This window comes from Deefgea salmonis (assembly GCF_020531905.1).
In the GTDB taxonomy this organism is placed as follows: domain Bacteria; phylum Pseudomonadota; class Gammaproteobacteria; order Burkholderiales; family Chitinibacteraceae; genus Deefgea; species Deefgea salmonis.
The window spans coordinates 57,672-114,167 of record NZ_JAJAWG010000007.1 but is presented as its reverse complement, the minus strand read 5'-3'; the positions used below and the strand labels follow the sequence as shown (position 1 = coordinate 114,167).

At 49.7% G+C, this 56,496-nt stretch carries 61 protein-coding genes and 2 riboswitches (2 of these 63 running past the window's edge); of the genes, 39 read left to right on the top strand and 22 right to left on the bottom strand.

Features of this window, described 5'->3' with window-relative positions; genetic code table 11:
• Positions 1–176: the 5' portion of a hypothetical protein gene (locus tag LG219_RS11490; protein ID WP_226764628.1), read on the bottom strand. Its footprint begins 133 nt before the window's first position; 176 of the gene's 309 nt are visible here — the first part of the coding sequence; the start codon lies at positions 174–176; its stop codon lies off the left edge, out of view.
• A gap of 188 nt (positions 177–364) precedes the next feature.
• Positions 365–1,843 (bottom strand): aldehyde dehydrogenase family protein, encoded by a 1,479-nt coding sequence (locus tag LG219_RS11485; RefSeq protein ID WP_226764627.1) that lies wholly within the window; start codon positions 1,841–1,843, stop codon positions 365–367.
• A 368-nt stretch (positions 1,844–2,211) separates the two neighbouring features.
• On the opposite strand from LG219_RS11485, the gene ald reads away from it, so the two are divergent.
• From ald to LG219_RS11455, 6 genes are all read left to right on the top strand, one after another.
• The gene (ald, locus tag LG219_RS11480) at positions 2,212–3,336 is read left to right on the top strand and encodes an alanine dehydrogenase (RefSeq protein WP_226764626.1); all 1,125 of its coding nucleotides are present in this window, start codon (positions 2,212–2,214) and stop codon (positions 3,334–3,336) included.
• Positions 3,337–3,350: 14 nt separating this feature from the next.
• Positions 3,351–4,100 (top strand): gamma-glutamyl-gamma-aminobutyrate hydrolase family protein, encoded by a 750-nt coding sequence (locus tag LG219_RS11475; protein WP_226764625.1) that lies wholly within the window; start codon positions 3,351–3,353, stop codon positions 4,098–4,100.
• 57 nt (positions 4,101–4,157) lie between these two features.
• Complete coding sequence (locus tag LG219_RS11470) at positions 4,158–5,486, top strand: glutamine synthetase family protein (protein WP_226764624.1); 1,329 nt, start codon at positions 4,158–4,160, stop codon at positions 5,484–5,486.
• 25 nt (positions 5,487–5,511) lie between these two features.
• Complete coding sequence (locus tag LG219_RS11465; protein WP_226764623.1) at positions 5,512–6,792, top strand: NAD(P)/FAD-dependent oxidoreductase; 1,281 nt, start codon at positions 5,512–5,514, stop codon at positions 6,790–6,792.
• Between the two features lie 142 nt (positions 6,793–6,934).
• Positions 6,935–7,468 (top strand): YbhB/YbcL family Raf kinase inhibitor-like protein, encoded by a 534-nt coding sequence (locus tag LG219_RS11460; RefSeq protein ID WP_226764622.1) that lies wholly within the window; start codon positions 6,935–6,937, stop codon positions 7,466–7,468.
• A gap of 44 nt (positions 7,469–7,512) precedes the next feature.
• Positions 7,513–8,337 carry a helix-turn-helix transcriptional regulator gene (locus LG219_RS11455; RefSeq protein WP_226764621.1) on the top strand — a complete coding sequence of 275 codons (825 nt, stop codon included), beginning with the start codon at positions 7,513–7,515 and terminating at the stop codon, positions 8,335–8,337.
• Positions 8,338–8,492: 155 nt separating this feature from the next.
• Here the strand turns inward: LG219_RS11455 and LG219_RS11450 are convergent, their stop codons facing one another.
• A complete protein-coding gene (locus tag LG219_RS11450; RefSeq protein WP_226764620.1) occupies positions 8,493–9,452 on the bottom strand; it encodes an ABC transporter substrate-binding protein in 960 nt (319 codons plus the stop codon).
• Positions 9,452–9,958 carry a glycine cleavage system transcriptional repressor gene (locus LG219_RS11445; protein WP_226764619.1) on the bottom strand — a complete coding sequence of 169 codons (507 nt, stop codon included), beginning with the start codon at positions 9,956–9,958 and terminating at the stop codon, positions 9,452–9,454. Before LG219_RS11445 ends, LG219_RS11450 begins: the two co-directional genes overlap by 1 nt.
• Before the next feature lie 137 nt (positions 9,959–10,095).
• Between LG219_RS11445 and LG219_RS15445 the strand changes: the two genes are divergently transcribed.
• Together LG219_RS15445 and LG219_RS11440 are read left to right on the top strand one after the other, a co-directional pair.
• Positions 10,096–10,224, top strand: coding sequence for a hypothetical protein (locus tag LG219_RS15445; RefSeq protein WP_284691687.1), 129 nt, complete (start codon positions 10,096–10,098; stop codon positions 10,222–10,224).
• A 47-nt stretch (positions 10,225–10,271) separates the two neighbouring features.
• Positions 10,272–10,358, top strand: a riboswitch (glycine riboswitch).
• 1 nt (position 10,359) lies between these two features.
• Positions 10,360–10,456, top strand: a riboswitch (glycine riboswitch).
• Positions 10,457–10,548: 92 nt separating this feature from the next.
• Positions 10,549–11,163 (top strand): trimeric intracellular cation channel family protein, encoded by a 615-nt coding sequence (locus LG219_RS11440; RefSeq protein ID WP_226764618.1) that lies wholly within the window; start codon positions 10,549–10,551, stop codon positions 11,161–11,163.
• Positions 11,164–11,541: 378 nt separating this feature from the next.
• Here LG219_RS11440 and LG219_RS11435 read toward each other — a convergent pair whose 3' ends face one another.
• Together LG219_RS11435 and LG219_RS11430 are read right to left on the bottom strand one after the other, a co-directional pair.
• A complete protein-coding gene (locus LG219_RS11435) occupies positions 11,542–12,681 on the bottom strand; it encodes a GNAT family N-acetyltransferase (RefSeq protein WP_226764617.1) in 1,140 nt (379 codons plus the stop codon).
• 900 nt (positions 12,682–13,581) lie between these two features.
• A complete protein-coding gene (locus LG219_RS11430) occupies positions 13,582–14,868 on the bottom strand; it encodes a DUF262 domain-containing protein (RefSeq protein WP_226764616.1) in 1,287 nt (428 codons plus the stop codon).
• A 395-nt stretch (positions 14,869–15,263) separates the two neighbouring features.
• On the opposite strand from LG219_RS11430, the gene LG219_RS11425 reads away from it, so the two are divergent.
• On the top strand, positions 15,264–15,611 hold the full coding sequence (locus LG219_RS11425) for a hypothetical protein (RefSeq protein ID WP_226764615.1): 348 nt from the start codon (positions 15,264–15,266) through the stop codon (positions 15,609–15,611).
• A 164-nt stretch (positions 15,612–15,775) separates the two neighbouring features.
• On the opposite strand, the gene gyrB is transcribed toward LG219_RS11425, so the two are convergent.
• From gyrB to dnaA, 3 genes are all read right to left on the bottom strand, one after another.
• Positions 15,776–18,205 carry a DNA topoisomerase (ATP-hydrolyzing) subunit B gene (gene gyrB / locus LG219_RS11420; protein WP_226764614.1) on the bottom strand — a complete coding sequence of 810 codons (2,430 nt, stop codon included), beginning with the start codon at positions 18,203–18,205 and terminating at the stop codon, positions 15,776–15,778.
• 98 nt (positions 18,206–18,303) lie between these two features.
• A complete protein-coding gene (gene dnaN, locus LG219_RS11415; protein WP_173533029.1) occupies positions 18,304–19,410 on the bottom strand; it encodes a DNA polymerase III subunit beta in 1,107 nt (368 codons plus the stop codon).
• A 245-nt stretch (positions 19,411–19,655) separates the two neighbouring features.
• A complete protein-coding gene (gene dnaA, locus LG219_RS11410; protein WP_173533028.1) occupies positions 19,656–21,047 on the bottom strand; it encodes a chromosomal replication initiator protein DnaA in 1,392 nt (463 codons plus the stop codon).
• 311 nt (positions 21,048–21,358) lie between these two features.
• Here dnaA and rpmH point away from each other — a divergent pair, with 311 nt between their 5' ends.
• The 6 genes from rpmH (at position 21,359) to LG219_RS11380 (ending at position 26,830) form a co-directional block, all read left to right on the top strand.
• The gene (gene rpmH / locus LG219_RS11405) at positions 21,359–21,493 is read left to right on the top strand and encodes a 50S ribosomal protein L34 (protein ID WP_173533027.1); all 135 of its coding nucleotides are present in this window, start codon (positions 21,359–21,361) and stop codon (positions 21,491–21,493) included.
• A 40-nt stretch (positions 21,494–21,533) separates the two neighbouring features.
• Positions 21,534–21,911, top strand: coding sequence for a ribonuclease P protein component (gene rnpA / locus LG219_RS11400; protein ID WP_173533026.1), 378 nt, complete (start codon positions 21,534–21,536; stop codon positions 21,909–21,911).
• A complete protein-coding gene (gene yidD / locus LG219_RS11395; protein WP_182076222.1) occupies positions 21,884–22,093 on the top strand; it encodes a membrane protein insertion efficiency factor YidD in 210 nt (69 codons plus the stop codon). The genes rnpA and yidD overlap by 28 nt, the downstream gene beginning before the upstream one ends.
• 33 nt (positions 22,094–22,126) lie before the next feature.
• Positions 22,127–23,779 (top strand): membrane protein insertase YidC, encoded by a 1,653-nt coding sequence (gene yidC / locus LG219_RS11390; RefSeq protein ID WP_226764613.1) that lies wholly within the window; start codon positions 22,127–22,129, stop codon positions 23,777–23,779.
• Positions 23,780–23,912: 133 nt separating this feature from the next.
• Positions 23,913–25,247 carry a tRNA uridine-5-carboxymethylaminomethyl(34) synthesis GTPase MnmE gene (gene mnmE / locus LG219_RS11385; RefSeq protein ID WP_226764612.1) on the top strand — a complete coding sequence of 445 codons (1,335 nt, stop codon included), beginning with the start codon at positions 23,913–23,915 and terminating at the stop codon, positions 25,245–25,247.
• 365 nt (positions 25,248–25,612) lie between these two features.
• The gene (locus LG219_RS11380; protein WP_226764611.1) at positions 25,613–26,830 is read left to right on the top strand and encodes a tyrosine-type recombinase/integrase; all 1,218 of its coding nucleotides are present in this window, start codon (positions 25,613–25,615) and stop codon (positions 26,828–26,830) included.
• A 374-nt stretch (positions 26,831–27,204) separates the two neighbouring features.
• Here the strand turns inward: LG219_RS11380 and LG219_RS11375 are convergent, their stop codons facing one another.
• On the bottom strand, positions 27,205–27,777 hold the full coding sequence (locus LG219_RS11375; RefSeq protein WP_226764610.1) for a recombinase family protein: 573 nt from the start codon (positions 27,775–27,777) through the stop codon (positions 27,205–27,207).
• A gap of 227 nt (positions 27,778–28,004) precedes the next feature.
• Between LG219_RS11375 and LG219_RS11370 the strand changes: the two genes are divergently transcribed.
• On the top strand, positions 28,005–28,328 hold the full coding sequence (locus LG219_RS11370; protein ID WP_226764609.1) for a type II toxin-antitoxin system RelE/ParE family toxin: 324 nt from the start codon (positions 28,005–28,007) through the stop codon (positions 28,326–28,328).
• Complete coding sequence (locus LG219_RS11365; protein WP_226764608.1) at positions 28,300–28,608, top strand: helix-turn-helix domain-containing protein; 309 nt, start codon at positions 28,300–28,302, stop codon at positions 28,606–28,608. Before LG219_RS11370 ends, LG219_RS11365 begins: the two co-directional genes overlap by 29 nt.
• Here the strand turns inward: LG219_RS11365 and LG219_RS11360 are convergent, their stop codons facing one another.
• Positions 28,609–28,785: a hypothetical protein gene (locus tag LG219_RS11360; RefSeq protein ID WP_226764607.1), complete on the bottom strand. Its 177-nt coding sequence runs from the start codon at positions 28,783–28,785 to the stop codon at positions 28,609–28,611. It lies immediately after the preceding gene.
• A 260-nt stretch (positions 28,786–29,045) separates the two neighbouring features.
• Between LG219_RS11360 and LG219_RS11355 the strand changes: the two genes are divergently transcribed.
• The 20 genes from LG219_RS11355 (at position 29,046) to LG219_RS11260 (ending at position 46,924) form a co-directional block, all read left to right on the top strand.
• Positions 29,046–29,966: a DUF6387 family protein gene (locus LG219_RS11355; protein ID WP_226764606.1), complete on the top strand. Its 921-nt coding sequence runs from the start codon at positions 29,046–29,048 to the stop codon at positions 29,964–29,966.
• A gap of 178 nt (positions 29,967–30,144) precedes the next feature.
• Entirely contained in the window at positions 30,145–30,348 is a 204-nt protein-coding gene (locus tag LG219_RS11350) for a helix-turn-helix domain-containing protein (RefSeq protein WP_226764605.1), read from the top strand.
• Positions 30,348–30,626, top strand: a complete 279-nt coding sequence (locus LG219_RS11345) for a helix-turn-helix transcriptional regulator (RefSeq protein WP_226764604.1) — start codon at positions 30,348–30,350, stop codon at positions 30,624–30,626. The genes LG219_RS11350 and LG219_RS11345 overlap by 1 nt, the downstream gene beginning before the upstream one ends.
• 268 nt (positions 30,627–30,894) lie before the next feature.
• Entirely contained in the window at positions 30,895–31,092 is a 198-nt protein-coding gene (locus tag LG219_RS11340; protein ID WP_226764603.1) for a hypothetical protein, read from the top strand.
• Positions 31,085–31,540 carry a hypothetical protein gene (locus LG219_RS11335; protein WP_226764602.1) on the top strand — a complete coding sequence of 152 codons (456 nt, stop codon included), beginning with the start codon at positions 31,085–31,087 and terminating at the stop codon, positions 31,538–31,540. Before LG219_RS11340 ends, LG219_RS11335 begins: the two co-directional genes overlap by 8 nt.
• A complete protein-coding gene (locus LG219_RS11330; RefSeq protein WP_226764601.1) occupies positions 31,530–31,787 on the top strand; it encodes a hypothetical protein in 258 nt (85 codons plus the stop codon). Before LG219_RS11335 ends, LG219_RS11330 begins: the two co-directional genes overlap by 11 nt.
• Before the next feature lie 157 nt (positions 31,788–31,944).
• The gene (locus tag LG219_RS11325) at positions 31,945–32,184 is read left to right on the top strand and encodes a hypothetical protein (RefSeq protein WP_226764600.1); all 240 of its coding nucleotides are present in this window, start codon (positions 31,945–31,947) and stop codon (positions 32,182–32,184) included.
• Positions 32,181–33,197, top strand: a complete 1,017-nt coding sequence (locus tag LG219_RS11320) for a toprim domain-containing protein (RefSeq protein ID WP_226764599.1) — start codon at positions 32,181–32,183, stop codon at positions 33,195–33,197. Before LG219_RS11325 ends, LG219_RS11320 begins: the two co-directional genes overlap by 4 nt.
• A gap of 34 nt (positions 33,198–33,231) precedes the next feature.
• Complete coding sequence (locus tag LG219_RS11315; RefSeq protein WP_226764598.1) at positions 33,232–35,127, top strand: DUF927 domain-containing protein; 1,896 nt, start codon at positions 33,232–33,234, stop codon at positions 35,125–35,127.
• Positions 35,120–35,713 (top strand): hypothetical protein, encoded by a 594-nt coding sequence (locus LG219_RS11310; RefSeq protein ID WP_226764597.1) that lies wholly within the window; start codon positions 35,120–35,122, stop codon positions 35,711–35,713. The genes LG219_RS11315 and LG219_RS11310 overlap by 8 nt, the downstream gene beginning before the upstream one ends.
• A gap of 1,535 nt (positions 35,714–37,248) precedes the next feature.
• Positions 37,249–37,704, top strand: coding sequence for a spore coat protein U domain-containing protein (locus LG219_RS11305; RefSeq protein WP_226764596.1), 456 nt, complete (start codon positions 37,249–37,251; stop codon positions 37,702–37,704).
• Between the two features lie 214 nt (positions 37,705–37,918).
• Positions 37,919–38,377, top strand: coding sequence for a spore coat protein U domain-containing protein (locus LG219_RS11300; RefSeq protein ID WP_226764595.1), 459 nt, complete (start codon positions 37,919–37,921; stop codon positions 38,375–38,377).
• A 104-nt stretch (positions 38,378–38,481) separates the two neighbouring features.
• On the top strand, positions 38,482–39,204 hold the full coding sequence (locus tag LG219_RS11295) for a fimbrial biogenesis chaperone (protein ID WP_226764594.1): 723 nt from the start codon (positions 38,482–38,484) through the stop codon (positions 39,202–39,204).
• Complete coding sequence (locus LG219_RS11290; protein ID WP_226764593.1) at positions 39,192–41,477, top strand: fimbria/pilus outer membrane usher protein; 2,286 nt, start codon at positions 39,192–39,194, stop codon at positions 41,475–41,477. Before LG219_RS11295 ends, LG219_RS11290 begins: the two co-directional genes overlap by 13 nt.
• Positions 41,474–41,932, top strand: a complete 459-nt coding sequence (locus tag LG219_RS11285; protein WP_226764592.1) for a spore coat protein U domain-containing protein — start codon at positions 41,474–41,476, stop codon at positions 41,930–41,932. Before LG219_RS11290 ends, LG219_RS11285 begins: the two co-directional genes overlap by 4 nt.
• A gap of 223 nt (positions 41,933–42,155) precedes the next feature.
• Positions 42,156–42,644, top strand: coding sequence for a 5-(carboxyamino)imidazole ribonucleotide mutase (gene purE, locus LG219_RS11280; protein ID WP_226764591.1), 489 nt, complete (start codon positions 42,156–42,158; stop codon positions 42,642–42,644).
• A gap of 515 nt (positions 42,645–43,159) precedes the next feature.
• A complete protein-coding gene (locus LG219_RS11275) occupies positions 43,160–44,299 on the top strand; it encodes a 5-(carboxyamino)imidazole ribonucleotide synthase (protein ID WP_226764590.1) in 1,140 nt (379 codons plus the stop codon).
• Between the two features lie 263 nt (positions 44,300–44,562).
• A complete protein-coding gene (locus LG219_RS11270) occupies positions 44,563–45,102 on the top strand; it encodes a GNAT family N-acetyltransferase (RefSeq protein ID WP_226764589.1) in 540 nt (179 codons plus the stop codon).
• A gap of 77 nt (positions 45,103–45,179) precedes the next feature.
• Positions 45,180–46,058, top strand: a complete 879-nt coding sequence (locus LG219_RS11265) for a phosphoribosylaminoimidazolesuccinocarboxamide synthase (protein ID WP_226764588.1) — start codon at positions 45,180–45,182, stop codon at positions 46,056–46,058.
• A gap of 125 nt (positions 46,059–46,183) precedes the next feature.
• Positions 46,184–46,924, top strand: coding sequence for a dienelactone hydrolase family protein (locus tag LG219_RS11260; protein WP_182076210.1), 741 nt, complete (start codon positions 46,184–46,186; stop codon positions 46,922–46,924).
• Between the two features lie 37 nt (positions 46,925–46,961).
• On the opposite strand, the gene LG219_RS11255 is transcribed toward LG219_RS11260, so the two are convergent.
• From LG219_RS11255 to LG219_RS11210, 10 genes are all read right to left on the bottom strand, one after another.
• A complete protein-coding gene (locus tag LG219_RS11255; protein WP_226764587.1) occupies positions 46,962–47,495 on the bottom strand; it encodes a hemerythrin domain-containing protein in 534 nt (177 codons plus the stop codon).
• A gap of 135 nt (positions 47,496–47,630) precedes the next feature.
• Positions 47,631–47,801 carry a hypothetical protein gene (locus LG219_RS11250; RefSeq protein WP_173533010.1) on the bottom strand — a complete coding sequence of 57 codons (171 nt, stop codon included), beginning with the start codon at positions 47,799–47,801 and terminating at the stop codon, positions 47,631–47,633.
• 74 nt (positions 47,802–47,875) lie between these two features.
• Positions 47,876–48,223, bottom strand: a complete 348-nt coding sequence (locus LG219_RS11245) for a DUF1801 domain-containing protein (protein WP_226764586.1) — start codon at positions 48,221–48,223, stop codon at positions 47,876–47,878.
• 19 nt (positions 48,224–48,242) lie between these two features.
• Entirely contained in the window at positions 48,243–49,376 is a 1,134-nt protein-coding gene (locus LG219_RS11240) for a M14 family metallopeptidase (protein WP_226764585.1), read from the bottom strand.
• A 131-nt stretch (positions 49,377–49,507) separates the two neighbouring features.
• Positions 49,508–49,855, bottom strand: coding sequence for a DUF2185 domain-containing protein (locus tag LG219_RS11235; RefSeq protein WP_226764584.1), 348 nt, complete (start codon positions 49,853–49,855; stop codon positions 49,508–49,510).
• A 10-nt stretch (positions 49,856–49,865) separates the two neighbouring features.
• Positions 49,866–50,837, bottom strand: coding sequence for a Gfo/Idh/MocA family protein (locus LG219_RS11230; RefSeq protein WP_226764583.1), 972 nt, complete (start codon positions 50,835–50,837; stop codon positions 49,866–49,868).
• A 71-nt stretch (positions 50,838–50,908) separates the two neighbouring features.
• Complete coding sequence (gene metW, locus LG219_RS11225; protein WP_226764582.1) at positions 50,909–51,526, bottom strand: methionine biosynthesis protein MetW; 618 nt, start codon at positions 51,524–51,526, stop codon at positions 50,909–50,911.
• Positions 51,526–52,656, bottom strand: coding sequence for a homoserine O-succinyltransferase MetX (gene metX / locus LG219_RS11220; RefSeq protein WP_226764581.1), 1,131 nt, complete (start codon positions 52,654–52,656; stop codon positions 51,526–51,528). Before metX ends, metW begins: the two co-directional genes overlap by 1 nt.
• Positions 52,649–53,854 carry an O-antigen ligase family protein gene (locus LG219_RS11215; RefSeq protein WP_226764580.1) on the bottom strand — a complete coding sequence of 402 codons (1,206 nt, stop codon included), beginning with the start codon at positions 53,852–53,854 and terminating at the stop codon, positions 52,649–52,651. Before LG219_RS11215 ends, metX begins: the two co-directional genes overlap by 8 nt.
• Positions 53,855–53,856: 2 nt before the next feature.
• A complete protein-coding gene (locus LG219_RS11210; RefSeq protein WP_226764579.1) occupies positions 53,857–54,720 on the bottom strand; it encodes a glycosyltransferase in 864 nt (287 codons plus the stop codon).
• Positions 54,721–54,808: 88 nt separating this feature from the next.
• Here LG219_RS11210 and LG219_RS11205 point away from each other — a divergent pair, with 88 nt between their 5' ends.
• Entirely contained in the window at positions 54,809–55,555 is a 747-nt protein-coding gene (locus LG219_RS11205) for a glycosyltransferase family 2 protein (protein ID WP_226764578.1), read from the top strand.
• Positions 55,552–56,373 carry a glycosyltransferase family 2 protein gene (locus LG219_RS11200; RefSeq protein WP_226764577.1) on the top strand — a complete coding sequence of 274 codons (822 nt, stop codon included), beginning with the start codon at positions 55,552–55,554 and terminating at the stop codon, positions 56,371–56,373. Before LG219_RS11205 ends, LG219_RS11200 begins: the two co-directional genes overlap by 4 nt.
• 33 nt (positions 56,374–56,406) lie before the next feature.
• Here LG219_RS11200 and msbA read toward each other — a convergent pair whose 3' ends face one another.
• A protein-coding gene (gene msbA, locus LG219_RS11195) for a lipid A export permease/ATP-binding protein MsbA (protein ID WP_226764576.1) crosses the window boundary here: on the bottom strand, positions 56,407–56,496 show its final stretch. 1,665 nt of this gene lie beyond the right edge of the window; 90 of the gene's 1,755 nt are visible here — the last part of the coding sequence; the start codon falls outside the window, past its right edge; the stop codon is at positions 56,407–56,409.

The following is a 56,496-nucleotide window of genomic DNA, read 5'->3' as shown; positions in this document are numbered from 1 at the left end:
CCCGCATCGCAATGCAAATAGGCCGTTCCAACAGTCCATTGCGGCGCAAATACAGCCACGCCAAGCAACGCCAATTCACTCACCAGCTGCTGGCAGCGGAACACTTTGGCTTTGCGCCGATGAAAACAATGCCGCTGTTTAGAGCAAAATAAGATGCGCGCTCGCTGGGAATCCATCGGCAATGATTTTATACTAAAAAAAGCCGCAATTTGAAAAGCAGCGGCAATCGATGCCAATAAACCTCAAAAAAACAAAAGGGTATTGAACGCTAGACTTATTAAAATAAGGCCTAGCGTTCAATACCCTTTACTATTTTAAATGCAGTGCATCGTAATACAGTGGATCAATTGCCAATTTCTTTGTTTTAAAACAATTTAATCAAAGTCGATTTCAATTCGGTGTATTTTTCTAATGCGTGTAGCGACTTATCGCGGCCATTGCCCGATTGCTTATAGCCACCAAAAGGCAGGTTCATATCTCCCCCTTCGTCGTAGCAATTAATCCACACCGTTGCGGCGCGCAATTGCTTGGCCATTTGATGCGCAGTATTTAAGTCCGACGTCCACACTGCGGCGGCCAAACCGTATTCGCTGTCATTGGCCATGGCAATCGCTTCATCTGGCGTATCAAACACCAGCACCGTCGCCACCGGGCCAAAAATTTCTTCACGCGCAATGCGCGCTGATGGGCTGGCTTTAAAAATCGCCGGGGTAATAAACCAACCCGACGCCACATGCACCGCTTCACCACCGCCCAACCACTCGGCCTCTTGCTTGCCAAGCTCAATCCAAGCCAATACTTTTTGGTATTGAATCTGATCAATGATCGCGCCCATTTTACAAGCTGGATCGAGCGGATTAGCTGGCGCATAATCCTTAGCCGCCGCTTGCAAGGCGGCCATAAATTCAGGATAAATCGCCTTTTGCACTAAAATCCGCGAGCCTGCCGAGCACATTTCACCTTGATTATAAAAAATCCCCCCCGCTGCGGCTGCAGCGGCAACGCGCACATCAGGGCAATCGGCCAAAATAATATTTGGCGATTTGCCGCCCAGCTCGAGCCAAACGCGCTTTAAATTACTCTGTGCCGCCGCTTGCATAATCGCTTTACCCACTGCGGTTGAGCCGGTAAAAGTGATGCAATCCACGTCAAGATGCTCAGCCAATAAGCGCCCAGTTTCAGCCGCGCCCGGTAGCACTTGCAACACGCCATCGGGCAATCCCGCTGTTTTGGCTAAAGCCGCAATATAAATCGCCGTTAGTGGCGATTTTTCGGATGGTTTTAAAATCACCGAATTACCCATGGCCAAAGCTGGGGCGATTTTCCAGCTACTCATCAAAAGTGGAAAATTCCAGGGTACCACCGCAGCGACCACGCCCACTGCCTCTCGCGTCACCATACCCAGCATATTGCCCGCCACGGGCACCACCTCACCACCGACTTTATCAATCGCCTCGGCATACCACTGAATACAATACGCACTACCGGCAATATCCACCGCTAAAGCGTCCGAAATCGGCTTGCCGGTGTCGAGGCTTTCCAGCAAGGCCAGCGTATTGGCGTGCTCACGAATCAACGCCGCCAAACGCAGCAAAATACCTTTACGCACAGCAGGCGCCAAGCCCGCCCAACGCTGATCATTAAACGCTGCGCGCGCCGCACGCACCGCGGTATTCACTTCAATGTCCGTGCACAGACTCACTGCGGCCAAAACCTGCTGCGTGGCTGGATTAATACAAGGAAAAGTATTCGCGGTTTGGCAATACGCGCCATCAATAAAAGCGCGCCCTTCAAACTGCAACTGCGCGGCGAGCGCCGACCAATCTTGCTGAGTTTTTGCCATGATGCATCTCTTGTAAGGTGACTTTATACAATGCGGCGCAGATTGCGCGATTGAGCAACGAGCAATGCGGCCAAGTGAACTCGATTGACTGGCCGCGCTATCGATCAAATACCCTATTGAACTGTTGGTTAATACCAAAACAAGCTGACTTTTAGCATACACCATGGCCAGAAACTGTTGACGCGGGTTTTGTCGCGCACTGGCGCTGATGCCAGCAATACTCTGCCGAACCTGCAATCTAAAAGTCGCTTGGTCAATCAATCGTCAGCAATGCTAAGAAACCGACCTTGGAAAAGGCAATTACCTAGCTACACTCTAAGTAAGCTCGTTAAAAATAATCATCGCCATTGCGCGCCAAGGTGAATCAGATGTTGATCGGCATACCGAAAGAAATTAAAAATCACGAATATCGTGTTGGCCTTACTCCAAGCGGGGTGAAAGAACTCGTCAAACACGGCCATCAAGTGTTAATCCAGCAATACGCAGGCGACGCGGTGGGTTTTACCGCCCACCATTACATCGGCGCCGGTGCGCAGATCGTCGATTCGGCGCAAGAAATTTACCAACGCGCCGAGATGATTATCAAAGTCAAAGAGCCGCAAGCCAGTGAAATTGCCCAACTGCGGCCCGGGCAAATCTTGTTTACTTATTTGCACCTCGCCGCTGATCCAGAACAAACCCAAGGCCTGCTGGCCAGCGAATGCATTGCCATTGCCTATGAAACCGTCACCGATGCACGCGGTGGTTTGCCATTATTAGCGCCGATGTCCGAAGTGGCTGGGCGAATGTCGATTCAAGCTGGCGCGCATTGCCTAGAAAAAACCCAAGGCGGCTCGGGGATTTTGCTGAGCGGCGTGCCCGGCGTCGCGCCGGCCAATGTGATCGTGTTAGGCGGTGGCGTGGTCGGTATCAATGCCGCCAGAATGGCGCTGGGTTTAGGTGCCAACGTATCGCTGTTTGATGTGTCTTTAGCGCGCCTTAAAGAACTAGACGCTCAATTTGGTCCGCAACTGACCACGCTGTTTTCGACCACCGACGCCATCGAAGTCGCGCTCGCCAGCGCCGATTTAGTCATTGGTGCAGTGCTCATCCCCGGTGCTGCGGCGCCCAAATTAATCTCTCGGCAAATGCTTAAGCTCATGAAACCGGGCTCGGTGTTAGTCGACGTGGCGATCGATCAAGGCGGCTGCTTTGAAACCTCGCACGCCACCACGCATGAGTCGCCAACGTATGTGGTCGACAATGTGATTCATTACTGCGTCGCCAATATGCCCGGCGGCGTGGCGCGAACCGCCACCTTGGCGCTGACTAATGCCACTTTGCCGTTTGCGCTGGCTATCGCCAATCAAGGTTGGCAACGCGCCTTGCAAAATGATCCGCACTTACGCAATGGCCTCAACATCTGCCGTGGCAAGCTCACTTATGCCGCGGTGGCGCGGGATTTAGCGCTCGATTACACCCCGAGTGAACAAGTCATTGAGACCATGATTTAAATAAAGAGATCATTATGGGTCTACCCATCATTGGTATTGTTTGCTGCCGCTGGCGCTTAGAAAGTGGCCATTTTTATCATCTAGTCGGTGAAAAATACCTCGCCGCCATCGCCGGAACCGGCGGCTTGCCGCTATTGATCCCCGCACTAGGCGCTCGCGATCACGCGCAAATTTTATCACTGGTCGACGGGCTGCTGTTTACCGGTAGCAATAGCAATATTGAACCCGAGCATTATGGCGGCACGCCCTTAGCCGATGATTTTAACGATGCCGAACGCGACGCCACCACGCTGCCCTTAATTCGCGCCGCCATTGCCGCCCACATCCCGATATTGGGCTTATGCCGTGGCGCTCAAGAAATCAATGTCGCTTTCGGTGGCAGCCTGCATCAACAAATTCAAACCTTGGATCACATGCTCGATCACCGCGAACCCGAAGGGGATATCGACACCATGTATGGTTTGGCTCACCCGATCGAGCTGGTGGCTGACGGCTTACTGCACCGCCTCTACGGACAGCAACAAGCAATGGTCAACTCGCTGCATCAACAAGGCGTCAAACAATTAGGCCACGGTTTAGTCGCCGAAGCGATTGCACCTGACGGCTTAATCGAAGCGTTTCGCTTGGCCGACACGCCAAGCTTTAATCTGGCGGTGCAGTGGCATCCAGAATGGCAATACGCCGACAACCCTCTATCGATGGCGATCTTTAACGCTTTTGCTGCTGCCTGTCAGGCGCATTACCAACATAAACATTTCGCTTAAGCGGGTAAGACAATCCGACCTCACCCAAGCGCAGCACTTTTGTTTGAAGGAATGATGATGAGCTTAATTAGCGAATGGCTGCGCGAGCGGCGAATCACCGAAGTGGAATGCGTAACCCCTGATTTTACGGGGATTGCCCGTGGCAAAATCGTACCGCGCGAAAAATTTAACGAAGACGACGGCATGCGCTTGCCGCAAGTGGTGCTGGTGCAAACCGTGACCGGTGAATACGCCGAAGGCATCACCCCCAGTACCGATCCCGATATGGTGCTCATTCCCGACCCCAATACCATTCGCCTGGTGCCTTGGGCCAAAGACCCGGTGGCGCAAGTGATTCATGATTGTTTTCATTTTGACGGCACCCCCGTTGAGCTATCACCCCGCTATGTATTGCGGCGGGTATTAAAGCTTTATGAAGAGCGCGGCTGGGAGCCGGTGGTTGCGCCCGAAATGGAGTTTTATCTGGTCGATATTAATCGCGACCCCGACCTGCCCTTGCAACCACCACTCGGGCGAACAGGCCGGCCCGAAACCGGACGCAAAGCGTATTCGATTGATGCGGTGAATGAATATGACGATTTATTCGAAGACGTCTATGACTATTGCGACGCGCAAGGATTACAAATCGACACCTTGATTCATGAAGTCGGCGCTTGCCAAATGGAAATCAATTTCTTGCATGGCAACGCCTTAGAATTAGCCGATCAGATTTTCTTATTTAAACGCACGGTGCGCGAAGCAGCGATTCGCCATCAAATGTATGCCACTTTTATGGCCAAACCGATGGAGCATGAGCCCGGATCGGCCATGCATATTCATATGAGTGTGGTCGATAAAACCAGCGGTAAAAATATTTACTCCAACGACGACGGCCAACCGAGCACGGTGTTTTATCAATCGATCGCTGGCATGCAAAAATACTTTCCGGCGGTGATTTCGCTATTTGCACCGTTTGTAAATAGCTATCGCCGTCTCACTCGCTACTATGCCGCCCCGATTAATGTGCAATGGGGTTTTGATAACCGCACTTGCGGTATTCGTATTCCGTACTCCACCCCTGCAGCGCGGCGAATTGAAAACCGCGTGCCGGGGGTCGATTGCAATCCCTACTTGGCATTGGCCGCTACTTTGGCTTGCGCTTATTTGGGTATTGTCGAACAACTCGAGCCGACTGAACCGCTCACGGGCGATGCATATAGTCTGCCGTTTGCATTTGCCAGAGAGCTAGAAGGCGCGATCAACCAATTGGCCGAATGCGCGCCGATTGCCGAGGTGCTGGGTGAAAAATTCATTACCGCCTATTGCGCCGTCAAACAATCGGAATACATCGAATACGCCAAAGTGATCAGCCCTTGGGAGCGTAAGCACTTGCTATTGCATGTTTGATGCTGTTTTGCCAACGGAAAACCCTATGAGTCAACTCAAGCACGCCGCCTCGTATTACGCCGCCAGCGCCCATCCACAGCCAGCAAGGCCTGAACTCAACCGCGATTTAGACGTGGATATCTGCATTATTGGTGCCGGATTTACCGGCATTTCGGCCGGACTGTTTTTAGCCGAAGCCGGTTATCAGGTGGTGATTTTGGAACAAGCACAAATCGCTTGGGGGGCTTCGGGGCGCAATGGCGGGCAAATCGTGAATTCGTATTCGCGCGATATGGATGTGATTGAACGGCAATATGGCAAAGCCACTGCCGACGCTTTGGGCGCAATGGCGTTTACTGGCAATCAAATTATTCGCCAAAGAATCGCGCATTATCAAATCGATTGCGACCTTAAAAATGGCGGTCTGTTTGCGGCGATCAGCAACAAACAATTGGGGCATCTGGCTGCACAAAAGGCACTCTGGGAGCGCTACGGCCATACCCAGCTAGAAATGCTAGATAAAGCCGCCATTGGCCAAGCCGTTGCCAGTGAGCGCTATGTCGGCGGCTTAGTCGATCATAGTGCCGGGCATCTGCACCCACTCAATCTGGCGCTGGGTGAAGCGGCGGCTTTTGAATCCTTGGGCGGACAAATCTTTGAGCAATCGGCGGTCACGCAAATTCAACGCGGCACCCGCCCATTAGTACAAACCGCGCAAGGCGCGGTGCGGTGCCAATTTGTGATTGTGGCTTGCAACGCCTATTTGGGCGATTTAATCCCTGAGCTCGCCGCCAAAACCATGCCGTGTGGCAGCCAAGTGGTTGCCACCGAGCCGCTGGGTGCGCTGGCTGAGCAACTGATTCCCAGCAATTATTGCGTCGAAGATTGTAATTTTTTGCTGGATTATTATCGTCTGAGTGCCGATCGGCGCTTGATTTACGGCGGTGGCGTTACTTATGGCGCACGCGATTTAGCGCATATTGAAGCGGTGATTGTGCCGAATTTACGCCAGACTTTTCCGCAGCTTAGTCAGGTACACATTGATTACGCGTGGACCGGCAATTTTTGTTTAACGCTATCGCGTTTGCCGCAAATGGGGCGGCTAGACAAAAATATCTATTACTCACAAGGCTGCAGCGGCCATGGCGTGACTTACACCCATTTGGCTGGGCGCTTAATTTCGCAAGCCATACAAGGCCATTACAGTCAATTTGATGCCTTCGCCAAACTGCCGCATCACCCTTTTCCCGGCGGGCGCTTATTACGCGTACCGCTCACCGCTTTGGGCGCTTGGTATTACGCCTTGCGCGATCAATTCGGCGTTTAAATCATCGCGATAACGCTTAAACGCTCAAAAATAATAGATAAATAACCAAATAGAGCGTTTAAGGATAAAATCTGAGCTTTCCAGAATCATCCACCTTTAAGATGCTGCGTATGATGGCTTTTCAACAACACGGAGCGCAATCATGAAACGCATTAGCACCGCTTTATTTATGGCCATTAGTCTTCACACCGCCTTTGCTGCTGAATTCCAACTCAGCAGCCAAGACATCCAAGCCAATGCGCCAATGACTCAAAAGCAAGAATTCAACGGTTTTGGTTGCAGTGGTGCCAATATTTCACCGCAACTGAGCTGGAAAAACGCCCCAGCAGGCACCAAAAGCTTTGCCATTACCGTGTTTGATCCAGACGCACCAACGGGTAGCGGCTGGTGGCATTGGAATGTGGTCAATATCCCAGCCCAAGTGCAATCGATTGCCAGCGGCGCAGTGCCTGCCGGCGCACTTGAAACGCGCACCGACTTTGGCCAAAGCGGCTACGGCGGCGCTTGCCCACCCGTTGGCGATAAAGCCCACCGCTATATCTATACCGTCTGGGCGTTAGATACCGAAAAACTCCCCGTCGATGCCAATGCCAGCGGTGCCTTAGTCGGCTTTATGCTCAACCAACATCAACTGGCAAAAGCGCAACTCACCGCAACTTATCAGCGCAGCAAATAATCCACGCGGCAAGCCTTGCCGCCAGCACACAAGAGCCAGCGGCAATGCCAGCATTCCAAACCAAGCAAATCAAATTGAGCCAAATCCAAGCCAAATCAACGCAATCTTTGCGCCAAATTTGCTGCTTGCAGCCGATGCTGATGCGCGTTCGCCAAGGTGAAAAACATCTCTTTATTGGCGAGCAGCATTTGATTGCTCGTGCGGGGGATTTGGTGATTGCGCCCGTGGGGCTAGAAGTCACGCTGCGTAATCAAGCCGATCAATATGGCTACGCTTGTGATGTGGTATTGCTCGACCCGCAACTGATTGCGCGCTGTCGGCAGCAATACCCCGAAGTTTTGCGGGCGGCACTGCTGCAGCCCGCGCAACTTTGCGTCCAACTTGATCCGTGGTTTGCGCTGCAATGGGATCAGTTATTTCAAGCCAGCGACGCAGAACCAACCCCGTTATTACATCATCGCGCCATCGGCTTACTGCTGGCGCTAGCCATGGCCGGACAAGGACAAGCGATTTTTATCGATAAAGGCGATTCAATTAGCCAGCGCGTGCAGCAATTATTATTGCTACACACCAGCAAGCCGTGGACGGTTGAGCAAATGGCGCAGCAATTACATTTAGGCGCGTCGACATTGCGCCGACAATTGATGCAAGAAGGCAGTTCATTTCGGCGTTTACTCGAACAAGTGCGCTTAAACACCGCTTTAGGCATGATACAAACCACCTCACACAGCATTGGCGATATCGCGCAGCAATGTGGCTATGCCTCGGCATCCCGTTTTAGCCGCCGTTTTAGCCAGCAATTTGGCGTCAAACCACTGCAACTCCGAGCCACCGTCGCCTCAGGCGCAGCGCTGGCTGTCGGCAATTAAAGTGATATCGTTTTATGGGTATATGAATAAAAGCCATTATCAATAAGGCCTACATTCATATACATCATTACATCGTTTTGTTCAGACGGTGTGTTGAGCGGCCCCTTAAGCACCATCAACACGTCATCGAAACATCGCACTGAAAAAAAGCCAATTTAAGGCAACCAACTCACTCGCTTACTCATTTTGCGGGGAATTTGAATTTTCCAATAATTGGCCTGCGCTCGGCTAAATATCAAATGCCCAGGGCTACTTTGCTGCACAGGCAATACCTGCCGAGGCTGTTGCAACATCGCGCGCGCCATCGTTCCGGCCACTGCGCCATGCTCAAACCCGGACAACACCATCCCGCCAGCCGCGCCCTGCCGACTAATCGCAACATCCCAAAAGCCAAAAATCGGCACCGGACTGTGCGCGCGCGTCCACGACATCACCTCATCGGCCTCCACATGCTGACCATTGGCCCCAATTAAGGCCTGATAAGTGCCCAATACAATCGCATCGTATTGCAAACTGGCATTCATCACTTTATTTTGCCAAAGCGAATAATTATTCACCAGCACCACATCAATATCATTGTGCTTTAAACGTTGAATATCGGCCTGTATAAAATAAGCCGATCGATCTTGATCTAATAACACTAAAATATTTTTTGCTTGCGGTAATAACTCACGAATTAAATTAAAGTTTTGCTGATACAAAGGGCGTTCAATCACCCCGGTGATATTTTCGGGTAATTTCCCACCAAAATACTGCGCCGGATCGGCATTAATGCCCAAAAATACCACCGGCATTTTCATTCTGGCCAATCTTGGCCCCAATAATGCCAAAGCCGCATCGTCGCCCAAAACCACTAAATCGGGCTTTTTTTGCTGAATTTCATAAAAAGCCAAATCAGCTTGCTCCAGATGCGCGCTGGTGGGTAAACGCTTGGTATCTAAAGCAATAAAATCCAACTCAGCGACGCCATCCAATTTACTGCGTAAACCATTTAAATACGCTTTATCCCAAGCGTTTTCTGGATGATAACTCTCCACCACAATCACTAAAGGATAAGCCATCACGGAGGACGCCAGAAAAAACAGCAGCAACGCCAAATAACGTAAATAGGACATTAATCAGTCCACTCCACCATTAAATCATCGGCAATACATTCCAATTGGCGATGCACTTGGTCTAAATCGACATCCAACGGCGCAGATAAAATTAATTGCGCATGAAACATCATTTCGCCCGACATAGCGCCGCTCGATAACCACGTTTCGAGTTTTTCAATATTCACCGCAAACCGCGCCAAAATCGTCGCCACATCTTTGACAATCCCAACGCGATCATGGCCAATTAAACTTAATGCCACGCTTTGCGAAACAAGCGTCGTTTCTTCTCGCTCAATATCCAATACCCCGCGAATATCCAGCCCGGCAATTTGCTGCAAAGCCAATAACACCTCTTCACCGGCCCCTGTCACGGCCACTTTAACAATCCCCGAAAACTGCCCGGCTAAACGAGAAAAAGAAGACTCAAGCCAATTGCCATTTTTAGCCGCAATTGTCGCCGCCAATTGCTCGACTAAACCCGATCGATCTGGACCAATCACTGAAACAATCAATACATTATTCATGATCTTCCCTTGCCAATTCACCATAGAGACTTAGCTTAGCCGATTTCTAAAGCCAAACTCACATTTACCCGAAACACACAGCAGATTTCCCACAACAACGATCATCGGCGGCAATATATCAATCTTAGCAATGCGATATGACACAGCCACATTCAGCGCATTTAAAGCGCAATCAATCAACGCTGCCAATCTACGATGTACGCCCATTTATCAATCCAGTCATTGGCAATCCATGGCGATTAAATCCGCATTTAAATGGCGAATAATCTAGCGATGCTTAAATTGACTCGTTTTGGATTTAGCGTTAGCATCGCCCCTCCTCGCGGGAGAGAAAGGCATCTGCCTTCGCCGAAGACGCAAGCTCCCAGAATCGCTCAGGCCCATGTACCGCAGGAATTTTGATTCAGCCAATTGGAGAGCGGTTGCTCAGCGCAACCCACCGAAGGGGCAAGTGGCACCCGCCACGCAACTCTCAGGTAAAAGGACAAAGGGAGAGGCTATTCCAACACTTGGAATTCACACTAGGAACCCGCCTTGTCCGCAATTTATCCGCAGCAACCCACCCCAAGCAATACACCGCGAGCCCGCCCATGCTCACATTAATCTATTTACTGGCCATTTCGGCCGAAGCCATGACCGGTGCCCTAGCCGCTGGCCGCCGTAATATGGATATTTTTGGCGTATCGGTCATCGCCTTTTTAACCGCCTTAGGCGGCGGCACGGTGCGCGATATTTTACTCGGCCGCTACCCCATCGCATGGACGCAGCATCCTGAATACGTGGCTTTAGTCATCGCCAGCGGCATCGCCGCCGTCTTAATTAGCCGGCATATGAAACGCCTGAATCGGCTATTTATGTTCCTCGACGCCCTTGGCCTTATCGCCTTTACCATCATCGGCTGCGACGTGGCTTTGGCCATGAACTACCACCCGCTAATCGTTTTATTATCTGGCATGATCACGGGTATTGCCGGCGGCATCTTGCGCGATATGCTCTGCAATCGAGTACCCATTGTTTTTTTGCGCGAGCTCTACGCCAGCGTCTCGATGCTAGTCGGCTTACTGTATATCGGCCTATTCACGCTCAAGATCGACCACGACCTCAACGTCACCGCCTGCTTCGCCCTTGGCCTACTCCTACGACTCACCGCCCTCAAACGCGGCTGGCGACTCCCGGCATTTAACTATCGACACGATATGCATTGATCTCATTCGACCAGCATTAATAAGGCCGCAAACGATTGTTTGCGGCCTTATTGTTATTGGGCACATCAATATCGTAGGGCGGGTTAGCCTTTAGGCGTAACCCGCCAATTTGATGCTGATACCACCAAACTCAATCCGCAATGTAAGTTGGGCTAAGCCTGCGCAGCCCAACAATCGAGAGGCTAAGCAAACAGTTCGCGCCAAAATATTTGCAGGTATAGAGATGAAAGCCAGACATATCAGCATCTACACCAACATACCTATTGAACTTCGAGAGGAATAAAATCAATACTCGGTAAACGTTGGGCTGCGCAGGCTTAGCCCAACCTACGATACTGACCCCATTGATTTTTCTTGAGCAAATACCTAAGGCTGATTTCAGCTTTCTAGCCGAAACGGCAGATGCGTGCTCATTTCCAATTGGTATTGCTCGGTGGCGGCGGCTTCGCGGGCGATGAATTGGGCGACACTGTGGCGCATGCGGGGGTTGGCGATCCAATAGCTGCCCCAAGTCATCACCGGCTCAAAGCCGCGCGCTAGCTTGTGTTCGCCTTGTGCACCAGGCTCAAAAGTTCGCAGTCCATGTTCAATCGCGTAGGTGATGCCTCGGTAATAGCACAGCTCAAAATGCAGGCCGGGGCATTCAATATCCGCACCCCAATGGCGGCCAAACAGTGTCGTGCCGCTGCGATAGCAAATCGCCGACGCGACCAGATCATCGCCTTGGTAGGCAACAAACACCACCATTGCACGGCCAATTTGCGCGGCGAGTTGCTGGAAAAATTCGAGTGAAAATGCCGGATGATTGCCATAGCGGCGGAAGGTGTCGGCGTATTGCCGATAAATGGCTTGCCAGCTCGCCGCGTCGATTTCGTCACCATGCAAAGTCGCTAAACGTAAACCCGCATCGCTGACATAACGGCGTTCGCGGTTGAGTTTTTTGCGCTTCATCGCGGTGAACGTCGCCAAAAAATCGTCAAAATCGGCGTAATTTCGATTTTTCCAATGAAATTGCACGCCGCCACGCAGCAACATCCCCGCATTTTCCAGCGCGGCGCGATCGCTCTCTTGCACAAACAAGCATTGCCATGACGAGGCTTTGAGCTCTTGCGCGACATGAATCGCTGCTGCAATTAGCTCATCTCTCGTGGATTCAGGCTCGCCTTGCGCCAAGACACAGCGCGGCCCCGGCGATGGTGTAAATGGAATTGCCGACACCAATTTGGGATAGTAGGCCAGCCCTGCGGATTGCCAAGCTTGATCCCATTGCCAATCGCGCGAAAAATCACCAAAGGAATGCTGGCGCAAATACAGTGGCAAAAAAGCGCGCGGTGATTCGTCTGCCGCTTGCAGCACGACATGCACAGGCTGCCACGCTAAATCAGCGCTGGCCGCGCCAGTGCTTTCGGCAAGCCCCAAGAATTCTCGACTCAAAAATGGATCATTGCCGCGTGCCAACTGCGCCCATTGTGCGGGGCTGAGATCGTTGGCGGTATTGAGTAGGGCAATACGGGTCATGACATCACTTGCCAGATTGAATAGAGAATGATGCTAGCACAATGGATTGCCGCGTTCGTTTGGATTTGGCAGTCATACCGGTTATTTGAAAATCAAAGGGGTCAGACTCGATTGATTCCACGGAAAACTAGAAATCAATCGAGTCTGACCCCATTGATTTTCGTAAGGGAAAAAGTGGCGAAAAAGATAGCATAGGATTTAACGACTGAGGCGACAACTAGTTTGACAATTACCGCAAGTAGTAAAGTTTGACGACAAAAAGCCCGCATAGCGGGCTTTAAGCCTTTCAAATAGCAGTAAAAAACCTCAATTCCACTCGATTATGAAAAAACTAAATATCTTTTAAAAACAATACCACGACTAGCAACTTTGATTTAGCCGGGGTTACGCCCTTCACCTAAAGCGCTCGAACAGCGCACCCATGCGGTCAGGGGGGATTTCCTTGACCTGTGCTCCTTGCCGCTCAACCCACTTACCACCCCAGTGGGAAGGCGTATCCTGACCAATAATCTCGAAGACGAAGACCGTCTTATCAAAGTATTGAACACATTTAAGATGAGTGCCTATGTAAGACTTGAGCGGTTCTGATAGTACGGAGCGTCCGACTCTATCTGCGATGTCTTGAAACATCTGATCAAGGTTCTTTCCTGCACGCGTTGCTTCGTGATCTACTCCAGTTATATGAAAGCCGTTAAAGGACAAGGGTTTGCTTCCGAAAACTTCTTGTACCCTTGCCGCAGTCTTAGTATTCTCCGCGACACCGACAAGTACGTAGCCCTTGCTTCCCTTGCCAATATTAGCGATAGCAGCACAGGTCTCCATTATTTTGTTGAACGAACCCTCATCGAAGGAGGGCGATGGGTCAAGAGTATAGAAACCTTGCTTGAAATCGTAGGCTGCTTACTCAGTCATTGAATTTGTTAGCAAGTTTTGGAATTTAGTGACCCAATGAACCTTCGCTGGATCTGGATTCTTGTCCTCTTCGAAATAGCTCTGTATCCAGCCAACGATTGAATCGATCATCCTGCTCCGGTTATCCGCGCCCCATCTCCCTCCATCTTGAACCTGAATGCTTTTTCCACAATCTGTTAGCCGTGCTATCAGGCCCTTACTGTTTGAGACCACCATGCTCTTCTTAACAATCAAGTCATGGAGGGCGAGAAAAACAACTTGGTAGTAACGCGGCACCGGGTTGTTACTATTCCCGTTTGGAAAAATCAATCCAGTAAATGTCGCTTGCGCCTGACTTAGAAGCAGGATTACAGCGTCGTGCACTCGTTGATAGTCAAGATCGACGAGTTCCAAACTTCTCTTTCTAACTGCCTGGTTAATTGTGTCGAATCGTGCCTTGCTGGTAGGAGTCTCCGGGAATGTTGCGCCGAAATAGTCGTCGAGAAGCTCGGTGCGTGATGCCACAGGCTCGTCAGACACCATGTAAGCAACAATGTCGGCGACCATTTCCTCATCCCTGCTCTGCCGAAGCTGATCTTTCGACAAGATTCCATTAGCGACCCAGAAGACGTTGTCAGCATTGATGCCATAGTCTAGCTCCTTGTTCGTGATGCTAATTTTTTGCATCTCGCTTAACTGCAGGAGGTCAGTATTCGATGTGTCACCACGTACTCGTGCAGAGATTTTCCGAATACACTCAGCGAATGTATCCGTCGCACCTGCAGCCCGAAGTTCCTGCCGAGAAAGCTGGCGGCCGCCAGAGTTAATACGCCGAAAAACCTCCTCCACGGATTCTTTCTCCGCCGCCTCATAAATTGAAAGCGGCACTGGATAAGATGCAATCGATAGGCATCGACCTCGGTCGAGTAGTGGCGTCTTTTGGGCAATCACTTTTCGATCAAGTAGGTCTTTTGTCGTCGCAAATGTATTTAAATCAAAGTAGCAACCTTCTAACGAAAAATCGTTAGTGATAAAAGACATGATGGCATTCATGCGCTGCATCCCATCAATAATCTCGAGAGTCCCATCTTTCCTCCCAAGAGGCTCGGCGAGCAAGATAATAGGGATCGGGAAACCCTTAATTATTGAGTCAATAAAGCTTTGCTTTTCCTCAATAGTCCAAATTAGCTTGCGCTGATACTGCCGGTTTACAACGTATTTTTTTTCCTGAAAGTTGATAAAAACTCGTTCAACTTGTTCGCCTCGAACGATTAGCTCTTGCTGTAACGCTGCCATTTTATCGCTGCCCTAATCTTTCTCACGTGGAGTTAGTTATAAAAAAAGTCAGAATAAGGTAAATAAACTTTGCCCCACACCATCAATTGGTGTTCACTCCGGATCGAATAATGTTACTGGCTTGGTTTTCTTTTACAATGCCTATCGGTAGCACCCAAGCTCAGCCCTGTCCGCTATCGAATTTCTTAGATCACATTAAACCCAGCCCCTCGAGAGCATAACACTACAGATTCAACTGTTGCCCATTTGTCGAGGCGCATACATATCGTATGTGTCCTTTCCTCGTCATTGAGGAAATCAAAGGGGTCAGACTCGATTGATTCCACGGAAAACTAGAAATCAATCGAGTCTGACCCCATTGATTTGCATTTAAAGCAGAACACTGGCAAGAAATCTTGAATGAAACAATGAGCCGAATAGATATTGCAAGTGAAAATAACTCTCTCTGGTCTTGGAGTAAACCAATCACAGCGCTCTATGCTTGGAAAGAAGCGAAAGGCCTTGAAGAGATGCAAACGTGGCTCAAAACGCAACTCAGCAATAAAGACGTACTACTCAGATTAGCTGCGATCCGTACTGGGTTTGGAGATGCATTAACAATTGAGAATCGGGAACTACTCCCTGATGAATTTATTGGTGCCGTTTATAAATTGCTTGAACAAACGCCATCAGACTTAACCACCGAAGAGCGCAATAAACTAATTTTCTTTAAATCAGCATGGGAACAAACACAGACAAGCTAGTTTTTTGCGCACAAATCCTTATAGGATTTTCACACCCTAATCGTTCTCTTTCTTGATAGGTATAACCATGCAGCCATTAACAAATAAGCCTTGCATGGCTATACCCAAGAAAACAAAAAGCCACCGCATGCGGTGGCTTTTTGGTACTGACAAAAAATTCTTTTTTAAACGTCGAGATTGCGCGCTACGAGGGCGTTTTGTTCGATGAATTGACGGCGGGGTTCGACTTGGTCGCCCATTAATGTGGTGAATACTTCATCCGCAGTAATGGCGTCGTCGATGTTCACGCGCAGTAAGCGGCGAACGGTGACGTCCATGGTGGTTTCCCATAATTGTTCTGGATTCATTTCACCCAGACCTTTATAGCGCTGAATGCTCATATTGCGGCGCACTTCGGCGAGTAACCAATCGAGGGCTTCTTTAAAGCTTTTCACTGGCTGCTCGGCGGCACCACGGCGAATCACTGCGTCGGCGTGGATGAGGCCCATTAAGGCATCGGCCATGCGGGCAATTTGGGCGTAACCACCCGACAACAAGAAGTCGCTATCGATGTATTGCATCGTTACCACGCCATGCAAGCGGCGTTCGATGCGAATTTGCCAGCCGGCGTCCACTGATTCAGCGGCAAACTGAAATGCCGGATGATTCACTGCGGCGCTCAGACGAGCAATGCTGTCGTTGGCGCTGGTTTCATCGTCCAAAACGAGGGCTTTAATTTTAAGTAAAGCGTTCAAAATCATTGGATCAAGGAAACGGCTTTCGCGCTCAATCACGGACTCGGTCAAAATAAATTGTTTCGAGAGCGTTTCAAGTGCTTCACCACTAATAACGACGTCATCGGCGCCAGTGGCTAGTTGCGCGCCATTCATTGCCGCGCGGAGCAAGTGTTGTTTGAGCTCTTGTTCGTCTTTAAGGTAAGTTTCGTTTTTACCTTGTTTGACTTTAAATAGCGGCGGTTGCGCGATGTAGATATAGCCACGTTCAACCAGTTCTGGCAATTGACGATAGAAGAAGGTCAACAGCAAGGTACGGATATGCGAGCCATCCACGTCCGCATCGGTCATGATAATGATGCGGTGATAGCGTAGTTTTTCGATATTAAAATCGTCTTTACCAATGCCGCAACCGAGCGCCATGATTAGCGTGCCGATTTCTTGGCTGGCGAGCATACGATCAAAACGCGCGCGTTCTACGTTCAGGATTTTACCTTTGAGTGGCAAAATCGCTTGGAATTTACGGTCTCGCCCTTGCTTGGCTGAGCCACCCGCGGAATCGCCCTCAACGAGGTAGATTTCTGACATGGCAGGGTCTTTTTCTTGGCAATCGGCCAATTTACCCGGCAAGCCCAAGCCATCGAGCACGCCTTTACGACGGGTGATTTCACGCGCTTTACGCGCCGCTTCACGCGCTCGCGCTGCGTCGACGATTTTGCCGCAAATGATTTTGGCGTCGAGTGGGTTTTCCATCAAAAAGTCGGCCAAAGCACCGCTTAAGACTTCACTGACCACCGGGCCGATTTCGCTCGAAACCAATTTATCTTTGGTTTGGCTGGAGAATTTTGGATCTGGCATTTTGACGGATAGTACGCAGGTCAAGCCTTCACGCATATCGTCACCACCGGTTTCTACCTTGGCTTTTTTGGCAAAGTCATGGCTGTCGATGTATTGATTCAGTGTACGCGTCATGACTTGGCGCAGTGCCGTCATATGGCTACCGCCATCACGTTGCGGAATATTATTGGTAAAGCATTGCACTGATTCTTGGTAAGAATCATTCCATTGCATCGCCACTTCCACACTCATGCCGTCTTTTTCGCCCAGCGCGTAAAAGATATGTGGATGCAAAACTGATTTAGTGCGGTTCACGTATTCAACAAAACCACTGACACCACCGGTGTAGTTAAAAGTTTCTTCTTTACCGCTACGACGATCCAATAGCTGAATGTTGACGCCATTGTTCAAAAACGACAGCTCACGAATTCGCTTGGCTAGAATTTCAAAGTGAAACTCAACCACGCCAAAGGTTTCTACCGAGGCCATGAAATGCACTTCAGTACCACGGCGCTCGGTATCACCGACTTCTTTCAATGGCGAAACGGCTTCACCATGACGGAATTCCATCGTATGTTTTTTACCATCGCGACGAATTGTTAGGCGCAACCAATCAGACAGCGCATTAACAACCGATACCCCTACCCCATGCAAACCGCCCGAAACTTTGTAGCTGTTTTGGTCAAACTTACCGCCCGCGTGCAATTCAGTCATGACGATTTCAGCGGCTGAGCGCTTAAATTCGTCGTCTTCTTTAATTTGCGTTGGAATACCGCGACCATTGTCTTCAACACTCACCGAGCTATCGGCGTGAATGATGACGCGAATGGTGTCGCAATGCCCAGCCAATGCTTCGTCAATCGCATTGTCGAGCACCTCAAAGACCATATGATGCAGACCGGTGCCATCTTGGGTGTCACCGATATACATACCGGGACGTTTACGAACGGCTTCGAGACCTTTTAGGATACGAATACTATCTGCACCGTAGTCGGCTGACTGGGCGCTCTCTGGGGCTTGCGGGAGGTTTTTTTCTTCGTTCATGGCTTTTTTGAGTATGGGGATTAGGAAGTGGGGATTAGGGAGTGAGGCGCAGAAAACTGGGGCGAATGCCCCATTCCCTACTCCCTACTCACCGCAGCCTAGATACGCATTGGCATCACAATGTATTTAAAGTGTTCGTTATCTGGAATCGTCACCAGCACACTCGAATTGACGTCGCCAAAATAGCAATGCAAGTTTTCAACCGACAGATTGGTCAATACGTCGAGCAAGTACTGAATGTTAAATCCAATATCTAGCGTTTCGCCGCTATAACCCACTTCAACTTCTTCTTGAGCTTCTTCTTGCTCATTGTTATTGCACAAAATCTTTAAGGTACTATCGGTGAGCACTAAGCGCACGCCACGGAATTTTTCATTCGACAAAATCGCCGCACGTTGCATCGACGACAATAAAGCCTGACGATCAACCGTTAATAGCTTGTCGTTATTTTGTGGGATCACGCGGTTGTAATCTGGGAATTTCCCGTCAACCACTTTGCTGTGAATCACAATTTTGCCAAAGCTGAACTTCACTTGATTGCTGGCGATATCAATGGTGACTTCGTCATCCACATCTGACAGCAATTTAAATAATTCCAAAATCGTTTTGCGCGGCAAGATGACTTCGTTTTTTTCAAACGACGTGCTCAATTCTGTAGACACAAAACCTAAACGATGGCCATCCGTTGCCACCAGTTTGAGTAAATTACCATCCGTAACCATAAACAGGCCATTGAGGTAATAACGAATATCTTGGTGTGCCATCGCAAATTGCACACGGCCGAGCAAGGCTTTAAGCTGGCCTTGTGGCAAGCGAATGGTAGCGCGCAGATTGGTATCAACAGCTAATTCAGGAAAATCAGCCGCCGGCAAAGTTTGCAGCGCAAAGCGGCTTTTGCCCGCTTTAATGGTTAAGCGGCCTTCGGCCTCTTCGAGCGTAACCACCGTTTTATCGGGAATCGCTCGCAAAATGTCCGACATTTTTTTTGCCGCAACGGTAATCGCAAAATCGCTACCAGAAAAGCCTTCGGTTTGTTGGCTACTGATTTGGATTTCAAGATCGGTACCGGTAAAAGACAAGGCATCGCCGTCTTTTTTAATCAGTACATTCGACAAAATAGGCAAGGTGTGTCGACGTTCGACAATACCCGTTACAGTGGCCAGTGGTTTTAGGAGCGAATCGCGTTCAGCCTGCAGCAGTTGCATTTACTCTCACCCAAGTTGTGTATTAGTTTATCGGTAGCATCCGCGATTCTACCTCAAATCGAGGCCAAAATCAGGAATGCGAAAGCTTTGCAGCATTGGCGATGCGGCTTCAAGGTATAAATACACTCAAAGCAAAATAGCGTCGGTCATATAACAAGGGTATGCGCCTGTTAGCAATTTTGCTAAAGGCTCACATTCACATACCCCATCAAATAGATATATTTGTTATAAATATGCCGCCAGCATCAAGAACGCAACATTTGCAGCAGCACGCTGTATTGATGCGCCATCTCGCTGTCATTTTTGCGGAATTCTTCAATCGTGCGGCAAGCATGCAGCACCGTCGTATGGTCGCGACCACCAAATGCATCACCAATCGCTGGCAAACTCATTTGGGTTAATTCTTTAGTCAGCGTCATCGCCATTTGTCGTGGCCGCGCAATATCTCGCGTGCGCTTTTTGCTGTGCATATCGGCGACTTTGATTTTGTAAAAATCAGCGACCGTTTTTTGAATATTTTCCACCGAAACCTGGCGATTACCCGAGGCTAAAATATCGCGTAGCGCTTCTTTGGCCGATTCAACCGTGATCGGTTGATTGGTAAAGCGCACATACGCCAGCACGCGTTTCAAAGCGCCTTCGAGCTCTCGCACGTTGGAGCGGATATTTTTCGCCATAAAAAAGGCGACATTGGCATCGAGTTTAAAATGCTCGGCTTCGGCTTTTTTCAGCAAAATCGCCACGCGCATTTCGGTTTCTGGCGGCTCGATCGGTACGATCAAACCCCAAGAAAAACGGCTGGTCAAACGCTCTTGCAAACCATCAATCTCACGCGGGATTTTGTCCGAGGTGAGAATAATTTGTTTGCCACTTTCAAGTAGCGCATTAAATAGATAGAAGAACTCTTCTTGCGTGCGGTCTTTACCAACAAAAAACTGAATATCATCGACCAGCAGCAAATCCAGCGAATGGTAATAGCGCTTAAATTCATCAAACGATTTATGTTGATACGCTTTCACCACGTCTTGCACGTATTTTTCGGCATGAATATAGCGAATTTTGGCCTGCGGATTATGCTGGTGAACAAAATTACCAATGGCTTGAATCAAATGCGTTTTACCCAAGCCCACGCCGCCGTATACAAATAGCGGGTTGTAGCTCACACCGGGGTTTTCGGCCACTTGCATAGCTGCAGCGCGCGCCACCTGATTGGCTTTACCCGTTACCAGCGTCTCAAAACTATGCGAGGGATTAAGCCGTGTGGTTTCATGGCTAGCGCCACCGGCGTCAAAGCGTTTGCCGGTTTTCACTGGCGCAGCCGCTGCCGCAGGTGCCGCCTCATCACTGGCGGCATTGGCGGAGCGCGCGGCAACGCGTGGCGCAGGCGCGCTCATCTGGCCGACTTTCAGCTCAATCGGCGGCGGAACGCCGGCACACAACTTCGCTGCGGCCATTTCGATCATGCCCAGATAGCGATCACGGATAAATTGCAGAAAAATCTGATTGGGCACTGCAATGACTAAAGTGTCGTCAATCATCTGCGCCGACAAGGGCTTAATCCAGATATTAAATTGACTGGCACCTAAATTTTGCTGCAGTTCATTGAGGCAATGCGGCCAAAGTGTTTCTATTTGCATAGGAATAAATTACCACGGCTTAGGGTCAGCGGGCACCAGATCAAGGCCAAACTCGGCGATGTTATTTTATTTATTGGCATGGAATTTGAGGCACACCGCGCAAAGCCTTGAATATTAAGCCAAGTTTCGCACGGCCATTTTGGCCACTGAGAGTTACCGAGAAGTAGGGCATTGTACTCGCAAGTGCAATACTTATCCACAAGCACAGTAGGCAATCGATCCACGGTTAATTACGACTCTCACTTGACAAGCTACTAGCAGTACTGATTAAATCGCGTGTTTACTGCCCAATTAGCACTTAGGATTTAGTCATGAAACGTACTTTCCAACCTTCTGTAATCAAACGTAAACGTACTCACGGTTTCCGTGCTCGCATGGCAACTGTTGGTGGCGTTCGCGTTTTAAACGCTCGCCGTGCCAAAGGCCGCAAAGTTTTATCGGCTTAAGCTGTTGCGAACCAACGCCCCTGCTTGCGGAGTACTCGGCATGCAGAGCGAAAAACGCTACCGCTTTGCGCGTGATGCACGCTTACTAAAAACGGATGATTTTTCATCCGTTTTTAGTTTGCGTGCTTCAGTGAGCAATGATTACTTCCAAGTTTTAGGTAAACCCAATCTAAGCCAGCATGCTCGCTTAGGGTTGGTGGTCGGCAAAAAAACCGATAAACGTGCCGTAGGTCGTAATTATATTAAGCGCACTGTCCGCGAGCTGTTTCGTCAAAATACTGAATTGCTACTCGGTCTGGATGTGGTCGTTAGATCGCGAAAACCGTTTGCACGTCAGGACGGGGCCGCTGCGCGTGCCGCGTTATTGAGTTTATTTAAACGAATCAAGCAATGTCGCGCCTTATCATCACGCTGCTGAAACTTTATCAGTTGATGATCAGTCCACTGCTAGGTCCTCGTTGCCGCTTTACGCCGACTTGTTCACAATACGGCATTGAAGCGGTGAGCCGATACGGGCCAATCAAAGGCAGTTGGCTCACGACAAAACGTCTGTGTCGATGCCACCCTTGGGGCGGCTGTGGACATGATCCTGTTCCGTAAATAACCCACCGAGTTGGGAGCTCTTCCGTTCAAATGGATACTAAGAGACTAATCCTCTTTATTGCGCTGTCTTTCAGCATTCTGTTTTTCTGGCAAAAATACATGGAGCAGCGTTATCCGCAGCCCAAAGTAACGGCCAGTGCCACAGCCAGTGCCGCTTCGGCTAGCGCAACAACGACCAGCAACACCACCACCAACACTACGCCAGAAAGCAATGTCGCCAAAGGACAACGGATTAAGGTCGTAACCGACTTATTCCGCGCTGAAATCGACGCCAACGGCGGCGACTTACGTCATGTTGAGCTACTCAAAGTCGGTGCCACTGATGATCCAAGCAAACCTTTTGTCTTATTACAAGATGAAGGCGAGCATGTTTATATCGCACAAACCGGTCTACTTGGCGAAGGCATGCCAACGCATAAAAGCGTTTTCACTGCAGCACAAAGCAACTACAGCTTGGCTGAAGGCCAAAATGAAGTTGTCGTTCGCTTAGAAGCACCCGGTCCAAACGGCGTCAAAATTGCCAAAATCTATACCTTCCAACGCGACAAATACTTAGTCGATGTGAAGTACCAAATCGTCAATGCGGGCACTGCACCGCTAACGACCAGTGCTTACTATCGCCTAGTTCGTGACGGCAAAGTAGAAAATCCGGGCATGTTTGGTACGCACACCTTCACCGGTCCTGCGGTCTATACCGAAGAAGCCAAATTCCAAAAAGTAGATTTCGATAAGATCCGTAAAGGTGAAGCGAAATACACGCCTTGGGCCAAAGACGGCTGGATTGCGATGATTCAACACTACTTTGTTTCGGCGTGGATTTTCTCGCCAGAAGCCGGTGGTGATGCTTGCGCGCCAAATGCCTGCCAAATTGAAATGAAAGCGTTGCCGGATAATTTATTCTCCGTCGGTGCCATCGTTCAATTACCAAGCATTGCGGCGGGCCAAACGTTTGAAAAATCAGTACCGATCTTTCTTGGCCCACAAGAAAGCAAACGCCTTGATACCGTAGCCAAAGGCTTTGATCTGGTTAAAGATTACGGGATGTTCACCATCTTCTCGAAACCTTTATTCGCCGTCTTGCAATTTATCCACGGTCTTGTTGGCAACTGGGGCTGGTCGATTATCATCGTAACCATCTTGCTTAAAGCCGCATTCTATCCATTAGCGAGCGCCAGCTATCGCTCAATGGCCAAGATGCGCTTGTTAGCACCACGGATGGAAGAGCTGAAAAAACGTCACGGCGAAGACCGCGTGAAATTCCAACAATCTGTAATGGAAATGTACAAAACGGAAAAAGTAAATCCGCTCGGGGGTTGTTTACCGATGCTGGTGCAAATTCCGGTGTTCATTGGTTTTTACTGGATGTTGTTGGCCGCCGTTGAATTGCGCCAAGCGCCGTGGGAATTCTGGATCCATGACTTATCGGTGAAAGATCCGCTCTACATCTTGCCACTGATTATGGCGGTATCGATGTACGTGCAAACGACCTTGTCGCCACCACCGCCGGATCCGATGCAAGCGAAGATGATGAAGTTTATGCCATTGATTTTCTCGGTATTCTTCTTCTTCTTCCCAGCCGGTTTGGTGCTGTACTGGGTTGTGAACAATATCTTGTCGATCATTCAGCAATATGTGATTACCAAGAAAATTGAAAACGCTGCACAAAAAGCCAAGAATAGTTAGCAAGGCTTAAAATAAAAACGCCGCCTTCGGGCGGCGTTTTGCTATCTTTACTGAAACCCAATTCAAAACGATGTATCGAGCGCCAGCGCTTGTTTTACAATAATTAGCAGCCAATACCCTAAGAGAATTCACCATGCTTTATACCCCCGATACCATTGCCGCCATTGCTACCGCACCGGGTCGAGGTGGCGTTGGGGTGATTCGTATTTCTGGCAAAGACATCCAAAGCGTCATTAGCGGCCTCATTGCCCGCCCGCTCAAACCGCGCTTTGCTCACTTTGCCCACTTCCAAGCCGTTGATGGCAGCACCATCGACGAAGGCATTGCCCTGTTTTTCCCTAATCCGGCCTCATTCACCGGAGAGGACGTATTAGAGCTGCAAGGCCACGGCGGGCCAGTGGTGATGAATATGCTGCTCAAACGCTGTATTGAACTCGGCGCCCGCCACGCCGAGCCGGGTGAATTTACCAAGCGCGCTTTTTTAAATGGCAAACTCGATTTAGCCCAAGCCGAAGCCGTCGCCGACATTATCGACGCGCAATCGGAGGCCGCAGCCAAATCCGCCATCAAATCACTCGATGGCGCATTCTCACGGGAAGTGCATACGCTAGTCGACGCATTGATTAATCTACGCATGCTGGTTGAAGCCACGCTGGATTTTCCCGAAGAAGACATCGACTTTCTAGAAGCGGCCGATGCGCGCGGTAAATTACACACCATCAGCGCCCAACTCGCGCGCGTGATGGACACTGCAACGCAAGGCAAATTACTGCGTGAAGGCATGCACGTGGTGCTGATTGGCCAACCCAACGTCGGCAAATCCAGCCTAATGAACGCACTGGCTGGCGAAGACGTGGCCATTGTTACCGACATTGCCGGCACCACCCGCGATACCGTCCGTGAGCTGATTCAACTCGACGGCATTCCGCTACACATTATCGACACTGCGGGCCTACGCGACACCGATGACACCGTGGAAAAAATCGGTATCGAGCGCACCTGGGCGGCCGTCGACAAAGCCGATCTGGCGCTCTTGCTGCTCGATAGCCGCGAAGGCATCACCGAACACGATCAACAAATTTTAGCCAAACTACCCGATTCATTAGCCGTATTGCGGGTGTTTAATAAAATCGATCTCACTGGCGATCAAGCCGGCGAAATCGCTGACGATGAAATCCACGTCTCCGCCAAACAGGGTATTGGGCTGCAAGACTTAAAACATAAGCTGTTGAAGAAGATAGGCTGGCAGGGTATGAACGACGGCGTGTTTATCGCTCGCGAGCGTCACCTCGCCGCGATTCGCGTTGCCCGTGAGCACCTTAATACTGCGGACGCCTGCTATTTGCAAATTGAAATTTTGGCCGAAGAACTGCGTCTAGCCCAACTTAGCCTCAACGAAATCACCGGCGAATTTACCTCTGACGATCTGCTCGGCGTGATTTTTAGCCGTTTTTGTATTGGAAAGTAGAAAGACGTTCGCGGGGGTTCGTGACGGTTTCCGAATCCCCAAAAAACCCAGCTAATCCGCCACTTCATCGTTCGTAGTCGTTCGCCCCCTTCCCTATACAGCCGCGCTTTTTTGGTACACGCTTAGCTATACAGACAGCACCAGCACAAAACCTGTGTACCTAGGAAAGAAGCGAAGTAGCACAAATCGGGCTAAATTTCACTGAATCTGGTACACAAATAAATTGCTAGAAGCCTTTATTTATAAGGCTTTCAGCCGTTTATTGTCTGGCACTGCATCTACTTGATGCTACTGGTTAAAAATAGGCTTTAAACCCCCTATTTTCGGTACACATTTCAGCAATGACGGTACACAGGACATACACAATGCCACGCGCAACGAAAGCCCTTACTGATACAGCGATTAAAGCACTAAAGCCAACAGACAAACGCTACCTGGTGACAGACACGGGCGGCCTCGTGCTTGAAGTCATGACAAGCGGTTCTAAGGTTTGGCGATATCGCTACACCCTGCATGGCAAGCGTCAGCCCTTGCTAACCATTGGCGCTTATCCTGATATTCCCCTTATTGATGCACGTGCCAAGCGTGACGAATGGTCTAAGCTGGTGGCACGTGGCGAATCGCCCAAGCGATTTGTAGCCGCTGGCAAAGAAGAAAAGCGTAATACCGTGGCTACGTTCGCTGAGTCTTGGTTATCAGAGCAGCTAGAAGGCAAATCCCGCCAATATCAAACCATGTTGCGGCGCGTAATGGACAAGGACGTTTTGCCGTGGCTGGGTGGTATGCCGCTAGTAGAGGTAACGCCTTCGGATGTACTGGGTATGTGTGATCGCATTAAGGCTCGGGGTTCGCCACAAATGGCGCTACAGTCGCGCAATGTGTTGAAGCGCATGTTTGATTACGCCATAGCGCGGCAAATGGTGACGGCCAACCCAGCGGCGGCGGTTGTGGCGCGCTTTGTAGCGACCCAATCCAGTCGTGATCGTGTTCTATCCCCACAAGAGATCGGGGAAGTAATGCGAGCGGTCTATACGTCCGATATGCGCCGTGCGCTCAAGCTGGCCTTGCACCTGTTGATACTGACTATGGTACGCAAAACCGAACTCACAGAAACCCGATGGTCTGAATTTGATTTAAGTGAGGGCGTTTGGGATATACCGTCTGAACGAATGAAGAAAGAGCGCCCCCATCGGGTATACCTATCGCGGCAAGCAATCGCCATATTGACCGAATTGAAAGCCCTATCCTGCCAGTCTGAATGGGTATTCCCCACTACTCGCGGCTCCAGTGATACCCCCATATCAAGCTCAACACTCAATCAAGCGGTACGGGCGATGGGTATGGATATACAGCATTTTGTGCTGCATGACTTTAGACGGACGGCCTCTACCCACCTTCATGAAATGGGCTACCCATCGGATGCAATCGAGAAAGCGTTGGCGCATAAGATAGTCGGCATTAAGGGTGTATACAACAAGGCCGAATATTCAGAACAGCGTAAAACCATCATGCAAGCGTGGGCTGATTTCGTTCAGGCTCAGATTGATGGTGCTCAGGTAATACCGCTATTTAGTGCGGCATGATAATACCACTTAGTAGATATCAGGGAGTGTACAAGGGGGTGGGTATCTGTTTTTTTTGATGTACCCAGTGTGCCCAATGTACCCATCTTCACAAGCAATTGAATTTAATAGGTAATTTAGAAGTTTAAGCGGGTACACGTCTTGATTTGGTCGTGTACCCAGTGTGCCCACTTAGCACAAGTGGGTACACCTTATGCCGCATAAATGCTAGAAATTGGATTTTTACAGCAAAGAAATGTAGTAAAACGTAGTTAAAATCAGGCGTTTTTAGTGGCAAAAATACACGTTTTTTCGCGGTAAAATCAACCAGAATAAACGACAGCTTTAATACCACTTGTTTTCTAAGCTTGAAAACAATCTATTGCAGCACCAGCTTAAGCCGCCATAATTCTTTGCACTGTTCCCAGTGACACGCCGTGCGCTTTTGCTGCATTTCGCAAGCTCATGCCATTGGCGATAGCTTCCCGAATCTCTGCGGCCTTGGCCTCGTCGTAGATCGTCGGGCGGCCTAGTGTTTTGCCTTCTGCCTTGGCGCGTTCAAGTCCTGCTTGGGTACGCTCTACCAACAAGTCACGCTCAAACTGTGCGACCGCTGCCAGCACTGTGAGTGTCATTGTTCCCGCTGCGCTGTTTAGATCAAGGCTACCCAGTGCAAGACAGATTACTTGCACGCCCTTGGCTTTAAGTAGAGCCAAAGTGGACAGTACGTCCGAAGTATCGCGACCTAATCGATCAAGCTTCACAACCACCAGTTTGTCGTCGGCCTCTAGCTTTTCCACTAGCTTGATAAATTCAGGCCGTTGCATGGCACACACCTTGCCGCTGATTTGCTCGGTGATCGTGCGCGACTTCGTAACAGCGTGGCCTGCCTCTTGAATGGCCAGCACTTGATTGTCGGTTGTTTGATCGGTAGTTGAAACGCGGCAATAGGCAAAAGTGCGGCTCATGGTGTTTTCTCGCTGTTTGACTGTATCGAATAGATGTATTTTATATCTACTATGTATTTAAAGTCAAACCCTATTTTATAGATACGCTCAAACCCAACAAAACCGTAGGCGCAAAAACGTATCGTAAACGGTCGTATAAAATACACCTAAAAGCGAATGATTGAAGTTGTAAGTAAGGGAATTGGCCGCACTTGTGGGTCTGTGCAACATTGTTGTATAGTGGTGACATGCAAACGATTATTGAAACCGCTGTATTTCAAAGGCTTTGGCCTTATTACTGGACTGAGGAAGAGCGCGGCGCATTTGCCGCCCACCTTGCCGAACACCCTGAGGCTGGCGATGTCGTCAAAGAATCGGGCGGCTGTCGCAAAATACGCTGGCAGCGTCAAGGCTCGGGTAAATCGGGCGGCGTTCGCGTGATTTACTTCAACCGACTAGCTAGCGGCCAAACCGTGCTGCTGTTTCTGTACGCTAAAAGCGAAACCGAAGCCATTGCCGCCCATAAACTAAAGGAGTTGAAAGATGCCATTGAAACTACTTACCGACGCTGAGTTAACCGCGTTTGAAGCAGGCCGCGATATTGCCGCCGAATTGGAAGAATCTGTACGGCAAATGCTGGCGGGAGAAACCTTTGCTGTCCCTTTGCCACCCGTAGTGGCAGCACGCGCCAAAACAGGGTTATCTCAAGCGGCATTTTCGGCGTTGCTGGGCGTATCGGTAGGGACATTGCAAGCGTGGGAGCATGGACGGCGCAATCCATCCAAAGCGGCGCAAACCTTGCTTAGAATTGCCAATGACACGCCAGAAATATTGCGTAAGTACGCACTGTAATCATTCTCGTAGTGATTGAACGGAATGCCGAACCGCCCAGATGATCGCCAGCACGCACACAGCGGCGGCGATGAGGGGCGCAACTTGAAAGAGCAGCACCAGCAAAAATGCAAAAACGATTTTTGCCACTAATCCAGCGATAGCGTGACCGCGTAACAAAAACAACAAGGCCAGCAAGATACAAGCCCATATTGGCAACATGGCGGCGCAATCCATTTTGGTGTGATGCTTTCAGCTTATACCCTTCACTATCGCTCAAGCAACCCACGCTCAATAAATCAAAAGCCCTTCCTTGCCTGCCTAGGCCGTTCACCCTGATGCGCTGACTCTGCGATAGAATCATGCGGCAAGCTCTAGTCCGGCCAGACGAAAACGGGAAACCTTCACCCGCTGGGCTTGCTCTCCATTGAAGGCTGCTTGTTGAAGGACGGGCAATCATGCGTAGACAAAAAACTAAAATTAATAGTGTTGGAGAATTGCCGCATTGGTTTTCTCTGGATGCTTATTTACCTGTCGCTCAATTTAATGCTGTCGATTGGGCTGTGGCTATATCTGGCCGTTTAAATAAATTGCGTGAGCATGGTGATGGCCAAGACCCTGACGGCGCTTTTTGGTGGCTGTACACCCTAGCAAATGATGCTCTATCTGCACGGCTTATAGAAAAATTCAGTGGTGAAACTAATCAAGGCGTAACCGAAATTGAGCGCGAATTAATGGAATCTACAACGCATGTAGATTTTCATCTTTTATTTGGCGGGGGCTTTATCTACCCCGATAGAGAATTGCCCGTTCAGTCCGCTACACGCCGTGAAATGTATGGGGCTTATTTGGGTGCAAAAAATAAAGATGAGATCAATCAACATTTTGAAGCGACTACGCTCACCAATTGGGAGATTAGTAATATTGGAATTCTTGGTAATCAGCAATTGTATGAATCGACCAAAAGAAAACAAATGGAATCTAGTCGTTATTTAATAGAGCCTTATGGTGATGCAAGTTTTATCAGCATTGACCAAGAGGCAAGCGATGGGCAACTGATTCAAGGTTTTAAGGATTGGCTTAACGAATGGCGTAAAACACACATTTACAAAGCGCCTGTAAAATCGTTTACCGATACTGATTTTGCGAAATGGCAGCGATATCAATTACTCGCTTATTTTGATTTAAGCTACTGGGCAAAGCTAGAGGGCAAGAAAATTACAGATGATACCTTGGTGTCTGCCTTGTTTCCGAACGAACTAGATATCGGGGCGAATGATCGGGTGAAATTATTAAGGGAATGGCACGAAAAAATATTTAATTACCCCTTGGCGTGTGCCTTGGCGCGTCAAGTAGGGTGCCGCGTTTCGCTTAGATAATCCGACACAAATCAAAAACGAGCAGTAAAAAAACAGGGTAAATTCTTGATGGATTTACCCTGTTTTTTTCAGGGTTTTTTAATCCAAACTCTGCCCCTTACACACGTCATTAATTCAATCAAACTGCATTTCATCAGAGCAGCAATACGCTGCCATCCTCCACCGTAAAGGCGATGAAATGCACGACTCAAACGAAAAATTGACCCCAGCGCAAGCTGCGCTAATCCTCAATAAAAAAGAAAGCACCTTGGCGCGTGAACGTAGTCGCGGTACTGGGTGCGCCTACCTCAAGCAAAACGGCAAGGTGCTTTATTTGCGTTCAGACGTTAAAGCCTACGCCGCCAAGAGCACGACCCGTCACGACCCCAGCGAGGCAAAATAATGCTCGCTAAAGCGAAAGTCCTTCCCTTGCCTGCTGCTGTTCAAGCCTCAGTTGCAACACCCGTAAAGCACCAGCCTGTAGCGCCGCTGGTGCTGATTCGACTGCCTGAGGTACTTCGTCGCCTATCAGTTTCTAAGACGTGGCTATACCAAAAAATGAAAGACCCTAAAGACCCATTCCCTTCGGCGGTAGACCTTGGGGGAAAATCGCGGGCATGGGTCGAAATTGAAGTCGAAAATTTTATTCAGTCTCGTATCACGGCGCGGGGTGTGAAATGACTATTTCAGCATGGGCAATTGCCAGCCAAAACCCTTTTAATATGTCGCTCAATGAGGCTCGATATCTTTCTAACAAGGTGAATTATTTCAACCGAATAAAACATCGGTTTCGTAATGATGAAAGCGCCGCTAGTGCGGTTTTAAATAAATTTGGTACTGAATCCAAGCCACTGAGTGATAACACGTTAAAAGCTCGGTTTGACGCATTTAAAACCAACTGTCAGTGCAACGACAGCGCGGCCTCAATGCTGGTTCGAGCGGCTTAATCATGACAGCCAAAGACCTGCTTAACCGCTTCCCCAATTTACAAGCAACAGAGCCAATAGCTCGGGCGGCATTGCAACATGCCCAACTACTTGCAGCGAATCAGCCAGCAAGTATTGCGGTACTGGCTGCGGCGCTGATTTTGGCTGACTTAATCGCCCCTTTTTTGGATCCACAACAGGAAGTAAGACCGCATGATTAAATCTTTCTTGCGCTTCTCGCTTGACGTGCTGGGCGTGGCTGATTATATTGGCCGTACTGAGTTCAATAGCTTAGCCCGAATTGGCGTTCGGATTGTTCAGGCGGCAGCCCCGTCTTGGGGTATTTTTTTTGCCGTCATTACCATAGGTGCGTCCTCAATGGGTGGGCGTAGCTTAGTGGGCATCTTCGGATGCGAGAGGTTCCTGAACACTCTTACGCCAACTACTTTGCTACGTCTGCCCACCTCAATTGGCGTTGAGAGGCAGATAAATTTAATCTGTTCAGGAGCATTCACCATGCCAAAACACGCCCGTACTTTCTTTACCTATTCCCTTGTTGCCATTACTACGCTTGCCATTGAGCGCAATACCCCTATAGCCGTTGTCGCTCTATCGCTGGCGGCGCTGGTGCTGGTTCACGTCATTGGGAGTGTAAATCGTGTTAAATAAGCCCCTATTCGATTTATCACAAGAAGTCGCAATCAGCTACGCCTTAACCAATGCCCGTGACAACAGCACCATCGCCCAACCAGAAGGTATGACCACCACGGCAGAGGCCGCGCTACGCTTGGCCTTGGTGATGTTACAAGACGGTTTCCGTCTCAAGGATTGCGAGTATTACAGCCTTGCAGCCTTGGAATACCTCAGCGCTGTGGTGGATGTGATCGACGCTAAGGGGTTAAATAAAAATGCGTAAACCTTCCCGCAATTCAGCCATACAAGAACGGGCATTCTCTAGCCGCCGTGCAGCCTCATTATCATTAATGAGCCGCTTCACCCGAAGCACGGTCAGCATAAAAAGCCGCCCACCTTGCCCAGCCCCATCTAAACGCTAATTACCGGAGTTTCCTAAAATGACGACCATTTCAATCATGGGCGGCGGTGCTGCTCAATCTAAAACTCATAAAAACAGCAATTTAACCCCACAAATTAGCCGTTTTCTGGTTACAACATCGCTGGTGCTGGTTGCTGGCCAGTGGGTCATCCTACCAATTGCCCCACATCGCAATACTCCCTACACCAAGGCCGAATTAGTGCATCTGGCCGCAATGAGTCAGGATCCCATTGCCCACGTTCAAGTCACTTATCTATGAGCGAGCGTCTCGATATCCCCAAAATCAAAGAACTAGCGCGTGATAACTGGCTTGCAATCCTGCTTGCCGCTGGTATTAGCACTGAATTCCTCACTAAAAAGCATAGCGCTTGCCCTGTGTGCGGTGGCAAAGACCGCTTTCGCTTTACCGACAAAGAGGGGCGCGGCTGCTTTATTTGCAATCAATGCACCCCTGATGGGTCGGACGGCTTCGGTTTATTGGCGGCGTATCGACAAACCGACTTTATCGGATCGGTGCGCTTTGTGGCCGATTATCTAGGCGGCGCCGCGGTGTTGGCGGTTGCCCCTGATGCTGCGGCCATTGCTGAACGCCAAGCGCGTGAGCTGACCGAACAGCGACGGGCATGGGAAAAAGCCAAGGCCGAAAACTTTGCGCTGTGGTCAGCCAGTCACCTGATAAGCAACGGCTGCACCGTGGCGCTGTATTTGCGACACCGTGGCCTGTCACTGAATGAATACCCCAAAACACTGCGTTTTAACGCCGCTGTGCCGTACTGGGATAAGCCTTGCGGCAAACTCATCAAGCTGGGCGATTTTCCCGCGATGGTTGCGGCTGTTCAATCGCCTGAAGGTTTAACGATCGCGCTGCATAAAACCCACCTCAAAGCCAACGGCCATAAGGCTGATGTACCTAATGTCAAAAAATGGTCGGCTAAGTCAGGCGATGCCAAAGGCGCGGCGATTCGGCTTTTTCCTGCTGCTGAACGTATGGCGGTGGCTGAGGGTATCGAAACCGCTTTAGCTGTCCATGCGGCAAACGGTTTGCCTGTGTGGGCTGGCGTGTCGGCATTTGGCATTGCTTCGCTGGTGCTGCCTGAGTTGGTGCGTGATGTGGTGATTTTTGCTGACAATGACGAAAACGGCACAGGCCAGAAGGCCGCCAATCAATTGGCTGAACGACTGATCGATGAAGGTCGGACGGTGCGGGTTTTATTCCCCTCGATACCTGGTGTGGATTGGTTGGACGTGCTAACGGGAAAGGATAAAAAATAATGGTTTCAATCTCAATTGCAATCGGTGGTGTGGAATGAGTACCGATTTAGATCGATTAAAAAACCCTGATTCTGTGCCTGCTGTTGGCGCGGAAGCGACACCAGACGCAGAGGAGAAAGCAGCACCAGCAAAACCCGCTAAAGCGCCTAGAAAACGCGCTGCGGCTAAGGTGAGCGGTGGCAAGTTCAAGCTGAATGATAAAGGCGTGTGGTTTGTCGAGGATGCCAGCGAGGACGGCACGGACGGCGGCGATAAATGGCTGGGTGATTTTTTAGAGATCGTGGCGCAAGTGCGTGATATTGAGGAATCCGAGTTCGCGGTTCGGGTTCGGTTTAAGAACATGGATGGCAATATCAAGGAATTAACCATTCCACGGGAAAAAATAAGCTCAGATCAATCGACGGCGGTACTTGATAGCTACTTATCCAAGTCGGGTTATGTATTCAGCTATGCAATGGCCAGTAAGCGCCTACTGCTGCAATACCTGCAAGCGGGGCTGAATGCACCAAGGGCGCGGCTAGTGGCACGTACAGGGTGGTATCAAGAAACAAGTGCATTTGTCCTGCCTGCTGAAGTGATTGGTGATGCTGGCGAATGGCTAATCTATGACGGTTCATTGAAAGTGCCGGTGATGGCCGCTGGTGCTGCGGCGGCGTGGCGCGATGGTGTGAGCCGCTACGCGGTGGGAAATCCGCTACTGATGTTGACGCTTGGAGCTGGCTTTGCCGCGCCGCTAATTGCATGGTCAAGCATTGATACAGGCGGGTTTCACTTCGTGGGCGCGTCGAAAAAAGGCAAGTCCACCATTTGCGATATGGCGGCTTCGATTTACGGCAAACCGAACGATTACCGCCAAACGTGGAATAACACCGCGACCGCATTGGAGTACACCACGGCGGCGTTCAATCACTTGCCACTGTTAATTGATGAGATTAGCCAAGCTGAGGAACGCGGCATTAGTAAAGCGGTGTATGCGCTGTCACAGGGCAAGGGCAAAGGGCGCGGTAAAGATACGGGTGGTTTACGTGATTTAACGCGCTGGGGCTGCTTCATTCTGTCGAATGGTGAAGAAGCTTTATCCAATGTGATTAAGCGCGGCGGCGGCAAGGTGAATGCAGGCCAAGAGGTGCGTTTTATTGAGCTGTCGGCAGATCGTAAAAGCGGCGCGTTTGATGATTTGCACGGCTTCAGTGATGCGTCGGCCATGTGCAAAAGCATGGCGCTAACGGCTAACGAGCACCACGGAATGATTGGCCGCGACTATTTGAATAAGCTGGCGGCGGCTGATCGTTCGGCATTTAAGGGTTTAATCCATGATGCTATGGATAAGTTCAAGCGGGAAGCTGTACCCGCTGGCGCTTCTGGTCAAGCCAGCCATGTTGCCCAGTATTTCGCCCTGTGCGGCTTTGCAGGTGAACTGGCAACCAGTTATGGCCTAACTGGGTGGGAAACGGGTAGCGCTTGGACTGCGGCTAAGTGGATGTATGCCGATTGGTTGCGAGGCCGTGGCGGTGCTGGCGATGGTGAAGATATGCAGATCATCAAGCAAGTACAGCACTTCTTTGAACAGCACGGCATGGCGCGGTTTCATGGCTGGAATGATGAAGAAAATACCACCTTCGATGAAAAATCAGCCAAGACTTTGGCGCGGTGTGGCTTTCGCAAAACGATTGAATTACACCCTGATGGCGATACAGCGGTAAAGCTTTCCGACACGGACTTTTATGTGTTTCCAAATTCATGGAGCAATGACGTTTTAGCTGGCGTAGATTTAAAACGCGCCAATAAGGTTTTGCTTGATCGTGGTATTTTGCGACCGGATAGCAAAGGCAAGCCGCAATGGTCGGGGCGCATCCCTAGCAGTGGTCGCACAAAGGTACGCATGTATGTACTCAACGCTGCGGCATTGATGGGGGCGTATGATGAATAAAAGCACTTCCCTTGCTAGTCATGACGTAACCGTGGGCGCTGGTGCTGTCGCAGAAAAAGAGGCCGCGTTTGCGGCTTTTTTTGCGCCCAGTACGCCCAGCAATGATGCGGCCTATCAGCCTGAGTCAGTGATGGAAATAAAGCCAGCACTAAGCGATAACGCCGCAAAGGTGAAGCGTGACGCGGTGGGCAATGCGTTTGTGTTGCCCAGTGAGTCGCGGCAAGCGTGGGCGTTATGGCAGGAGATTGTCGAGCAAGTGGCAACGGCGTTGCATTGTCCACCGGATGAGCGCCGCAATATAAAGTCACAGTTTGCTACGGGTGATAAGGGTTTTATGAAGGTAATACTCTCAACGGCGCAAATTTACGATATTCCACTGACTGATTCGTTTGAGTTCTGGCAATTAGTGCGGCCTGATTTGCACTGGGTGCATGTGATTGATGATCGGTCTAAGCAAGCCCTCTATATTCCGTTTGGCAAAATTGCGGCGGGGGCGCATGACGATGCCCGCGACCTGTTCCACGGCGCTACCTTGCGACTATCTGAGCTAGTGCCTAAACCGCTGGGCGCTGATGATCAAGGCTGATTGCCTCCTTGCTTGCCCACCTATACTAAGCCGCTTTCGAGTGGCTTTTTTTGCGCCGTATTTCTGGTGCTGCATCATGTGCCGATGGCCTGCGTCTGTCTAAATCGCGCCCCAAGGCACAGCATGGGCGCTCTATCGCGCTCGGTTTTGACTGCTGTTGTACTGCTGTAGGCATGGCTGGCAAGGTGTTAGGCGCTGCCCTAGTAAAAGCTAGTGGTATCAAAGCACCGGCGCTTTTTAGTGTGCAAAACGGTACAAAAAAGCACGTTTTCAAACGCTAAAATTGCCCTGTTTTTGCCTGTTTAATCCCTTGATATAGCCCGCCAAAACCCAAAACCTTGCAACAATGCGGCCTGTGGTCGTGGTCGATTCGTCCAAGTGGGTACACTGGGTACACGATCGATTAAGGACGTGCACCCACGCAACAAAGGAAATACCCTATACAGATCAACAACTTGCAAGCGTGGGCACACTGGGCACACTGGGTACATCGTTTTATGTACCACCCCACCCCTGACACAGTGGCACGTACTAGCAAGTGGTATTACGGTACACACCAGACCCACACCCTATATATTACTTTTTTAAAGTCGAACGTATACCCTAGCGTGTACCCGTTGTACCCAGTCCGACTAGGGGTCGGTGGTCTGATTGTGGTCTGATTGCCTGAGGGTGGGGGTATCAAAAGTCTAGCGCCTAAGAATTCAGAACCGGTAGCTTAGCGTTACATTTTCGCGGCGTGTTTTTCATAAGGGGGGGGTCTGAATTATTAGCGTGCTGATGAGGTTCAGCCTGCTGTTATAAAAAAAAGGAGTCCGGCGTGTGATCACGTCGTATCACTTGGTTGTGAGGCAATATCAGCAAGAAATGACCTGATTCCCTCCAAGAGCATGGCGAAAATATACCCCCATATGGTATGCAGGTCAGTTGACACAAAAGGTACTGTCTAGGGTTGGTTGACTACGGGTAATGCGAGCCCCGCTGTTTTGCTAGGCGTGGCCTATGAAAGTTAGTTTACAAGTTGACTGGTTTACACCATTTAGTTAGGGGTATGTGGCTGCAATCCGCTGGCGAAGCGCCGTAGTCAATAACGTGCTGCGTTTGGGGGGTGGATAGGGCCAACCTATCAAATATTGGCGATGCTTCAAAATGAATCGCGGTCATTCCTCTGCCTGCCACCTTGGCGCGGTTTGTTCAAAACTGGTCTAATATGGGGCACGGATTTAGTTTTAGGTACACAAGAAGGTATACAAGTAGATTTCCATTAACATTAAACCCAGCATTTATGGGGCCTATACACTCACTCACCACATTCTGTATTGAACCATGCCCCGCCACGCGCCTTTGTATTGCTTAAGCCTACTTTGCTACCTGAGCCCGAGCATGGCCAAAGAGCTGATTTTGCGAGTCAACGTCGTTGGACAATGCCAAACTCAATGGCAAAGCGCGAGCGAGCAAATGCCGCCCAAGATCAAACTGAGCTGCCGATCAGCACAAGCAATGACAACTAGAATCTATCAGGACAAAACTGCATCATGGCCCAATACAACCTACGATTTTTAGCTGCACTGGGCTTGGCGCTGACACTCAGCATGCCCAGCCTCGCCTCATCTGGCGGTAGTATGCGAGTTCGTATTTTTGTTGAATCCGCATGTAAATTCATCAATAGCAATGCCATCAATATGGATTTTGGCGATTTAGCCCACGGCAATAGAAGCATCAATGCCAGTACACAAATTAATTGTGTGAATGGCACGCCTTTTAAGCTGCAGTTAAATGAAGGGCTTTATGCCATTAACTCACAACGGCGAATGAAACATGCGACTCAAGCTGCATGGCTGCCCTACGGACTCAGCGTAAGCCCTGCTACAGGCACGGGAAACGGACAGAATATCAACGTTGCACTCACTGCGACCGTCAAAGAAATCGATTATCAAAGTAAACCAATTGGTCATTACAATGATGTCGTAATTCTTACAATTAACCCATAAAAAAAAACACCCACAATATTTAACTTTGCATTTAAATTAAAAATACTTACGTGCTTAATTTATATCTGCAAGAAATAAAAAATACGTATAAAAAAGCAATAAGTCGTTGTTAATAATGGTATTTTTACAAAGCTTTTGGCAAAAAATTCTTATAAAATATTTAGATCTATAAGATTCATCTTAAATCGATTTATATATTTAAACGGAATTAGCCATGAATAAAAAACTAACTCAAAGCCTTGCGATTGCACTCGTACTATTGAGCAGCACCAGTTTTGCAGCGACCAAAGACGTTATTATCAATGCCAACGTCGTTGGCACTTGTGCCTTTGCTGACGCAAGCCCAATTACAATTGATTTTGGCAGTTTACAAGCTGGCACAGCGCCTGCCAACAAAACTGGAATCGCTCAATTTTGGTGCAGTAACGGCACGAGCTATACGCTGACGACCAATAATGGTAGCAATCCCATCGATACACAAAAGAACTTAGTCTCGGGCGGCAACAAAATCCCTTACTCTTTAGTTTTAGATGATAAAGCCACCGGAACAGGTACAGGAAAAAATACAGCTATTAACGTTGTTTTAACTGCAACCATTGCTGAAGCGGCATTAGAGGACGCACCTGTTGCAAACAACTACACCGATACTGTGACCTTAACGCTTAATCCATAAATAGCGTGGTTGTCCTCTCTTGCACCTTGCTATCAAGAGAGGATGCTGATCAGAAAATGACCACCTATACTCTATAATTATAATTTTCTAATGAAGTAGAAATAATGCAATGGATTCTGACTCTAGTTATCGCCCTGACCAGCACCATACTTTCTGCCGGTGAGTTTTCGATTAGCCCGATTCGGCTCGATTTCACCAACCAGACTAAAAGCCAAGCGATTACCGTCAGCAATAATGGCAATACGCCATTACGCATTGCCTTGGTGCTTAAACGCTGGACGCAGGATGCCGCGGCTAATGATGCGTATCTCGAAGCCCAGCAAGATTTAATTTATTTCCCGCGCCAATTTGAACTGCAACCGCAGCAAAAACAAGTGGTGCGTATTGCGCGTAAATCCGCCAGCCAAGAACAAGAGTCAGCGTATCGCTTGTATTTTAATGAGCAGCCCAGTAGCGCAGCCGACTCAGCACAAAGTGGCAATGTGGCGATGGTGGTGAGTTTTGGCGTGCCGATTTTTATTGACGCTAAGCAGCAGCACATCGGCCTCGAAGCCAGCCCGATGCACGTCGAGCAACACACACTCAATTTCACCCTCAGCAATACCGGTAATGTGACGCAAAAATTGCGCCACATTCAAATCGGCACACAAGGTGCGGCCATCCAACAATTTGATAATTGGTATCTACTGCCCGGCGCAACTCGGCAATACCAACTGCCTTTGCCGGCCAATGCCTGCAGCGATCAAGCGCAAAATATTAAAATTGAAACCGATCATTCCAATATTGAACAATCGTTAAACATCCCTCTTCGCGCGTGCAAATCTTAAACACTTTATTTTTTCTTGCCCTGATCAGCCCAGCTCTGGCTGCCGATCCACTGGTCGTGGCGCTAACGCTCAACGGGGTCGCGCAAGGTGATGTACCTGCGCTCTACGATAATGATGAGTATTGGATTGCAGGCAGCGCGCTGCATGGCCTAGAAGAAGATACCCAGAATGCAATCTGGTTTGAAGGTGAGAATTACTATGCAATTAGTTCGCTAAAAGGCCTACATAGCCGATTCGATCCGGCGCAATTAAGCCTTGAGCTCACTGCAGACGCACGCTATTTTGGCGAAACAGAAATTATGCTCAGCCACGATCCTAGCCAGCTATATGCCGCCCCAACGGCTTTATCGTGGTATCTGAATTACCAACTGTCGCTGCGAAAACAAAGCCAAACGCAAGGTGTGGATTTTCAATTCAATCCAACCCTCAATATCAATCGCGGTTATGTTAATTTTCGCAGCGAACAAAGCTATAACCACCAGCCAGATCAATCAGAATGGCGGCGTATCAATACCTTACTCACTTACGACGTGCCGCAATCCATGTTGCGCTTGAGCGTTGGTGATCTTATCCCCACAACAGGGCCATTAGGTCAGAGCCAAGCCATGGCCGGGATTGGCGTTGCGCGGGTGTTTGCCATGCAACCCAATTTTAACGCCAGCCCTAGCGCTCAATTCCAAGCCCCAGTCACCCAGCCATCAACCGCTGATATTTACCTCAATGGTCAACAGATTTCGAGCCAAAACCTACAACCGGGCGTCTACAACTTTAATGACCTTAGCTACTACACCGGCTTACAAGATGTAGAAATCGTCATCCGCGACAGCAGTGGTCATACGCAGCGCTATCGCACGCCGTATTATTTTGATGACTCTTTACTCAAAGCCGGCCTGAGCGAATTTAATTACAATGTCGGCGTCGCGCGGCAAAACGGCAGTTTTAATGATTACCAAGGTCTCACTTATTCCGGCTACCAACGCTTTGGGTTCACCGATTGGCTCACCCTCGGCGGGCAAGCAAGCGGCCAAAGCGATCAGCACCGCATAGGCCTGCTGGCCAATATCGGTCTAGGCACCTATGGCACACTAGGCAGTGCCGCCTCATGGGCCAAGCATGCAGAGCAGAGCGGCGGCTCAGCCCAAGTTTTACAATACCGCTTTGTTAATCAAGCATTCAGCATCTCAGCAAATGCGCGGCGACAAACACCTTATTTTTTACCTAAAAATGATCTCTTTACTGAGCTGAGCGCACCCGATTGGTCCAGTGATATTGGCATTAGCTGGGGCCAGCCTGTATTTGGCAATATCAGCCTGAATATCGGTCGGCAGATGGGACAAAACGAGCAACAAACCTTTACCCGCTACCAAATCGGCTATGCCATTTCTCCTATACGCTCACTGGCCATCAATGCTCAATTGCAATCACAGCATGCTGCCAAACAGCGAAAAATCAGTGGTTTTCTCACCCTGTCATGGAGTTTTGATCAAGGCGGCAGTTTATACATGAGTAGTCGCTACCAAGATGGGCAAACATTAAACAGCAGTAACTTAAATCAAAGCGCCCCACTCGGCCAAGGCTGGGGCTATAACCTTGGCGTGCAACAGCAAGAACAAGGCACCGACTACAGCGCTTGGCTGCAAAGCAAGCACGCACAAGGCCAATTCGAGTTGTCCTTACTGCAAAGCAATCGTTTAAATCAGCACGTGAATAATGGACAAATTTCATGGTCAAGCGCGCTCGCTTATAGCGAGGGATACTATGGATTTACGCGCCCAATCAACCAAAGTTTTGCCATCGCCCAATTGGCCGATATCCCCGGCGTACCCGTTTTAAAAAATGGTAGCCCAATCGGCATGACGAACACGCAAGGCATCGCTTTTTTACCCGATTTGGCCAACAATGGCTGGCATCAAATCAGCGTCGATCAAGCTGAAATACCGTTGCATTACAGTCTGCCGCAACTAAGAAAAGACATTTTAAGTGGCAATTTTAACGCCCAAAAAGTGGTGTTTCCTGCTCGAATCATTGCGGCAGTGAGTGGCCAATTACAACAGCCAAATGGTCAAGCACTCGCCAATCAACGCGTCACTATTCGCAATGCAAACCACACGATCGACCTGCAAACCGCCTTGGATGGCTACTTTTATACCGAAGATTTAGCGCCCGGAATCTACTCATTTCATACCGAGCGCTGTACCGGAACGCTGGAAGTACCGCAAAGTCAGGCCATTGTGAATGAAATCCCCCCAAGCATTTGCAAGGAATTGCCATGAAGCACTCAATACTCGGCTTGATTTTTTGCGGACTGAATGGCGTTAGCATCGCCGCCAGCTGTCATATTTCACTGCCCACTGGCGATTTGGGCGGCTATGAACCTGCAGTTAACGAAGCCGGAATTTCGGTTCAACAAGCATTTTGGATTACTTGCCCCAAAGGCGTGCCCCTGCAAATTACTGCGGGCCCATCACAAACCTCGAGCAATATTCAAAATCGACAAATGCGTAATAGCAATAACGCCAGCAGCCGTCTCAATTACCAGCTCTGTCACAGCTACCCAGGCGCAGGCACTTGTTCACGCATTTTTGGCGACGGCCAAGTTGGCCTGCCACTCACCGCCACCGCCACCGGCGTGCAGCAAGGCGTTTATTTCTGGACGCATGTCTATGGCAAACAGAAGGTTGAGTCTGGCGAATATATTGATTACGTACCGATTAGCATCAATCCCTAGCCAAAAAAAAACGCCAAATCGGGCGATTTGGCGCGCAAAAAAACATAGGATGGAAACAATGCAATAGCATCGCGATCAGCATGCTAGCTACAGCAATATTAGTCAACACTAATACGTAAGGTGTCTTGCTTTTGCCTAAAAAACCCAAGCCACGGCAAGATAACTATCAATCTTACGTCTTTTTTCGGTAAAATCGCGTGCTTTGCACAAAGGGTAAGCCGCCATGATCCAAGTCGGTGTAGTAATGGGTAGCAATAGCGATTGGGATGTCATGCAGCACGCGGCCAAACAGCTGCAAGCGTTTGGTATCGAATTTGAATGTCGCGTGGTATCAGCACATCGCACGCCTGACCTGCTATTTTCTTATGCCGAAACCGCGGCAGAACGTGGCTTAGCCTGCATTATTGCCGGAGCCGGTGGTGCCGCGCATTTGCCGGGCATGTTGGCCGCCAAAACCATCTTGCCGGTACTGGGTGTGCCCGTGCCTTCTAAATACTTGCGCGGTGAAGATTCTTTACTTTCCATCGTGCAAATGCCCAAAGGGATTCCAGTGGCCACGTTTGCCATTGGTGAAGCGGGTGCGGCCAATGCCGCTTTATTTGCCATTGCCATGCTCGCCAATGGCAACACCGAATTAGCCGCCAAACTCAATGCGTTCCGCGAAGCACAAAAACAAACCGTCCTTGATATGCAATTGCCTAGCGTCGAGTAACGCAGTAGTTACAGCAAGATCCATTCTGGCGACAAGATTTGGCTAGTCCAGTCTGTCGCCAGAATGCAATGTAAATCTCCTTTTGCATGACCAAGACGCCTTCTAAGCGCAGCGCGCTGCGTCGAGCGCAATTTGCGCGACTACCGATTCAAACGTGCTCGTAACACCGCAGCTTGAGGTAAAATACGCGGTCACCCGTACAATGCGCATCGCAATCAACCTACAATACAAATCAGCGCATCCGCCCTGAGGTAGAATGAAATCCAGCACACAACCCACACCAGTGCGCTCATTTTGGTACTGGGTGTTATTTAGAGGCTGCCTACTCTGGGGCGGCCCATGCTGTTTAATTTTGGCTGCTCTGCGCTATGCAAGCGGCCAAACTAGTTTTATGGCAGGGGTATTGAATGATATGCCATTCAGCATGCTGGGTGGCGTCATATACGGTATGGGTGCCTACGGTTATAAATCGCATCAAGCCGCAAAGCACCGAATGAATACAAGGAATAATAAAGATGGCCAGTAAAGTAATTCTACCCCCCGCAATGCTCGGCATTTTAGGCGGCGGTCAACTCGGGCGGATGTTTGCCAACGCGGCAAAAAACATGGGCTATGGCGTAACCGTGCTCGATCCCGATTCGCACGCGCCTGCGGCCGACTTTGCCGATGTTCATTTGTGCCAATCTTTTACCGATCCGGCCGCTTTGCAATATATGGCCAGCCATTGCGCGGCCATTACCACCGAATTTGAAAACGTCAACGCCGATTCTATGCGTTGGCTGGCAAGCCAAGGGATTCCGGTATCACCCAGCGGCGATTGCTTGGCGATTGCCCAAGATCGGATTGCCGAAAAAACCTTTATCCGTGATGCCGGCTTAGACGTTGCACCATTTTTAGCAGTGAAAAACGCCGGCTGTTTAGATACTGATTTAAGCGCTTACTTACCCGGCATTTTAAAAACCGCACGCTTAGGCTACGACGGCAAAGGACAAATCCGCGTTAAAACCTTGGATGACGTTCGCTTTGCGCATGCGGAAATGAAACACCAACCGTGCGTGCTGGAAAAAATGCTGTCGCTGCACCGCGAAATCTCTGCGATTGTGACGCGCACTCGAGCCGGTGAAATCGCCTGTTTTCCGGTCGCCGAAAACGAACACGTCAATGGCATTTTAGATGTCTCCATCGTTCCTGCACGGGTGAGCCCCGCTTTGGCTGAACGCGCCAGAAGCATGGCGATGCAATTGGCCGAAAAACTCGATTACATTGGCGTGATGGCGGTGGAGTTTTTTGTGCTCGACAACGAGCAATTAGTCATTAATGAAATGGCCCCGCGCCCACACAACTCGGGCCATTACACCCTTAACGCGACGCTAACCACCCAGTTTGAGCAGCAAGTTCGGGCGATGTGTGGTTTGTACCCCGGTAAAACCGATCTCCTGAGCCCTGCGGTAATGGTCAATTTATTGGGTGATGCATGGCAAGACGATGGCAGCGAACCCAATTGGGAAATCCTGATGACCGCGCCCAATACCAAGCTGCATCTTTACGGTAAAAAGCTCGCGCGACCGGGGCGCAAAATGGGCCACTTTAACGTCCTAGCAGCCAGCGCGGATGCGGCACTCGAGCAAGCTAACGCGATTAAAGAAACCTTGTAATGAGGGTCTGATGACGTTTGGTTTTCTGCCGCGCTGGCACAGCAAACGTCAACAAACCCTAGCGCGATTGAGCTGAATATCAACATCAGCTCAATCGCGCAGCAACTTCGCTGGCCGCGCCGCAATGTGTCGAACAACTGGCCACCACGACCGCTTCGCGAAACACTCAAGCAACACCTTCAGCGTATCTAAGTAGAAAATTTCGTTACACTGATAAGCATCAGTTAACATCAATCCATTCTTTCGTTGCCATGGTGTAAATGATGCCTGAATCGACTCCATACACCTTTCGCCGCGCAGCACTGGACGACCTACTCTTTGTCGTATCATGGGCTCGATCAGCCGAAGAATTACGCTATGTTTTTCCACGCGCGGCATGGCCCGCCGAAACGCTGCAATTGGTCGAACACTTAGCCAGTCATGAAGAAAGCTTTGTCGTTTGCGATCAAAACCGCGTGGTTGGCTTTGCCAATTTGTATAATCCGCGCGCACAAAAAGCATGGATTGGGCATTTCATCGTGCATCCCGATCACCGCCGCAGTGGTGTGGCGCATTTTTTGATCAGCGCCTTGCAAACCATTGCTAAAGAGCGCTATCAGTCGCACTCCTTGGCCACAATCTGCTTTGAAAGCAATCCGATTGGACTGGCGTTTTATCAGCGTCTGGGTTTTACCATCGCCGGTTGGGAAACGCGTTTAGATCATCGCGCAGAAGGCGCGAAAGTTTTTCGCCTAGAAAAAAACCTCGGCGAAATCGAGGCGAGCCCAGAAAGAACACTGCGCAGTCATGCAGAGCAGCACTAATTCAGGCAAAATAGCGGCCTCAATTTCTGAATCTTGGTCCGCTAACGACCAAGGCATCGCTGCTTCTGGAGATCTGTATGTCCGGCCTTACTACGACCAACCTCACTAGCCTGAAAAAAATCTATTCTGGCAAAGTGCGTGACCTGTACGAAATCGACGACCAACGCATGTTAATGATCGCCACCGATCGCCTGTCGGCATTCGACGTTATTTTGGCCGAACCGATTCCAGAAAAAGGCAAAATTCTGACTGCAATTTCTAATTTTTGGTTTGAAAAACTCAAAGACGTGGTGCCTAGCCATTTCACTGGAGATCAACCCGAAGACGTCGTTTCGGCCGAAGATCTACCGCAAGTGATTGGCCGCGCCGTGGTGTGTAAACGCCTCAAGCCGGTCCCAGTTGAAGCTATTGTACGTGGGTATATCGCTGGCAGCGGCTGGAAAGAATACCAGCAGAGCAATACCATCTGTGGTATCCCTTTACCTGCCGGTTTACGCGAAGCCGATAAATTACCAGAACCGATCTTCACCCCATCGACGAAAGCCGAATTGGGTGATCACGACGAAAACATCAGCTACGCCCGCTGCGAAGAAATCTTAGGCGCGGAACTCGCCGCAAAGGTGAGCGCCACCGCGATTTTGCTGTACAAAACCGCCAGCGAATACGCTGCTACGCGTGGCATTATCATTGGGGACACTAAATTTGAATTTGGCCTCGATGAAAACGGCACCTTATGCCTAATGGACGAGGCATTGACCCCTGACTCAAGCCGATTCTGGCCTGCAGACCAATACCAGCCGGGCAGCAACCCACCGAGCTACGATAAACAATTCGTTCGCGACTGGCTAGAAACCACCGGTTGGGACAAAACCCCACCAGCACCAGCACTACCCAAAGAAGTGGCCGAAAAAACGGCCGCCAAATACCGCGAAGCGCTGGAAAAACTAACTAAATAAACTAACGCCCTTCGGGGCGTTTTTTGCAGGCTAAAGCCAACGCCTACTTACAGCCAGCATACTGTCACTGGCTGGACTAAAGTAATGACGCACAACCACCGCCAATCAATTTGAGGACCAGCACGATGATCATTCAAAGCACCAGCCACGACCTAGCAACGCCAACAGGGGTAATGCGTACCTACCTACACCAGCCAAGCGATGGCCGGCAATACCCTACGATTTTGTTTTATTCCGAGATTTTTCAGCAAACCGGCCCGATTGAACGCGCTGCGCGTTTGATTGCTGGCTATGGTTACAACGTATTGGTGCCCGAAGTATTTCACGAGCTCAACCCCATTGGCACCGTATTGGCGTATGACGATGCCGGTCGCGATAAAGGCAATGCCGACAAAATGGCCAAGTCGATCGAAGGCTATGATTCGGACAATGCCGCACTGATTGCTTGGGCGAAAACCCAGCCGTGGAATAACGGTTTATTTGGTGCGATGGGATTTTGTATTGGCGGCCATTTAGCATTTCGCGCCGCGCTACAGCCTGAGATCAAAGCCACCGCGTGTTTTTACGCTACTGATTTGCATACGCATGTGATTCCGAATCAAGCTGGCCAACACAGCATGGACAGGCTAGCAGAAATCAGCGGTGAATTATTAATGATTTGGGGCAAGCAAGACCCGCATATTCCAGCGGCAGGTCGCGCCCGCGTTTACCAAGGTTTGGTGGCGGCGGATAAAACCTTTACTTGGCATGAATTTAACGGCCCACACGCCTTTATGCGCGACGAAGGCGAGCGTTATGACCCACAACTAGCCGGCTTAGGTAATCAACTGGCGCTCGACTTATTTAGCCGCCGCTTGCGCGCCTAAACAACAGCGTGGCGAAGTACACCTCGCCACGTGCCATTCACGCACTACGGGCTGCATCGGTTCGCCGTGCGGCCATATTTTTACCCAATTGCGCCAAGCAATTGGCGTCGAGTAATTGCGCTGCCACTGGGTAAATGGCGATTTCTTCTTTAGCGGCATGCGCTGGATACAGCTTGGCAAACGACTGCGCCAGCGCCAAATTCAAGCGGCTGGCATCCCCGGCAATCACCGCCAATAAAGCTTGGCGAACTTGATGCCACAGCTGAGCGAGTTCTGCGTGCTCCGCCATGACTTGCTCAATGTCTGCGCGCAATGTGGGTGACGCATGCTCCAACAATGCCGGAAATAAATCCTCATCTTCATCTTGATGATGCAGCGGCGCAGCGATATCAAAATAACGCAAAATTGACTGCGCGCCAGCCACAGCGGCCGCGTCAGCACCTTGCTGCTGCAGATGCAGCGCCAAGGTTTCAGTCAGCGCGGCATATTGGCGAACGCGATCATGGCAAGCAATCAGCATGGCGATCGGGGTTTCAAATGTCACTGTTTCAGTGGCGAATGGATTAAGCATCTTTAAATCCCAAGTGACGAAACGCTCTTTAACTTACGCCTGTTGTGAGGCTTTGCCAAGACAACAAATCCACATTCCCGCCACATAAAAAAACCCCGCAGCACGCTACGGGGTTGATTGGCAATTCAATGGCGCTTACGCCGATTTAAAAATCTCGTTGTAACGCGCTGAAACTGCGGCTTCAATTTGCACATTGCTTGGCGCTGTTGGGCTCATCAGCAAATTGCACAATACTTTTTCGGCTTCACGCAATAAATAGCGTTTTTGTTGGCGTTTAGTCAGACGTTTGATTTTTGCATTCATCATGCCTTCTCCTTGATTAAAGTGAGGCCAGTATAACGGCTTCGGGCGGGTCTTGCTTGTGCCATCCTGCCAATTCGTTACAGCGCATGGGCCTGCACAATATATTGCGCCACCGATTTGGCCTCTAAATCAGCCACCTGCATCAATTTGATATGCCGACGAAATTTGCCACCGCCTTCGAGCACGCCTGCGACGTCTTGCAAATCACAACCACGGCCAAACTCGAGCGAAACGTGATTTTTATACGCAAACACCCCGCAAAAATCGCTGGCATCGCCAAACATCAAACCGCCATACATCACACGCTCGCTGGCCGTTGGCACGTGCGAATAAATCAGCGCTCTGGTGGCCTCAACAATCGCCAGTATGTCGCCATCGGCCAAAGCCAGATCATGCAATAACTGCGTTACTCTAGGGTCATTCATGACGAACTCCGCAAACAGCTTATTTCAACTGGTGTGCCACCGCTAACAAGGCCGTTAATACGCTCGCGCCAAACTGCTTGGATCGCTCGCCATTCCAGCCAACTTCGGGCAGAGGATGGCTGGCGGTATCTTTAAACGGCATTTCCACCGTATACGCCAAGCAATCAAAGGTGTGCCCCACCCAATTGGTACCCAACGTTAAGGTTTCTGGACCAAAATGGCTGTCGGTATAGCCAAATTCAGTTTGAAAATCTGGGCTCGCCGCCAACCATGCGGCTTTGAACGTGGCTTGCAAATCGCGTTGTTTGCTAGAAAACGACGGATTGTCTTCACAACCAGCAACAAAATTATGTGGAATGGCTTCATCACCATGAATATCTAAAAACGCATCGACGCCGATTTCTTGCATTTTCTCCCGCACCCAAAAGACTTCAGGGCTGCGCGCCAAGCTCGGCGTACCCCATTCGCGATTCAAATTCGCTCCCATGGCATTGGTGCGTAAATTGCCGCGCACACTGCCATCGGGGTTCATATTCGGTACGATATAAAACACGCAATGCTCGAGCAAGCGGCGAGCGACGGCATTTTCTGGGTCGAGCAAGGTTTCTAGCATGCCCTCAACAAACCATTCAGCCATTGATTCGCCCGGATGCTGACGCGCAGTAATCCAGATGTTTTTCTTATGCCCGAGGGGTATGCCAACGCGTAGCATGTCTAAATCATGGCCGTCAGGCGTTACCCCAAGGGGTATTAGATCAACCCACGGCGCATAGCTTAAAGCACTGCCAATCAAGGCTTGATGGCGCTCCCAAGAATACGGCTCAAAATAAGCAAACCACACCGCATCGGTCATCGGCGTATGTTGAATGCTCAAAGTTTGCCCATCGTATTCGGTATCAACGCGAAACCAATTCTCGCGATCGTAACTGGCCACCGCCTGATAATCTGGCCAACCATCGGGATAAGCGCTTTGCCCGGCGTTTTCAATACGCAAAGTACAATCCTGATCCCGCGCGCCGGTTAAGCGAAAGTGAAACCACTGCGCAAAATCTGAGGCATTATCGGGACGCAATTGCAGGCGAATATTCGCGGCATCGCTGGTATCGATCACATCGATAGAACCTGAGTCAAACTGGCTGGAGATCCGAAGCATAGGGCCCTCTTATCCTCAAACGAGGAAAAAAATTGCACCACAGAGGCAGCAAGGCGCAGAGCAATACCAAGCATAAAATTGCTTTTACTCTGAGTCTTAATGCCTCTGTGGTGAATGAGTTTTGATCAAAATTAATCCAACGGCGACCAATCGGTCACCGCGACAAAAGCCTCAGCATCTGGGCCTTTTTCAAACACGCTGCCAATCGGCGAATCGAGCAAGGCAATCACGCTGCCGTCGTAATTGGCGATGACATTGACATCCAATTCACTGTGATTTTTTGGATTATTCAAAAAAGCATTTTCTTCACAGCCAGAAAAAAATCGCCAGCCACTATCGCCGGCTTTGCTGGGCTTTTCTCGATACATCAACCCAACCGGATAGCCTTCAATCGTCACTTCATCACTGACCACACACAGGCCATGACCAGTAGCGACTTTCTTCATACGGCTTTCATCAAGTAAATACTCTTTGCTCATATATATCTCTCTATGCGTTTATTGGAATGACCAGCACAGCTTGCCGTGACTGCAGTGTCATTTGTAATGCGGCGCGAGTTTTTGCATGCGGCAAAATGGGGCTCTCTAATTGCCCATTACGCAGCAGATCGCAAAAATGCGCGGTTTCGTAATTTAGGCCAGAGCCGACGGGGGGCATCGCCAATTCTTCACGTTCGCCAGTCGCCGTGACCAAGGTTGCTCGGACGGGATTCCACCATTTGTCGTGCAGCAACACATAGCCCATCGTGCCAGAAATTAGCGCTTCGCCACTGCCTGCCACATCCAGCCCGCAATACAGCTGGCTAATGCCATGCTGATGCTGGCTCTGCCAACTGGCAAAGGTGTCCACGCCAGTGGCGCCAATTCGACCTAAGGTTTGCACATCGCTCGTCGCGCCCAGCCAATCCACCGCCAAAAACGCGGCGTAAATGCCAATATCGAGTAAACCACCGCCCGCTTGCGCTGGATCGAGCACCGCGTGGCCAGCAGGAATCGTCGGATTCGAAAAACCGGCACGAATAAACTTGACCTCACCAATAGCTCCGCTGGTGATGCGTTCACGAATCTGTTGATATAAAGGAAAAAAAGCTGGTTTCATCGCCTCCATATAAAGGCGCTGCGCCGTGTGGGCCGCTTTGATTACGTCGTCCAATTGAGCCAGCGTCACTGCCGCTGGTTTTTCGCACAGCACCGCCCTACCGGCTTGCAAGGCGGCGATGCTCAATTGAGCATGACTAGGATGTGGCGTGGCGATATACACCGCGTCGATGTCACTCGCGAGTAGTTCATCCAGCGTGGCATAAACTTGGGGTATTTGATTGGCGGCAGCAAACTGCTTGGCTTTGCTGGTGGTACGGTTAAATACCGCCACCGCTTCAGCCTGCGGGACATGGGCTAAACCAGAGACAAAACGTTGCGCGATACTGCCGCTACCAATGATGCCAAAGCGTATCGTTTTCATGTTTTGCCTTTGAGGTATAGACCTAAGAGGGAATGATTATCGATGACACGGGGCAATACACCTATCAAGTATTACCCTAGGGTCTGTTGACGTTTGGTTTGGCTAAACTGCACCAGCGCCAAACTACCCAATAAATTAGGCAGAAAATTGACCGGTTCACCTTGATGCAACACTACTTGGCCATCCACTTGCATGCCCAGTTTTTCTAGCAACTGGCTAAAGTCATTCACGGTACAAAAATGAATATTCGGCGTGTTATACCATTCATAAGGAATGGTTTCCGAGACTGGCATTTGCCCTTTAAGGATTTGCCAGCGGTTTTCCCAATAGCCAAAATTTGGAAAGGTCACAATCCCGCAACGGCCAACGCGCAGCATTTCTTGCAAGATCAGCTCAACGTTATGCATCGATTGAATCGTCAGCGACAACACCACAAAGTCAAAACTGCCGTCTTCAAAATGCTGCAAACCGCTTTCCATATCGGCTTGAATCACGTTCAGATTTTTTTCAACGCAATGCACAATCGAATTCACATCGACATCAACGCCAATACCGCGCACTTGTTTATTCGCTTGCAGCCAAGCCAATAACTCACCATCAGCGCAGCCCAAATCCAACACCCGAGATGCTGGCTTAATCAACTGAGCAATATGCTCTAAGTCAGGACGAAGATTTATGAGTTCAGCCATTACACCAGCTCCTTCGCCACATTGTTTAAATAGGCGCGCATCACATTCATATACGGCGCATCTTGCATTAAAAAGGCATCGTGCCCGTGCTGCGATTCAATCTCGGCGTATGAGACGGTTCGATCGGCGTCGAGCAAAGCTTTTACAATTTCGCGCGAGCGCGCTGGGGCAAAACGCCAATCGGTGGTGAATGACACCACCAAAAACTTGGCTTTTGCCTGCCGCATCGCCTCTGCCAAACTGCCGCCGTAATGCCGTGCCGGATCAAAATAATCCAATGCTTTGGTCATTAATAAATAGGTATTGGCATCAAACACATTGGCAAATTTATCGCCTTGATAACGTAAATACGATTCGATTTCGAATTCAACGTCAAAGCCATATTGGTATTCACCAGTACGCAGTAAGCGGCCAAATTTCTCGTCCATGCCATCGTCAGACAAATAAGTAATATGCCCAAGCATGCGCGCTAAGCGCAGTCCGCGCCGAGGTACGACGCCATGCTGGTAAAAGTCGCCGCCATGAAATTCAGGATCAGTCAATATCGCTTGGCGGGCCACATCATTAAACGCAATGTTTTGGGTGGTGAGCTTCGGCGCGGAGGCAATCACTAAAGCATGACGTATACGCTCAGGATAGGTGATTGACCAACGTAGCGCCTGCATACCCCCCAAACTGCCACCAATAACCGCCGCAAATTGTTGAATCCCTAAACGATCGGCCAAGCGCGCTTGCGTCTCAACCCAATCACGCACCAAAACCACCGGAAAAGCCGAACCATACGGCTCACCCGTAGCCAGATTAATACTCGAAGGCCCGGTTGAGCCGTGACACCCCCCCAGATTATTCACGCCAATGACAAAAAAGCGCTGGGTATCAATCGGCTTACCTGGCCCAATCATACTGTCCCACCAACCCGGCGCTTTATCCTCCGCCGTGTGGTAACCCGCCACATGATGATGGCCCGACAAAGCGTGACAAATCAAAATCGCATTCGATTTATCGGCATTAAGCTCACCATAGGTTTCCACCATCAACTCATAGCGCGGTAATACGGCGCCGGATGACAGCGTGATCGGTTCCTCAAATACCCATTTTTTGGGGGTAACAATGCCCACCGAATCAGTCATGACGCAACTCTTTTTTTGACTTAATTAACGCTGACGCAGCCAGCAACAGCGCAAAAAACACCGTGAATGTATTTCCCTCTGACACATCCATCAGCAAGGAATTAAATAAACTACACGCCCCATAAGAAGCGGTAACGCCAACCGCAACGGCTGCCCAGACACGAGGCAGACCCAGCGCCATTTTGAGCGCACTCGCTAGTAAAGCCAGATACAAAGCCACGCCAAGCAAGCCCAGCTGCATGCCTTGCAACAAATATTCATTGTGCGGATTACTCATCTCCAGCGGGCCAATTTGCGTCTTAATCGCCCCAGTGCCTTTACCCAGCAAAGGGTATTCAGCAATTTGCTTTAGCGCCGTGAGATAAAAAATACTACGTATTCCCATTGACGTTAAACACGCCTGATCTTGCTGTGGGGTATTTAATGCCGTTTGGCAAGCGACAACTTCATTCACACCCAATTGCATGCGCTGTTGCACCGGATTATTACTTAAAGCAATCGCGAGTACCGCCAAACTCATCACCGCCAGAAACCAATAACGCCAGCGGTTTTGCAAATACATCCAACCAAAACTGAGTAATAACAAACCACCCGCCAAATGCCCGGTGCGCTGCGGAGACATTAAATACACCCCAGCAAAACAGGCGACGGCCAATAAATAAGCCGCCCATTGCCGATAACGAATTGCGATTGCCAGCCACACAATCCCAGCAAAAGCCATTAAGAACGTTTGCGCGATGGCATTTTTAGAAATCGCCGACGCTGCACGCAAAGCAGTGCCAAACCAGACTTGTTGACCCGTTGACCAAACCAAGGTCGATAACAGCAAAATACCCAAATTACCCAATAAAAAGCCGCCAATCGCGAACTGTATCGTTTTCTCTGGGCCTTTTAAAAAAAACAGCGCCAGCAAGGGAATAAACAGTAATTTTTTATACTTAGCAAAATAAGCCCACGCCTCAGGCGCAGGTGAAAATACAGCCCCAAAGGCCAGTGCCAGCCACAACAGCAAGGGCAAGAGCGCGAATGGGTTCGTGCGAAAGAAATCGACGACTTGACCCCGCGCCCAATACAAACCCAACAAGCCACATAACGGCACCATGATATTGGTCAGCGCAGTGCTGCTTGGCAGCGCCAACCCGAGCAAAGCCGAGAACAATAACACCACGAATACTGCTTTTTGATTCGTCCACAACATTGCTAAATGACCTTGATAAAATGTTTTTTCGTTAGCTCAACGCCCAATAAAGACTCGATTTTCGCCAAAATGCGATGACGTCGTTCGCGCTTAGTTAATCGATAATTCGGGTCAGCCATAAACTGCGTTTCGGCCATGGCCGCTAGCCAAGGCTGCACAACTTGCGGATGAGTGCCTTGAAACGGTTGCAAAATATTGGCATCCACTTGCGAATAATCATGCGGTAACGGCGCGTGGCTCCAATATTTGGCCACTTGCCGATGCTTCTCTTGCATTTTTTCGCTAGAGCGAACGTGACCATAATGATAAATCGGACAATGCGCTAACGCGGCCTTGGGATACCGACCTTTTTTATTCTTATCCATCACCACCCAAAACAAACCATCAGGCGCAAAAGAGCGAATCGTATTGCGAATAATGCGTAATTCTTGTCGATACCAAGCGGGGCTTTGGGCTACTAAATGGGGGGCGCCATAAAAATGGTGGTAATCAAAAGCAATCCCTTCGACCTCGGGTTGATTTAAATACTGCGCTAAAACGGCGCGAATTTTAGGCGCATCGTCTTCATGGATGACTTCGTCGCCCTCTAGATAAAACGCCCAGTCGCCAGTGCAATTAAATTGGGCAATCATTTTTTGCTGGGCATACACAAAACCGCGCTGCGCCATTCCTTCGTTCCACATTGTTTCAATAATGCGAATTCGAGGATCGTTCAGTGAACGAACTTGCGCCAACGTATCATCTTCACTTTTCCCTATCGCGACGACAACCTCATCGCAAACTTGCAGCAAACTACGTAAACTTTCTAAATACGGATAGCCAAGCATCGTGCCATTACGTAAGAAGGTGAATCCACTAACTTTCATAAAAACCTATGCTCCAAAACCTAGGCGACTTGCCTGACGTCGCGAGAAGAGCGATTATAGCAGCCTGACTCAAGTAAAAACGAAACCCATGCCGACTATTGGCGTTGCCATCATTACTAAAAATGCCCAAGCCCATCTTGCAGACTGTCTTAATGCTGTCACTTGGTGCGATAAAATCGTTGTTTTAGATTCGGGCAGTACCGATCAAACTTTAAGCATCGCACAAACCTACGGCGCGCAGATCGAGCAAACCACCGATTGGCCCGGCTTTGGCATCCAAAAAAATCGCGCAATCGCCCTACTCGATACCGATTGGATTTTAGCGCTGGATGCCGATGAAGTGCTCGATGCCGAGCTGATGCAAAGCATTCAAGCCGCGATCAAAGCACCAGCGGCCAGCGTGTATCAAATCAGTCGTCTATCCAATTACTGCGGCCGCTGGATTTATCACTCCGGCTGGAATCCCGATCATTTGCCACGCTTATTTCAGCGTGGACAAGCGGCTTATTCCGAATCTTTAGTACATGAAAAACTCAATTTTTCAGGCCCAGCGCCGCTGTTAGCTGGGCAGCTTTTACATTACTCATTTGATCGCTTGGATGACGTTCTCGACAAAGTCAATCGCTACTCCAGCGCTGGCGCTGAGCAACGTTTTCTGCGTGGCGAGCGATCCGGCCTAGGCAAAGCGATTTATAAGGGCTTATGGGCGTTCATCCGCACTTACGTCTTACAACGCGGTTTTTTAGATGGCCGGGAAGGTTTTATTTTGGCGGTATCCAATGCCGAAGGCACATATTATCGCTATCTTAAATTGATGTATCTTGGATCCAAATGAAGCTGTCTATTATTGTCTCAACTTACAATCGACCCGATGCACTTAATGCCGTATTGCAAGGGCTAGCGCAGCAAATGGGGATAAATGCTAAAGACTGGGAAGTCATTATTGCAGATGACGGCTCAACTGCCACAACACAGCAATTGATTGCGCAGTGGCAAAATCAATTTCCCTGCACACTCCAACATGTTTGGCATGAAGATACAGGCTTTCGCTTAGCCGCGATTCGTAATTTAAGTGCACTCAAGGCCCAAGGCGAGTATCTGGTTTTCCTTGATGGCGATTGCATTCCATTTCCCGATTTTGCAGTTCAAACTCTGCGCTTGGCTGAACCCGGTTGGTTTGTCGCAGGCAATCGTGTACTGCTGAGCCCAAAATACACCGCGCAATTATGCCAAGCAGGAGGAAATCCTGCTCAGTGGTCTGCCATCGCGTGGCTATGGGCCAAGCTCAGTGGCAAAGCCAATCGTGCCCTACCGTGGCTGCGCCTTGCGCTCACTCAAAGCCGAAAAAAACGCGCTCAACGCTGGACAGTGTTAAAGGGCTGTAATATTGGGGTTTGGAAACAAGATTTCATTCGTATCAATGGTTTTGATGAGTCATTTTCTGGTTGGGGACATGAAGACTCTGACTTCGCAGTGCGCTTAATTCGAGCGGGGATTTTACTCAAAGACGGCCGTTTTGCGGTGCCGGTGCTGCATCTTTGGCACCGTGAAAACGATCGCTCTAAACAAGCAGAAAACTGGCAAAAACTCGAAGAAACACTCAAAAGCACGCATATTGAAGCCAAAATTGGCTTAAAGTCGCTGACTCAATAAACAATCAGCACGGCAATGTCGTGCTGATGAGTATTAGCACGTAGCCACGGTGTTTTCCGCCAGTGAAAACTGTACCGCATGCATTTGCGTATACACGCCATCACGCTCAATGAGCGCATGATG

Coding starts and splice junctions, on each gene's coding strand:
- LG219_RS11230 (WP_226764583.1), bottom strand. CDS start 50,837: ATGAAAACGATACGCTTTGGCATCATTGGTAGCGGCAGTATCGCGCAA.
- LG219_RS11450 (WP_226764620.1), bottom strand. CDS start 9,452: ATGTCCTATTTACGTTATTTGGCGTTGCTGCTGTTTTTTCTGGCGTCC.
- LG219_RS11365 (WP_226764608.1), top strand. CDS start 28,300: ATGCCATTGAAACTACTTACCGACGCTGAGTTAACCGCGTTTGAAGCA.
- metW (WP_226764582.1), bottom strand. CDS start 51,526: ATGGCTGAACTCATAAATCTTCGTCCTGACTTAGAGCATATTGCTCAG.
- LG219_RS11295 (WP_226764594.1), top strand. CDS start 38,482: ATGCAATGGATTCTGACTCTAGTTATCGCCCTGACCAGCACCATACTT.
- LG219_RS11350 (WP_226764605.1), top strand. CDS start 30,145: ATGCACGACTCAAACGAAAAATTGACCCCAGCGCAAGCTGCGCTAATC.
- rnpA (WP_173533026.1), top strand. CDS start 21,534: ATGCAGAGCGAAAAACGCTACCGCTTTGCGCGTGATGCACGCTTACTA.
- LG219_RS11380 (WP_226764611.1), top strand. CDS start 25,613: ATGCCACGCGCAACGAAAGCCCTTACTGATACAGCGATTAAAGCACTA.
- LG219_RS11340 (WP_226764603.1), top strand. CDS start 30,895: ATGACAGCCAAAGACCTGCTTAACCGCTTCCCCAATTTACAAGCAACA.
- LG219_RS15445 (WP_284691687.1), top strand. CDS start 10,096: ATGACACAGCCACATTCAGCGCATTTAAAGCGCAATCAATCAACGCTG.
- ald (WP_226764626.1), top strand. CDS start 2,212: ATGTTGATCGGCATACCGAAAGAAATTAAAAATCACGAATATCGTGTT.
- LG219_RS11375 (WP_226764610.1), bottom strand. CDS start 27,777: ATGAGCCGCACTTTTGCCTATTGCCGCGTTTCAACTACCGATCAAACA.
- LG219_RS11245 (WP_226764586.1), bottom strand. CDS start 48,223: ATGAATGACCCTAGAGTAACGCAGTTATTGCATGATCTGGCTTTGGCC.
- LG219_RS11325 (WP_226764600.1), top strand. CDS start 31,945: ATGACGACCATTTCAATCATGGGCGGCGGTGCTGCTCAATCTAAAACT.
- LG219_RS11475 (WP_226764625.1), top strand. CDS start 3,351: ATGGGTCTACCCATCATTGGTATTGTTTGCTGCCGCTGGCGCTTAGAA.
- LG219_RS11210 (WP_226764579.1), bottom strand. CDS start 54,720: ATGAAAGTTAGTGGATTCACCTTCTTACGTAATGGCACGATGCTTGGC.
- LG219_RS11215 (WP_226764580.1), bottom strand. CDS start 53,854: ATGTTGTGGACGAATCAAAAAGCAGTATTCGTGGTGTTATTGTTCTCG.
- metX (WP_226764581.1), bottom strand. CDS start 52,656: ATGACTGATTCGGTGGGCATTGTTACCCCCAAAAAATGGGTATTTGAG.
- LG219_RS11200 (WP_226764577.1), top strand. CDS start 55,552: ATGAAGCTGTCTATTATTGTCTCAACTTACAATCGACCCGATGCACTT.
- yidC (WP_226764613.1), top strand. CDS start 22,127: ATGGATACTAAGAGACTAATCCTCTTTATTGCGCTGTCTTTCAGCATT.
- LG219_RS11430 (WP_226764616.1), bottom strand. CDS start 14,868: ATGGCAGCGTTACAGCAAGAGCTAATCGTTCGAGGCGAACAAGTTGAA.
- LG219_RS11355 (WP_226764606.1), top strand. CDS start 29,046: ATGCGTAGACAAAAAACTAAAATTAATAGTGTTGGAGAATTGCCGCAT.
- LG219_RS11285 (WP_226764592.1), top strand. CDS start 41,474: ATGAAGCACTCAATACTCGGCTTGATTTTTTGCGGACTGAATGGCGTT.
- LG219_RS11460 (WP_226764622.1), top strand. CDS start 6,935: ATGAAACGCATTAGCACCGCTTTATTTATGGCCATTAGTCTTCACACC.
- LG219_RS11300 (WP_226764595.1), top strand. CDS start 37,919: ATGAATAAAAAACTAACTCAAAGCCTTGCGATTGCACTCGTACTATTG.
- LG219_RS11240 (WP_226764585.1), bottom strand. CDS start 49,376: ATGCTTCGGATCTCCAGCCAGTTTGACTCAGGTTCTATCGATGTGATC.
- gyrB (WP_226764614.1), bottom strand. CDS start 18,205: ATGAACGAAGAAAAAAACCTCCCGCAAGCCCCAGAGAGCGCCCAGTCA.
- purE (WP_226764591.1), top strand. CDS start 42,156: ATGATCCAAGTCGGTGTAGTAATGGGTAGCAATAGCGATTGGGATGTC.
- dnaA (WP_173533028.1), bottom strand. CDS start 21,047: ATGCAAATAGAAACACTTTGGCCGCATTGCCTCAATGAACTGCAGCAA.
- LG219_RS11310 (WP_226764597.1), top strand. CDS start 35,120: ATGAATAAAAGCACTTCCCTTGCTAGTCATGACGTAACCGTGGGCGCT.
- LG219_RS11455 (WP_226764621.1), top strand. CDS start 7,513: ATGCCAGCATTCCAAACCAAGCAAATCAAATTGAGCCAAATCCAAGCC.
- LG219_RS11465 (WP_226764623.1), top strand. CDS start 5,512: ATGAGTCAACTCAAGCACGCCGCCTCGTATTACGCCGCCAGCGCCCAT.
- LG219_RS11345 (WP_226764604.1), top strand. CDS start 30,348: ATGCTCGCTAAAGCGAAAGTCCTTCCCTTGCCTGCTGCTGTTCAAGCC.
- LG219_RS11205 (WP_226764578.1), top strand. CDS start 54,809: ATGCCGACTATTGGCGTTGCCATCATTACTAAAAATGCCCAAGCCCAT.
- LG219_RS11275 (WP_226764590.1), top strand. CDS start 43,160: ATGGCCAGTAAAGTAATTCTACCCCCCGCAATGCTCGGCATTTTAGGC.
- LG219_RS11305 (WP_226764596.1), top strand. CDS start 37,249: ATGGCCCAATACAACCTACGATTTTTAGCTGCACTGGGCTTGGCGCTG.
- LG219_RS11470 (WP_226764624.1), top strand. CDS start 4,158: ATGAGCTTAATTAGCGAATGGCTGCGCGAGCGGCGAATCACCGAAGTG.
- LG219_RS11250 (WP_173533010.1), bottom strand. CDS start 47,801: ATGATGAATGCAAAAATCAAACGTCTGACTAAACGCCAACAAAAACGC.
- LG219_RS11260 (WP_182076210.1), top strand. CDS start 46,184: ATGATCATTCAAAGCACCAGCCACGACCTAGCAACGCCAACAGGGGTA.
- LG219_RS11320 (WP_226764599.1), top strand. CDS start 32,181: ATGAGCGAGCGTCTCGATATCCCCAAAATCAAAGAACTAGCGCGTGAT.
- LG219_RS11255 (WP_226764587.1), bottom strand. CDS start 47,495: ATGCTTAATCCATTCGCCACTGAAACAGTGACATTTGAAACCCCGATC.
- LG219_RS11265 (WP_226764588.1), top strand. CDS start 45,180: ATGTCCGGCCTTACTACGACCAACCTCACTAGCCTGAAAAAAATCTAT.
- LG219_RS11270 (WP_226764589.1), top strand. CDS start 44,563: ATGCCTGAATCGACTCCATACACCTTTCGCCGCGCAGCACTGGACGAC.
- LG219_RS11235 (WP_226764584.1), bottom strand. CDS start 49,855: ATGAGCAAAGAGTATTTACTTGATGAAAGCCGTATGAAGAAAGTCGCT.
- yidD (WP_182076222.1), top strand. CDS start 21,884: ATGTCGCGCCTTATCATCACGCTGCTGAAACTTTATCAGTTGATGATC.
- rpmH (WP_173533027.1), top strand. CDS start 21,359: ATGAAACGTACTTTCCAACCTTCTGTAATCAAACGTAAACGTACTCAC.
- mnmE (WP_226764612.1), top strand. CDS start 23,913: ATGCTTTATACCCCCGATACCATTGCCGCCATTGCTACCGCACCGGGT.
- LG219_RS11440 (WP_226764618.1), top strand. CDS start 10,549: ATGCTCACATTAATCTATTTACTGGCCATTTCGGCCGAAGCCATGACC.
- dnaN (WP_173533029.1), bottom strand. CDS start 19,410: ATGCAACTGCTGCAGGCTGAACGCGATTCGCTCCTAAAACCACTGGCC.
- LG219_RS11445 (WP_226764619.1), bottom strand. CDS start 9,958: ATGAATAATGTATTGATTGTTTCAGTGATTGGTCCAGATCGATCGGGT.
- LG219_RS11370 (WP_226764609.1), top strand. CDS start 28,005: ATGCAAACGATTATTGAAACCGCTGTATTTCAAAGGCTTTGGCCTTAT.
- LG219_RS11335 (WP_226764602.1), top strand. CDS start 31,085: ATGATTAAATCTTTCTTGCGCTTCTCGCTTGACGTGCTGGGCGTGGCT.
- LG219_RS11485 (WP_226764627.1), bottom strand. CDS start 1,843: ATGGCAAAAACTCAGCAAGATTGGTCGGCGCTCGCCGCGCAGTTGCAG.
- LG219_RS11435 (WP_226764617.1), bottom strand. CDS start 12,681: ATGACCCGTATTGCCCTACTCAATACCGCCAACGATCTCAGCCCCGCA.
- LG219_RS11315 (WP_226764598.1), top strand. CDS start 33,232: ATGAGTACCGATTTAGATCGATTAAAAAACCCTGATTCTGTGCCTGCT.